Origin of the sequence: Streptomyces sp. NPDC088817, from assembly GCF_044750345.1 — a bacterium.
Taxonomy (GTDB): Bacteria; Actinomycetota; Actinomycetes; order Streptomycetales; family Streptomycetaceae; genus Streptomyces.
Map to the genome: position 1 here is coordinate 57292 of NZ_JBIVJN010000019.1, position 55844 is coordinate 113135.

Here is a 55844-nt window from a genome sequence, read left to right on the forward strand (position 1 = left end):
GGGTCGTGCGTATGTTCGTCGTCCCCCGGGCAGCCCGCCCGGCGCGACGAGCATGAGGAGCAGTGGCATGCGCGCACTCCGGGCCAGGTAGGCCCGCAAACAGCGATGGCGCCCGAGAACGGCAACTCCCGGACGCCGAACGCTTTACGGCAGACCGCCCCGGCAAGGGCGGAGATCGCCGCCATCACCACGCTGATCCCTTCCAGGGGGCGTCTCAGCGTGGCAACACCAAAGGAGATTCTTGCATGCGCTCCGCCCTGCGCAAAAGGCCCAACGGCCTGGCCTGCGCGGCAGCCGCCCGCTTCCCGGCCTCCACCCACCGGCGTGAACACGTCCCGGCCGCCGGGCCGACGCAGCCCTCCCACCTGACGGTCGGGAGCGGCCGATGAGCGTCGACGCCCGCGAGTGGGTGTGGAAACACAGCTCCAGCCGCGGGACCGCACGCCTGGTCCTGCTGTCGATCGCCGACCGCGTACCGGACGAGCAGTGCGCTGCCTGGGCCTCACTCTCCAGCCTGGTCGAGCGCACGAACGCGAGCCGGACCGCAGTACGCGACGCGCTTACGTCGCTCGTCCAGGGCGGCGAGCTGAAGGTGCTGGACCATCTGCAGGGCCCGCAGCGCACCACGGTCTACCGCTTGCCGCGCGCCGCCGCGTGGCTGGCCAAGGTCGCGGCAGCCACGCGGGAAGACCCGGACGTGTACGTCGAGCCGCCGACGGAGTCGGACCCGGTGCCCGAGCTGGACGAGAAGCGGCTTTGGCGGCACGGGATCTGGCCCAAGGAGGGTACGGATAGCGCCCCTTCCCGCCGGAATCCGACCGGTGCGGAATCCGGCCCCTCGCGACGGAACCCGACCCCCCGACGTGCCGGATTCCGCACCCCGCAAGGTACGGAATCCAACCCCCAGAACCGTAGAGAACCGAAGATGAACCGTAAAGGCAGCAGTAGTGGTGCTGCCCTCACCTCGGCCGGCGAGTGGCAGGTCGACCCAGCCACCGAAGCCTGGGCCCACCAGCAGGGGCACCTCGCCCGCCTCGGCGAGGACGGCCTGCGCGCCGCCGACGCGAAGTGGCGTGCCCACCGGGCCGACTGGAAGCCTCGCTCGGCAAGCGCCTGGGCTGCCGACTGGCGCTCCTGGATCGCCCGGGAGCACGCCCCCGGCCGCCCGAACCTCTACGCCCTGCCCGGCAGCGGCCCCGCCCCCGCAGGCGGCATGACCCGCGCGGAGGCCCACACCGCCGCCCTTGCCGCCGCCCTCGACGAACTGACCGGAACGGAGTAGCCGTGGACCGCCGCGAAATCGCCGCCCTGCTGGCCTACATCGGCCGGCTCGACCCCCGCACCATCCGCACCGACCAGGGCGAGGCCCGCGATCAGCTCGCCCAGTGGCACGAGCTGCTCGCCGACGTGCCCCTGGCCACACAGCACGGCTGGGACGCCTGCATCGCCGCCCGCCAGCACATCCGGGTCTCGCCGTACCAGATCCTGCCCGCGGACATCGCCCGGCCGTGGGAGAGCTACCGGCGCGACCGCCTGGACCGGCACACCGATCCCACCCCGTCCGCCGACCCCGACGACCAGGCGGCCTGGACCGCCGAGCTGGTCGGCACCCGGCACGCCGTCGCCACCGGCACCGCGCAGCCCGTGCAGTACCGGCAGCTCACCAGCCGCCGGGTCGACCCGAAGCTGGAGGCGCGGCTGCGGCAGGTCGGCTCCTGCATCCCGCCGGAGGCCCGGGCCGCCCTCGCGCCCTACCGGCCCGCCCGAGCGGCACGCGAGGCGGCCATCGCCCAGGGCCAGCCGGACGCGCTCTCGGTCCGCTGCGAATGGTGCCAGGCCCCGGTCGGCGAACCGTGCCGCCGCCGGCGCATCGGCCCGGACGGCGCTGCACGCGGCAACGTACCGCGCGCCACCCCGCACCACTGCCGCCTCGACCTCGCCGCACAGCAGGCACAGCAGCCCGCAACGGCTTGACCGGCCCAACCCGCCGGTGCACTGCAACAACACCACCGTCCCGCCCCGGCTGCGGCGCCCATCCGCGCCGCAGCCGGCACCGACGCCGCGTCCGCCGCTGCCGACCTCCACCAGCCGGACGCAGCAGCACATCGGAGACCGCCTTGCGCCACATCACCACCCACGCCGCGCCGGCCACCGGCCTGCGCGGCATCGGCGACACCAGCTGGCATGCCCGCGGCGTGTGCCACGGCATGGACCCCGAGGACGCCGACGCCACCTTCTTCCCGCTGCCCCGGGACTACGAGGCCATCGCCGAGGCGAAGGAGCTGTGCGGCCTGTGCCCGGTCCGCCGCGACTGCCTCAACTACGCCCTGGAGAACGTACTCAAGGAAGGGATCTGGGGCGGGCTGACCGAGGCGGAGCGGCGTCCCTGGCACGACGGGCTGCCCCAGCGCCTCGATTACGGCCGCGTGATCGCCTTCTTCAACGGACGCGACGTGCACCTGACCGAGGCCGAGCGCCAGGTCGTCATCGACCACGCCTACGTCCGGGGCTGGCGCCCCGATCGGCTCGCCGCCGCCCTGCAGATCAGCCACAAACACGCCCGTGACCTGCTGCGGCAGGCCGCCAACAAGGTCTTCGACCGCGACCGGACCCTCGGCGTACCGAGGCGCAAGAACAAGAAGAAGGGGACGCAGACCGCCCCGACGGCCAGCCGACCCGCGTCCGCCAAGCCCGGCACGAAGCCGCCGGTATGCCAGCCGGCGAAACCCACCTCGGCGCACGCCTCTCACGGAAAGGCAGCATGACCCACCACACCGTTCTGTCCCTCGGTGCCGTCCCGGACCTGTCCCTCCTCCTCGCCATCGGCGTCCCCGTCACCACCCTGGCGCTGGCCCTGACCGCCTGGGCGATCCGACGCCGGGGCCCCCGTCCGCAGAAACGTCTCGGCAGCCCGGCGGTCAGGATCGCCGCGCTCGCCGCGCTCGGCTGCACCGCCTACAGCGCGGACACCAGCTGGCGGTTCGCCGCCGACTACCTCGACATGGCCGGCACCGCCGAGCGCGTCGGCATGTTCGCCGCCGCCGAACTCGCCCTCTTCGCCACCGCGCTGATGGCCCGGCAGAACCTGGCCGCCCAGGGGGCGCCCGGACTGCCGGGCACCCTGGTGTGGGTCATCACCGGAGTGCAGGTGATCCCCGCCTACGCCGAGAGCGGCCCCGTCGGCGGCACCGTCCGCGCCTTCGTCGGGCCGGTCATGGCGGCGATGCTGTGGCACCTGGCCATGGGCATCGAACTGCGTCTGCGCACCCCCGGCGCCGCCTCCCACGGCCTGATCGCCACCCTCGGGCGTGAGGCACGCGAGCGGCTGCTGTCCCGCCTCGGTATCGCCGCCCGGGACCGCGACGCCGCGCAGATCACCCGTGACCGTGCCACCGCCCGCGCGGTCGCGCTCGCCGCCCGCCTCGCCGAGCGCACCCCCAAGCAGCAGCAAAGCCGGCGTGGCCGGCTACTCACGCGACGGCTGTCGAAGGCGATCGGCCGGGCCTCGGTCGGAACGGACCCTGCCCAGCGCGCCGTGCTGCTCGACCAGCTCGCCGCCCGTCGGCACGCACTCGCGCTCGCCACGGTCCCCCTGCCCTCCCCTTGGTCCCCGCACCACGACAGCGAGATGACCGTCACGGTCCCCGCACAGACGGCCTGGAATACCACGGTCCCCATCGGCGGTCCCCGCACAGCCTCCGAACCCGCCGGGGGCCGGGGACCGTTCCCCGGAACCGGGGACTGTGACTCGGGGACCGAGCTGGGGACCGGGGACCGTGGCGCGGAGACCGAGGCGGTCAAACCAGAGTCCGAGAAGGGGCCCGTCAGCCGTATGGGGACAGCCTTCGCTGCGGCGAAAGCGCCTGCTCAGGCCCCTGAACCGTACCGGGGACCGAGTGACGCCGAGTCGGGGACCGACACCACCGGGGACCGGGGACCGAGCACCCCCGACACGGGGACCGACACCACCGGGGACCGGGGACCAAGCACCCCCGACACGGGGACCGACACCACCGGGGACCGGGGACCGAGCACCCCCGACACGGGGACCGACACCACCGGGGACCGGGAGCACAAGATGCTCCTCAAACGGAAGCCGACCACGACGGCCACGGGCAAGGCAGGTAAGCGGAGCAGGTCCCGGAGCCCGCAGACGCAGCGTCCACCGCGCGAGCCGGAGCAGTCCGTGGAGCACCTCGTCGAGCAGGTCCGTCCCCACGTACCGGCCCTGCTCGAGCGGGACGGCAACGAAGCCGTGACCCGGGTCCAACTGAGGGAGATCATCCGGCGCGAGGGCCTCAAGGGCGGCCGGAACGACCGACTGAGCCTCGTCCTCCAGCAGCTGCGGAGCGAGGACACCACCACGAAGACAAGGAGCACCGCCCGATGAAGACCTGCCCGCGGTTCGCGGCCCTTCGCGAGGAGTACGAGCGGGAGATCGGCTTCCTGAACGCTCATTCCGAGCGGCATGCCGGAAGTCCGGCGGCGAAATCCAGCGCGAAACACGCCGCGTCGATGAAGGCGCGGATGGCCCGGGCACTCAGCGGCCACGTCGGACGCTGCCCCGAGTGCGGCTGACCAGCAAGTCAAAGCCCTTACCCACCAACGATTGCCCGGCCTGCGCCGGGCAACCGCACCCGCTCCAGGAGGTTCCCCATAGTGCCCCTCACCGCCCGCACGTCCCGGCCGACGGTCGCCGAAGCTGGTGCCTGGGCGGACGTCTTGGTCCGGCGGCGGCTTCTGCACGCCGCAGTTCCCGTCCCGACCGGCCAGTGGCTCATCCAGAACGAGGCCAACGGGCCCGTGTACGTCCTCGCAGGACCGGCCGACGTCGTCGACCTCGCCGCCGCCGTCCAGCTCCGCATCCGCTCCACGAGGCCCGATACCCAATGACAACCCCGCATGAGAACGGCACCGCCCCGGAACCCGCTGCCGACCTCAACTCGGTCTCGGCGCGAGCAAGTTGGGGCGGAAGCGTAGCTTCCGCCGAGCCCGCCCTCGAGGGGGCGGGAGAGGACCTGCACCGGGGGGCGCAGGTCCTGGAGGCTTCGACCGAGGGCGGATCGAAGCCGGGGCAGGAAAGGCCGTCGCAACGCCGCAGCCGCCGCGAGCGCGGTGTCCGCGCTCGCCAGCGTCCGCGTCAGCCGCGCGAGAAGAAGCGCCTGCACCAGCCCAACACTCGTTTCAACGACGAGGAGTTTGCCCTGATCAAGTCCGCCGCCGCTCGATGCAACCTGTCCGTCGCCGGGTTCCTCGCGCGCTCCGCTCTCGCCGCTGCTCGCGACCTCGACCGCACCAGCACCGAGATCGCCGATGAGCGTGAAGTAATCACCGCACTGTTCGATAGCCGCCGCAGACTCGGCTGGGCCGGCAGCAACCTCAACCAGGCAGTCAAGGCCCTCAACTCCGGTGCCGAAGTACCCCAGCTCGAAGCAGCGGTCGCCGCTGTCCACCGCGCCGCCGAGACGGTCCGTGAAGCCTCCGAGCGGTTGATCGAGCAGCGTGCCTCATGATCCCCAGCGTCAATAAGTCCGGCTCCAGGACGATCGGCTTGCTCGCGTACCTCTATGGCCCGGGCAAGCACGAGGAGCACACCGACCCTCACCTCGTGGCCTCCTTCGACGGCATGTCGCCCGACCCCGGACTCGACCCGAAGGCCACTCTCAAGGACCTCCAGCAGCTCCTCGACCAGCCGGTCCAGGCGCTGCCCGAACACGCCCGTCCGGCCAAGCACGTCTGGCACACCTCGGTGCGCGCGACTACCGACGACCGGATCCTCACCGACGAGGAGTGGGGCGACATCGCCCGACGCATTGTGGCCGCCACCGGCATCGACCCCGGCGGCGGCCAACCCGGGTGTCGCTGGGCCGCCGTACGGCACGCCGACGACCACATCCACATCGTCGCCACCCTGGTCTGCGAGGACGGCAGCCGCCCCGACGACTTCCGCTCCGGCAAGCGGGCGCAGGCCGAATGCCGTCTGATCGAGAAGGAACTCGGCCTGCACCAGGTCGCACCCGGTGACGGGACCGCCGCGCAGCGTCCGACCAGTGCCGAGCGCCACAAGGCCGAGCGCCGGGGCCGGGACCGCACCGCGCGGGAGGAGCTGCGTGAGGCCGTGCGGCGCGCGGTGGCCGGCGCGACGAGCGAGGAGGAGTTCTTCGACCGGCTGGCCGCCGCCGGCCTGCTGATCCGCAAGCGCGCCGCTCCCTCCGGTGACCTGCTCGGATACAAGGTCGCCCTGCCCGACGATCGCAACAAGGACGACGAGCCGGTGTTCTACCCCGGCGCCCGCCTCTCACCGGACCTGTCCCTGCCGCGCATCCGGGAGCGCTGGTCCGCAGGCAGGCCCGCGCAGGACGCCCCACCAGCCGACCGGACCGGCCCGGCAGCCGCGACCGGCCCGGCCGCCGCGCGCCGGCGAGCGGCCTCGGCAGCATGGACTGCGGTGCTGGTGATCGAGCACGGCGAGGACGCGGTCGCCGCCGCGCACATCGCCGCCGCCGGCGAGGTCCTGGACGCGCTCGCGAAGACCTCCGCCGCCCACACCCGCCGCGAACTGCGAGAAGCTGCATGGGCGTTCGAGCGCGCCTCCCGGTCCCATGTCCGTGCCGAGCGCGGCCACGGCCGGGCCCTGCGGCAGGCCGCCCGCGACCTCGTCTACGGCGGCCCGGCCCTCGGCCGCGGCGAAGACGGAGCAACCACGGCCATGGCGATCGACATGCTCTTCTTCCTCATCACCGCCGCCGCACGCTGGCACGCCAAGAAGAACCACGCCCAGCAGGCTGCCGCAGCGCACAGGGCAGCCGAGCACCTGCGCTCCGCCTACCAGGCCGCAACAGCAGCGCCGCTTGGCGCCCTGTACCAGCGGGGACGGCACCTCAACCGCACGCTACGGCAGCGGCAGACGACCATGCTGCGCGAAGCAGTGCCGGAGCTGGCCGAGCAGATCCTCGCCGAGCCAGGCTGGTACGCACTCGCTGCCACTCTCGCCGACGCGGAAGCCGCCGGCCACGCCCCTGCTGCTCTGCTCACCGAAGCGGCGGGGCAACACGAACTCGACACGGCCGCGTCGATCAGCGACGTCCTCGTGTGGCGCCTGCGCCGGGCCGCGGACCTGCCCGCTGACACGACCGACATAGCGCACGACGAAAGCGCGGCAGAACATTTCACGCACCAGCCCAGGCAGCGTAGTTCCCGTCCGGTGTCACGCTCCCACTCGGAAGCCGCGCCGACCAGGGATCGGCGATAGGCCGAACCACGGCCTTGCGGCATCGAGACGCACCAGGCCAGCAGCTGCCTGGTCACGACTGTGGACTTTGTGAATTGAAGCAGGTCCGGGGGTTAAGAAACGATCATGACGCGTGCAGAACGAGACGAGGGAGGACGTCAGGGTGTTTCACCGGATGCGCCGCCGGCGAGCGGCGGAGACCAGCGAGCTGCAGCACCGCAGCTACGAGGCATACCAGCGGATGGCCGGCCAGGTTCCACCGGAGGTCGAACGGCTGCGGGCCACGCAGCAGCCCACTGAACCAGCATCAGCGGTGGACGACTTCCTTCCACCTGAGCTGCGCGTGCCGAGCCACGACCAGCTCGACGGCCGGATGATGCCCTGGACACAGCCGATCGTCCTCGACGGCGAGGTCGTTGCCTGCACCGAGTGCGGCGCGTACCGGGACTGGCTCATCCTCTCCACCCGCGACCAAATCTGGCTGCGCTGCCGCCAGGGGCACCAGCAGCGGGAGACCCGCCTCGACACCGCCTGGTACAACCGGTACGCCGGCCCCGCGGACGCGCACCACGAGACGTTCGAGGACTGCCTGCGGCACCTCGGCCACTGACCGCCATCCCTACGACCCCACCGGGCCCACGGGCCCGCGCTGCCCAACCGTTGCCCAGAAGCAAAGGGGTCAGCTCCACCATGCGCGTTCGCGTCGCCACCACCGCCCTCGGCCTCACCGCCGTCACCGCCCTCGCCCTGCCCGCCTGCTCCACCGACACCAGCGAGGCGAAGCCCGCCCAGTCATCCCCCGCCCACACCGGACAGCCGGCCGACGCCGCCCAGAACGACAATCCACTGTCCTCGGACGTGTTGGAGACCCGCCTGCTCGATGAGCACGACCTCGGCAGCGGCTACACCCGCGCGCCCGAGCGGCCCTCTCAGCACGACGATGTCACCATCCTCGGCTGCCCCGCCCTCAACGCCTTGGGCGGCGACGCAGTCACCGGAGGATCGCTGGACTTCCCCCGGCAGGCGAAGGCCACCTTCATCTACGCCGGCAGCAGCAACTCGGAGGTGACCGAGGTGCTGTACAGCGATACGTCAAGCAAACTGTCCACCGGCATGGGGCAGATCTTCGACGCCATGACCGGCTGCCCGGAGTACCAGGTCCTCGTCGGGGGCTCCGCCATCGACATAGCCACGCAGAAGATGGCCCCGCCCCGGCTCGGTGATGAGCAGTGGAGCCAGCTGCTGACCTTCTCCGGCAGCGGCCGGGACACGGTGGTGAAGCAGACCGCGGTCCGCCACGGCAGCGTGCTTCTGGTCGTCTCGGGTTCGCCCGCCTTCGTCGACCGGCACCTCGACAAGGCCCTCGCGAAGGCCACACGGCGCTAACCTCGCGCTTTCATGAGGCGGGCTGCCCGATGGGGGCACCCGGAGATCCTCACGGTCACCGTCGGCGGTAAGGCTCACACGGTGCGCCTGGACCATGCGAGCAGCATCGGCCAAGGCTGACCAACTCACCGTCTGCGCCAGAACCGCAACGCATCCCCAAGCGCTCTGACTACTTGGGCCAACCCAGCCAGGATGTCAGGGCGTTCGGACGGAGCTGATCGGAAGATGACTACCGCGATGCTTCCGAAGACGGTGAGGCAGACGACCGTCAGGCAGTAGGCGAACGCAGTCACAGGGTTGAGTACGGACCACACGACAAGCACTCCTCAACAACGGTGTATGTCACGTGTCGTGAGGAGGAAGCGCGGGCTACCTCAACGACGACAGATGACCTGCCAGAGCGCAGGGCCCTTGCTGCGCACTGCACCGTTGCGATGCATGTCGTTGAGGTCCACGAGAGACCTACAGAATAGTGGGCCCCTGGCGACAACACTGGTTGTCTGGGTCCCTGCAGGGCCGCTGCTCGCACTGGCGAGCAGCCAAGGAAGCTCCGTTGCGGAGCCAAAGGCGGAGTCCCGTTGCGGGGCTCGTCCCAGTGGTTACGTCCTGGGTGACGGCTTCAACCGTTGCGGTCTCAGCGCTTTGACGGTAGCACAGCCCTGCTCCAGGAAGGTGGCCCTCTCTTCCATTCCCGGAACTCCCTTGTAGGCGTGGGCAGAACAGGTCAGACTACGATTCTGATCGTTCCGGACGAGGTGCTTTTCCTGATGTCCCGTGAGGACCTCGAAAGCGTCCAACGTGCTGATATGCGTGAAGCCCGGCCGCCCCTGTAAGGGTGACCGGGCTTCGTGGTGTCGGACGGAAGGCAGCCGGGCCCCGGTGACGGATCTCGGGTCTGGGCCGAAGGCTGCGGGCCGTCAATCGGATGGGGCGCGCAGGAGCCGATGCCTGGCGCTCTCGGGCAGCACTCGTCGCAGGACCGGTGCGGTGGAGCTGAGGGAGGCGGCAAACGCGGCGACGAGGTCGTGCGGCACGCTGGCGGCGAACGACGCGGCCCACAAGCAGGGTGCGCCCATGGACGGCTCAGCCCATGCCTGCCACCCAGGCGGGCCCGCCTCGCCGCCCTCGGTCACCAGGGCGCGCGGGTCGGCGTCCTGGATCAGGGGCGGCACCTCACCGAGGCTGAGGTGAGAGGTGAAGGTCGGGTCCACCGCTCCCGCGTGCGGCTGGTCGATGTCGCGGAGCCAGCCGTGCGCGGCGACGGCGTCGAGGACCTGCTTGGGACCGGCGAGCGGCGCGGCGGGCTGATCGCGGGCGTCGAGCGCGACGAGGAAGTCGGCGAGGACCTCTCCGGGGACGTCGGGGGTGAAGTAGGCGGACCACTGCGCGGCCGGCGTGGTGACGTCCTCGCGGGCGGAGACTTGCCAGGCGATCGGCAGCTCGCCCAGGTGGAACGGCTCGTCCGGCAGCACCCACTGCGCCCAACGGAGTGTGTCAGGGCTGATGTGCAGGACGGTGCTACGCAGGACCTGGCGGTCCTCCGGCGCCTCGTCCGGCTCCTGTCGTCCTCGGATGATCGTCAGACTCGTCCAGCCGAGGCCGGCGAGCGTGTCGGCGACGGCGTCGTAGAGCCGTCCGTCGTCACCGGCCAGGTGCCGTGGGCCGACCCAGTACACGGGCTGGGTGCTGGTCGGGGTGGACGGGTCGAGCGGGGAGTCGGGGTTCAGGGGCGCCTCCAAGGGGCTGAGGGGAATCTACTTGCCGCCGGCGGTGCGGCGGGGACGGCGCGGGGGCGCCTGGACGGGCGCCTGCCAGGCCAGGGCGACGGCGACCTCGGGCGGCAGATGGCCGAGCTGGGTGTCCGCATCCCGTCCTTCGGCGAGGTAGACGACGGGCTGCCCGGTCTCGTCCGTGGCCTGGATGACCTGTTCGAGGCGGTGCGCCATCGGGAAGAACGGATTCATCGCCTGCCGCACCGGGATGCCGCGGTCGAAGGCGGACAAGAGGTTGATGAGATCGCCGACGGTCATCTCCGGGTGTGGCACGAACAGACTCCTTGCGTGGGGGACAGCAGGTGGGGACGGCGGCCTGTGGACCGCCCATGGCGGGAGCGCCCCCGTCGGTTGGGGACATCCGGCCTGAGTCCTTGGCGCTAGACGCGCCGGGCGGTCTCCAGTACGCGAGCGACAGTGGCGGCGACGATCTCGGCCGGTGTCTCGGTATCGAAGGACACCTGGTAGCCGCGCACCTTGGCCGTGCCGGTGACGACGATCTTCCAGCTCTCGCCGTCGGTGCCTGGGCGGCCGAGCGGGAACCAGCCGAGATAGAAGCGCCCATCCTTGCTGCTGACGTGCACGTCCGCCCGGTCATCCATGACGACGTTGAAGTCGTCCGCGGAGAACTGGTCCATGACGAGCGTGGGCCGGCCCGGGCCGAGTTGCCACTCGCGCAGCCGCAGCGCCTCGACGGTGGTGGAGAATCCAGGGCTCACGGGGGCCACGGTCACGAGATACCACCTTTCTGACCTGGGGTTTTCCGGGGAGGTCGTCTACGTTGACATGCCCCTGGCGTATTGGCCAGTCTTTCGCTGATCTTCCCTGTCTGCCCCCGGCGAACTACTGTCCTTTGCCAGCTGTGGGATCTCAGACTCGGCTGCACAATCTCACGGTCCGCTTCATATCGGCTGCACTTATGAAGCGATCGTGAGATCCCGCAGTTCAGCGACCCACTCGTTGGGCATCGTCTCGGTTCGTCGTTCTGAGGGCTCCCAAGTTTCGTAAGCTCGGCGACGTGACTCCTGAGATCGATCCCCACGATCCCCGCTGGACGCTTGTTCCCGCGACCCTCACTATCACCGTGCCCTACCCCACCGACCTGGCAGAGCTCGGGCACCAGCTCGTCGACGCGGTGTGCGCGGCGTCGACGACTGAGGACGAGCTCGGTCCGGCCCGGCCGTTGACCCTCTCCCTGTGGCAGTTGGAGCTCCAGCCCGCCATAGTGGCCCAGGTCATGGCTCGGGCCGAGCGCGCCCGCCGACTTGACGTCATGGACGGCCGAGAGATCGTCCGCTACGGCATGGGCCTGTGCGCGCTGAGGCTCGACGAGCCTGAGAGCTGGGCCGGCTTGGACACGCTGGCGCGCGTCAAACGCGCCGTGGACATCGTTCTTGGGCAACCCGACGACCCACTCCTTCAGGCTGTGGTCATGCCGATCTCCGAGCGAGAGTTGCGGGAGACGCTGCTCGAGAAGATCGCCCTCTTCGAGCCAGCTCCGCGAGCGGACCCCGCCGAGTACCGCTGACCCGCGTGTTCGCCTGCTAGCGGCTACGGCACCGACTCTCTCTCCAACCTAGTGAGTCCCATTAAGCGAAGAAGGCGAGGTAGGCGCCAATTGTGAGGCTGGAGATAGTGATGAGCTGGCGGGGTTTGAGATACGTGAACGCCGCGTGTATGCCGATGCCCGCGGCCGTCGCGTTCGGCATGGTCTGCGAGATGAGCAGTGTGAGCGTTTCTGGCACCTGGTCACGCGCGGTGCTGCTCCGGAGGATTAGGGCTGGGGGCGGTTCTGATTCAGGAGGTCGGTGAGCAGGGTGCCGACCGCGTGCGAGGTGAGATACCGCGTGGCCTCGTGCGCGTTCGACGAGCCCGTGTCGATCTCCCGGTGCGTCACCCCGTCGAAGTGCTGGGCCACGCCGCGGGGAACGGCCACCACGTCCGAGACGCCGGCGATGTCGAGCCACCGCCTCACTCCTGGAGGGCGCTTGCGGCGCTGGGGCGGTATCCGGTCCACCACGGTCTTCATACCCATGGGTGACGCCATCGTGACCAGCAGCTCGACCTCGGGGAACGGCTTACGCCACAGCGCGTCGAAGGCTACGACCGCTCCCAGCGAGTGGGCCAGCACCGCCCGAGGCTGGGCTTGAGTGATGGCCCCATGGACACGGGCACAGACGGCTTCACGGCGTTCGTCCTCCCGGAGGTATCGCACCAGCTGACGCAGGACACCCGTCATCAGTACATCCATCGAAGCGGGGAAGCGTCCTGTCAGCGCGCCCGTGAGCTGACGCATCATGGAGTTCACACCGAACTTGCGTGGCGTATTCGGGATTCCCGCCGCCGTCAGCCAGTCCTCGAGGGCGTCGGCCTCCTCCGGAGTGCCTCCCTCCGCCGCTTCGTCGCCGTCCGGTGGCTCGCCCTGGGCGTACCGCTCCGCGACGAGGTCGGCGAAGTAGGCGATCGAAAGGTTCACGGTACTCACGTCGGCGGACGGATCCACTCGGCTGATGCCGTCCTGAATGGCCGGTAGCCACTCTTGGGTGAGCAAATGCGGCCCCTTCTCGGGTCGCAGGAATCCATGGACGCCGAGGATCTCGAAGGAGGTGGTGCTCCTGGCGGCCACGACGGGCTCCGGCGGCGCGAGCACCGGGAAGAATGCGGGATCGTGGGGGCGGGGGGTAGTCAGGCTGGACGCCACCGTCTGGGGAATGTCCGGCGCCCGCTCGCGCATGTGCCGGTCGATCCCCTCGACGAAGGTGCTCAGCGGGATCGCGGTGCCGGGCTTTCCCGGGGCGAGCTGTCCCGTCGCTGCCTCCTCCAGGACGTCCGCGAGGCTGTGGCTGAAGAGGAAGTCGTAAGAGAACTGATCGCCCGCGGACGACGTCACCATGTACGTCGAGGGTGCCGCTTGGTGGAGCGGCAGCCGGGCGAGGGCGCTGCCGGAGTAGCACGCGTCCAGCAGGAAGAGGGTGGGGGGCGGATCAGGTTCGCCAAACGTCACGCGGTCCAGCAGGACGCTGAAGCGCAACCCCGGTGAGTCGGTGGCGGCTAGCACGAGGTCATCGGTGCGCTGCAGTCCGTGGCCGCTGAAATACACGACCCTGACCGTCGGCTGTCCGTCGCGCTGCGACAGGAAGTCGTCGGCGCGTTGCTTCAATTCCGTAGTGCTCGGGTTCTCCACGAGGTCACACTCGTAGCCCAGGCTGACCAGACCGTCCACCACGCGCCGCGCCGCGTCATGGGCGCCGGCCAGTGGGTCCATTGACTCGGATTCGCCCACCGAGATGCACAGCGCGCGCCTCCGGAGCGTGCCCGTCGCCGGCGCGTCGGACCGCGCTCGTGGGGCCAGTTCCACAGCTCTTGTCCCGGCTCCCTCGTGCCTCGCTCCGACCTGCACCGGCACCTCCACCGATCCCAGGACCACGCCATGGGACGTGAGCGGAGTCAGCCGCAGGGAATGCCCGCCGGACGTCGCCCGGGCCACCACCACGAACTCGGCGGGGCCGTAGGAGCCGCCGAAGCGGTGCAGCACGACACTGGCGTCATGGACCGCCTCGACGCGGAAGTGCCGCCCGCCGTCCAGTACACAGGTGAACTCGATCTCCTCGTCGTCGAAGGGCCAGGGCTCCCCGCCGGTGTCGACGAAGGCGAGATCCACGGAAACCAGGAACGGCTCACCGGGCACGACGGAGCGCGGCCAGGCGACGCGTGGCTCGACGCGGGCACGGGCGGCGGTCACGTACACGCCTCGCGGGGAGCGAGGGCGACCACCGTGCGCGGACTTCCGTAGTAGACGTACATGAACCGGTACAGCAGCGGCAGCAGGCGCCGCTGCTCCTGCTTCCCCTCCACGTCCAGCAGGTCCGCCGGGGTCAAGTGGGCCGCCGCCGCGCGCAGTTCACGCAGGGCCACAGCGACCGGGGTGCGGGGGCGGTCCCGGAGCAGCCGCAGCAGCTCGTCGGCCATCTGGTGGGCCTCCTCATCGCCGATCGCGCCACTGGTAGCGAGCACGCCCGCGGCCCCCGACCGCAGGAACAGCTCGGAGAAGCCCCGTTGGGTCTGGTCGGCGTACTCGCCCTCCTCGGCGATGAGCTGCCCCGAGTGGCAGGCGTTGAGGAAGACGAAGGTGGCGGCGGACGCCAGCCGTTCGAAGTCGGTGCCGCCCTCCAGCATGACCAGGGGCACGTCACCGAGCAGACAGTCGTCCTCCCCGTCTCCGAACATGCCGTGACAGGCGACGTACACCATGCCCAACGGGTCGCCTGCCGCCAGTGTCTTCGGCAGACCCCGCACGCCGGCGATACGTTCGGAAGCGTAGGCGTCCAGGAGCGCGTCGTCGTGGCGCATGTCCTCGGCGATGTAGGCCGCGACCGGGCCCGCGCAGGAGTGGTCCTGCGAGTACTCCCGTACGACGGACCAGGCGGCGTTGACGGTCAGCCAGCGGGTGAGGGTGACCAGCCCGCCGAGCCAACCGGGACGGTGCGAGGAACCGGGCGGGGTGGCGAGCCAGAACAGCTCCCAAGGGATGCCGTAGCCCGTCTCATCCCAGATCACCAGCTCCAGGTCGTCGCCGTGCTCGCAGCGCCGGTCGTGCAGCCAGCGGGTGAGGTCGGGCTTGTTCTGGGACCAGCGCCGCATGGTGGCCAGCACCTTGGTCGGCGGGACGCCGCCGCGCGCAACGAGATGCGCCAGCGCGATGTTGGGGCGGGAGTACTCAGTGGGGAACTCCTGGGGCGGACCGCAGCAGCAGACGCCGCGCAGCCGGAAGCCCGGTCCGTGGTCCCTACGCACCGGCAGTACGAGGAGCATCGCCATGCCGGTGGGCAGTCTGCGTCCCAGGTCCGTGGTAAGGGCGGTCAGAGGGCGCACCTCGCCCGCTTCCCCAGCCGGGACGGCCGCAGGCTGTGCGGGGACGGAGGGCAGCGGACGCCGTCGGTGGGGCTGGCGGCGGACCGACGCCGCCTGGCGGTTGCCGCGGTTGAGGTGGGCGATGTACCGGCGCGTCCGTGCGCGCTCATCCTCAGGCGGCATCGGGCTCGGCCCGGTCTGCTCTGATCACTTCGCCGCAGAGGGCGTCGGCCAGCCGGGCGGCGAGATGTTCCTGCGGCCGTGGTCCGGGCAGGAGGACGACGCTGCGTACCCGGGGCAGTCGGGCGATCCGGCTCGCCTGTTCCAGCGCGTCCCGCACCCCGCGGTCGCCCACCTCCGTGGGGGTGCGCAGGGCGTGGGAGGCGTCCAGGGGCACGTTGGCCCGGCCGTCGGTGAAGACGAGCAGCAGGGCGTCGTCCACGCGTGCACCGCCGTGCTGGGTCTCGTGCCGCAGCAGCGACGCGACCAGGTGCAGTCCATGCGCGAGGGGGGTGGCCCGTCCTGCGGGACGGTCGAGGGCCTGCGAGATACGGCGGTCCAGCACACTGCGGCAGACGAACAGGGACGCGGCGAGTTCCGGCCCGGCCCCGCCGGCGCCGATCTCCACGACGGCGACCCGGGAGCGGGCGGCGTACGCCTCGCTCAGGTAGGGCGACAGAACCGGGTACCAGTCCAGTCCGCGGCGACTGGTGTGGTCGAGGACGAGCAGCAGCAGCCGGCCGGGCTCCTCGGCTCTGCGGTGGGCGCGCAGATCGGCTGCCGTCAGATGCAGGGGGTGGGAGCCGTCGGCGTAGTGGCCCGGGCAGCGCAGCTCCTGGTACTTCGCCGCTTCCGTGGCCGTCGCGGTGAGGGAGAGGTCGCGGGTGGTGGTCGCCGTGGTGGTGCCGATCGGATGGCCGCGCGACGCCTTGGCCGCCGAGCGGTGGTGGGGCGGGCGCAGCGGGGCGGCCTCGCGTTCGTCGGGTAGGGCGTCCTCCGGGTAGGGGCCCGTCGCGTCGGGGGACAGGGGCTGGGCGGGCAGGGCCACGGAAGCATCGTCGCCGACCCGCACCTGCTGGGGGACGCGTGGACCGGGCGTGGGGAGGCCGTCGTCAGCGTGATCCTCCGCAAGGGCGGGGGCCGCAGCGGGCGCGGGGATGCCGGGTGCGGCGGGGGCAGGGGCGACGAGAGCCGTCAGGGCCGCCGCCTCGTCGACGTGGCGGGCCACGGCGGACGGCTCCCCGGCGAGGAACGCGAGCGCACGGGCGGTACGGGCGAGGGACAGGTCCCGGCGTGTGCCGGCCGCGGCCGGCGGGAGCAGGGCCACAACACGGTCGGCGGCGGCCTGAGAGAACGGCGGGAGCGGGGCGCCTGCGTGCGCCGCGGCGATGGCCCGCCGCCAGGCCGCGGGCGGGTCGTCCAGGATCCGGGTTCCGTCCGGTACGGGCGTCAGTCCGCCAGTGTCGATCCGCAGGGCGAACCGGTCGAGCAGGTGCCGTGACACCCGGGCCGTGCGGTGTGTGGGGCAGCCGCTGACCCAGCGGTCGCCGGGGACCCAGACCCTCTGCCGGCCGTCGCGCTCCAGATGGGCCACGGGGGCCCCGAGCGTCGTGACCGCGGCCCGTAACGTAGCCAGTCCGGCCCGGGATAGATCGGGCACCACGCAGACCACGGGCGTGCGATCGGCGGCGTGCAGCGGGCCCGGCGCCTGCCGGAACCCCCCGCGCCCGCCGACGACGGGAAGCACCGTGACCCACAGGTCGTCGTCGGTCCCGGCGGAAGGGAGGACGGTCGATGTGGCCGGCCCCGGCAGCAGCGCGGCCAGCCACGCGCCGAGCGGCGCGGTCAGCGCCGGGTCCAGGTCCAGCAGCAATACGCCCGCCAGACCGGGATCGACCGCCGCGCAGGCCAGGGCGGTGGAGACGCGGTCACGGACGTCCATGGACCGCCTCGCCCTGCCCGGCCCACGCGTCGTCGGTCCCGCCCGCCCCGATCTCCGCGACGACTCTGTCGAGCAGTTCGTCATCCTTTGTCTCCCAGCCGATGACGTCGCCGTAGGCGGCCTCCGGCCGACGGTGCATTAGAGCGTACGGCGCCACGAACGCGACGTCCCGCGTACTCACCTCGCTCCGGCCGTCGAGCGCGGCGACGGCGCGAGCGGCCTGCGCCATCACGATCTCGCCCCGATGGCCCGCGACGCCAAACGCGATGGCGATCCGCGCGCACAGCTCCGCCGCCCCCGCGCCCAGGACGACCTGCTGGGCGGCCCTCCGCGCTACCTCAATGCGGTCCCGGTGCGCCCGGTCCGCGGCGTCGCCGTCGCGCAGCCACCCGGACTCCGGCTTCCCGCGCTCGTCCTCGAAGCGCAGCACGGTGAGCAGGATGTCCCGCCGCACGGTGGCGTCCAGTTCGGTGCCGACCGGCACCATCAGACCGAATCGGTCGAGGAGTTGGGGGCGCAGCCCGCCTTCTTCGGGGTTCATGGTGCCGACCAGCGTGAACGACACGGGGATGCCGGACCGGTCCAGGCCCTCGCGCTGGACGACGAGGAGCCCGGTGGAGACCACGTCCAGGATGATGTTGACCACGTGGTCGTCGAGGAGGTTGACCTCGTCGACATAGAGAAGGCTCTGGTCAGCCTCCTCCAACAGCCCTTTCATCTCCTCGGGCTGGCCACGCAGCAGCGCATCCACCTGCCAACCGCCCAGGATGCGGTCGTCGGTGGCGTTGATCGGCAGCGTGACCGGCAGCCTGCCGTAGATCATCCGGGCAAACGCCCGGACCGTGGTCGACTTGGCCGTGCCGCGTTCGCCGCTGACCAGCACACCGCCGACCGACGGCATCACATGGGCAATCTCCAGGACCTTCTTGAGCTCGTCCTGCCCGACGACGCGGCTGAAGGGCAGGACGGGGAACGTCAGGTCCTCGCTGCGGCCATTCACTCCTGCGTCGGCTGATCGTCCTGCGGGGGCTCCGGGGCCTTCCAGCGCAGGATCACCTGAAGCTGTGCGCCGGCGGTCGTCTCGACGATCTGCGCGCCGATCTTCGCGTCCAGCTTGACCGCGAACTGCATCTCCAGTTCCTGCGGTTGCCGCTGCTGTGGCATGGCGGTGAAGCGGCCGTGGACCTCCTCGGCGCACGAACCGATCAGGTCAAGGGCCTCCGAGAAGAGCGGTCGCGCCAGTCGTACAACCTTATCCGTGACGCCCCGTGTCCTGCCGCTGTAGATGTCGTCCGCGTCACCCATGTCGTCCGCGGGAAGCTCCGCCACCTCGATCCGGATGGGTGCCCCCACGCGCTGTTCCACTTCGACCACTGACGTCAACACGGCCTCCTGTTCTGTCGCTTCCGACGCTCGCGATCAGTCTGGCGCAGCAGCTGCCTGTTCGGAGGGGAATTGCCGCAACTGCCGGTGTTGGAGCGGGGGAAGGCCCGCTGAAGTCCCGGCCCATCCGTCCGCAGCGTACCCACGACCGCTCGCCCACGGTTTCCAGAAGACGCACCGGACGCCCGCCAAGTTCCCGCGTCAGAACCGACCTAGGAAATGGCCACGCTCCTGAGACAGAAGCATGGCCCTCGGTGCGAGACAGAGCAGAGATCAGCAGGTCACAGCATTGGTGCATGCCGAGCACAATGAGATCCCACACCAGCGAACCGTGCCACAGGCCGCCCAGGACCGAGCCAAGTAGCCGTCTGCTTCCGGATACCCTCTGCTCAACTGGAGTCAGACACGCCAGACAACCGGCGCCTGGGGCGACTTCGGCAGGATGGCCCGAGAGCGTAGGGGGAGCAAATGACCGACGGGATCCCGCTCACCGAGATGCCCTGGAAGCTCGCCGCGGTGATGCCGGACCGCCTGTGCACGCGGTACATCGCCATGAAGACCTTTGAACGGAACGCCGCGTGAGCGCCCCTTTGGCCCCTGTACCCAGCCCCCAGCCGGAGCCGGTTACGCCATCGCTGCAGCGGATCGCGGTGGCGTTCCCGCCCGTTCTCAACGGCTTGGACTACCTCGACAGCGTAGTTAGCCACCTGTCCGACGACGAGGAACCCGACAGCAGAGATTCACGCCCGACGCCGCGCGACCTCAAGTACGCAGTCCTCCACCTCCAGGCGGCCACGGAAGTCCTACTCAAGGCCCGTCTTCAGCAGGAGCACTGGACGCTGGTGGTAAAGGATCCCGGCAGAGCCAGCCACCAGAAGTTCACCAGCGGGGATTTCCTTAGCTGTGGCATCGACGAGACCTTGGAACGCCTACGGAACATCGTCGGCCTCGAACTAAACGCGCAGCAGCTCGAAGCAGTCAGGAAGCTGGGCAAGACACGCAACGCCCTCCAGCATTACGGGCTCAGCCAGTCGGCGCACGCCGTGGAGGCCCAGGCAGCCGCCGTGCTGGACTTCCTCCTCACCTTCATCAACGTGCATCTTCGCCCGCATGTGCCTCCCGCTGAACAGGCTCTGGTCGACGCGGCTATGGAGGGCATCCGCCACCGGCTGCACACCATCACCCGGCTGATCGCCACACGGATGACCGGACTGCGGGAGACCCTGGACGCCTGCGCGGAGACCACGGTCCACTGCCCGGAGTGCGGGATGGCCGCCCTGGTCGCCGGCGCCCCGATCTCGTGCCGCTTCTGTTACCGGCAGTGGCCGGACGGCGAGGCAGCCGCCGAGGACTACGTCTGGGCCACCATGGTCCGCAATGTCACACAGGATCCCCACGACAATGAAACGCCACCGATCCGCTGGTGTCCGGCCTGCTCCGCCCCCGCCCTCGTCGAGGCCACCTGCCCCCTCACGGAGGCCCCGGAGTACGCGATCCACCTGTGCCTCGGCTGTGCGGCCGTCTTCGACCGGTTGGCCTACTGCCACTGTGGGGGACTGCTGGACAACCGCTTCGACGAACCCATCGACTTCTGCCTCGACTGCGCCAAGCGGATGGCAACGAAGTGCTGAGGCATGCCCAGGCAGCAATAAGGGAGCGGGCAATGCCGTACGGCACGGTCTTCGAGCGCGACCAGCGGCCCGCGCCCCCGAACACGCACGAAGACCTCTTCCAGTAGCTGGCTACGACCCGCGACCTCGGTCTGTACTCGCCGTCGAGCTGACGCCAGGAGCACACCTGTGGCGAGACCGTGCAGCCCAGGCACCGCGACGCACTCTGGCAGTCCGGACGACTGGGTTCGCTGTCAAGCGCCTCGATTGAATGACAAGGGACAACTACCACGCCTACTCGCTGCTGCCGCAGGTCCCTCCAGGCGGCGCCGAGTGCAGCGAGCCGTCCGCGCAGCACCTCCCACTGTTCTTCCAGGTCCTATGGGGTGGGCGAGAAGAGAAGGGCATTGTCCCGGCAGAGGCGGAACCCGATCCGCTCCCATCCGCGAGCGATCTTGGCGTTCACGCAGTTCTACTCGGCGCGGTCCTTGGTACGAGAACGCTGTTGCTGCGGCAGTGCGCCGCGCACCGAAGGGCTCGCGCTGGCGTTCGGTGCGGGGAATACCCTTACCGTCTCTGCGAATTGGCTGGGCTGACCAAGACTCTCAACAGCATGGCGATTATCTGCGGTGAGGACTCGATCATCGCGGCAGCCTGGCAGTCCTCGAGGCGACCGGCTCCCGTGCCGTCCAGTATGAGATGGCCCTTGGTGTCTGCGGCCGTCAGTATCGTGCCCGTCGTGTTGGTAGGAACCGAAGAGACTCGGCTGATCGTCCTGCGCGGCAACAGCGCCTCGGGGAAGTCGTCCATCGCGGCTCGCCTACGCGAGCAGTTCGGCCGCAACCTGCCCCTGGTCGGCCAGGACAACCTGCGCCGCGTCGTGCTGCGCGAACGCGACCGGCCCGGTGCAGCCAACATCGGCTTGATCGGCATAACAGCTCGCTACGCGCTGGACGCCGGATTCCACACGGTCGTCGAGGGAATCCTGTACGCCGACCGCTACGGCGCGATGCTTGAGGACCTCGTTCGCGACCACCGGGGCACCTCTCACTGTTACTACCTGGACGTGCCGCTCCAGGAGACGCTCGTTCGGCATGCCACGAAGCCCGATCCGGCATACCTGGCCCGGGTCACCGACCAGCACCTGCGTGACTGGTACCGCGAGCGGGACCTGCTGCCCGGCGGGATCGAGACCGTCATCGACACCGGCAGCACCCTGAGCGAGACCGTGGAGCGCATCATGCGCGAGACCGGCCTGGACCGGGTGCCGGCCATCGACCGCTGAGGTCATCGGATGCTGGTGCAGGGCGCCTCCAATTCCACGCCAGGAGGTGTGCGGTCCTGCCAGATGCTGGCTGCGGGCATGCCAAAACCCCCGAAATCGCGGGGATTCCGGGGGCCAGGTTCAGTGGGACAGGCGGGTCAGCCCTCGTCGGAGCAGTGGTCGTCGGAGTCGTCGGTGCGGCGTCGGCGAACGGCTACGACAGCGCCACCACCAGCAACGAGGAGCAGTCCGGCTCCACCGAGGAGCCACGGGGTGGCGTCAGCTCCGGTGTGCGCGAGGGATCCGTTGGGGACGGGAGCTGAGGTACTCGACGCGGTCTTGTCTGTGGTCGGCGTATGGCACGGGGTCTTCGACGGGGCCGAGGAGCTGTCGTCGCCGGGCTCGCCCGTCGTCGGCTTGTCGGCCGGCTCGTGCGTGGGCTTGGTAGTGGGCTTGTCCGAGGGGTCGGAGCTCGGCGGTGTGGTGTGGGTCTTGGCGTTCGTGAGGGTCACGGTAACCGGGTCGCCGGGCTTGGCCTTGAAGTTGATCTGGCCCTTGTAAAGGTCATATCCGGTCGGCGCCTTGATCTGCCTGACCCAGAAGTCCGTACCGATGCGGCTGGTGACGGGCAGCTTCGCGGTGGCTGTGCCCTCGGCGCCGGTGGTGAGCGTGAGGAGGGTCTTGTCACTGCTTCCGATGTTGACGGTGGCGCCGGGCAGCAGCTTGCCGGTCTTGTCGTCCTTGGCCTTGAGGGTGACCTGGACGGGCTTGAAGGGGTCGACGACGGTCACCTGGGCGGTGGCGCCGGGGGTAACGATCACGTCCTGATCGGCGACGACCTCGTGGAGCGGGCTGCCCGAGGCGGTCTCCTTGAGCCGGTAGATGCCGGGGGCGAGGCCGGTGAAGGTCAGCTTGCCGTGGGTGTCTGTCTTTCCCAGGCCCGCTTCCTGGCCCATGGCATCGAGCAGGAGGAACGTGGCTCCCCGCAGGACATCCCCGGCCGGATCCTTCTTGGTGATGGCAACGCTGCCGGCCTCGGGCTCGGGGCTCTCCGTGGGGGCGCTGAAGGTGGAGGGCGTCGGCTCGTCCGGCAAGGCGGACGCGGTGGGGGCTGAGGTGAGCGTGCCGGTCACAGCGGCGGCGATGGCGGTCGACCGGACGGCACTGCGGACGATACGGGCGTGCACGAGGGAGGTGGCTCCTTGATCGGTTGGAGAGCGAGGTCAGCGGTTCCGGCTCGGAGCCGAGCACGCCGGGGACGGGACCATGCGGGCGGTCCGAGCGGTAGCACGGACCGGCGCGGGCGGCGGCCAGGAGCCGGGGAACCAGACAGAGGCGTACTGCTCGATGGCGTCCCGCAGCCCGTTGGTGTGGGCGCCTTTCCACGGCACCCGGTCAGGGGCGTCCCTGTGCTCCTTGAACACGGCGTATCCGGACGTACTTGGCGTCCGGCCGTACGCCGAATCGCGGTGGTCGAAAGTCTTGTGGTCCGCGAACCGTAGGTGGACGACGTCGAGTTCGCCTCGGTCCTGGTGGATCGTGGCGAGCCGCAGGCCGTCGTACTCGCCTGCGCGGATGGTGGGGCTGAAGTCGATCCGCAGCCGCAGAGGCCCCTCGGCCGTGGGGGTAGCGTAGTAGGTGTTGCCGACGACGGTCGCGTCGGTGAAGGGAAGGTTCAGCTCGGCGAAGAACTCCCTGACATACATCGGCATGTGGGTCTCCGGGTGCTGGTCAGCGGCGGTGGCCCGGTAGGGCCGGGCGGCTGGTGGTGCTCCAGCGCGGAACGCTGGAGGCGGGGATGGCGGTCGGGCGACGGGCCGCGGCGCGCTGGACGTCGAGCGGCGTCGGGGCCGGTGGGCGCGGCGGGAGGATCGGTGTGAGGCGGGCCATGCTCTCGACGTAGCTGTGGGTGTCCCCGCGCCACCGGGGCAGCGGTGCGGGGTCGGAGACGCACTCGGTGACGGCCCGGACGAGGGCGACGGGGGTGTCGGTGCTGGCGGTGGCGTACCAGGCGGGGCGGTCGATGGAGGTGCCGGCCCACAGCTGCCAGCGGGCGTCGCGGGTGGTCAGCTCGGCTTCCGGGTCGAGGTCGTCGGTGGTGAACTCCAGCCCGGCGAGCCCGTCGGCGGAGCGGATGGCGAACACTCCCCAGCGGGGATGGTCGATCTGCCAGCCGCGGTTGATGAGCGGTACGACCGCGAGGAACGGGTCTCGGTCCTTGCTCCTGGGGTCGGGGGCGGCGAGGTAGGCGTCGGGCCCGTGCTCGTACGCCTCGGCGAGCGCGGTGGTGAAGGCGGTGACGAACTCCGTCGGACAGGAGTCGTTGAAGCAGACGCCCCAGGTCGGCGGCCCGAACGGGTCCTTGTAGGCGTTGATGCGCCACAGGCCGTCGTCCTCGCCTTCCGGGAGGTAGCCGAGGCGGACCTTGCGGTCGGGAGCGTTCAGGTAGGCGTTGCCGAGGTCGTCGTTTGCCAGTTCCCAGCCGAGGCCGCGGAGCGGGGCCAAGCCGGGGTCGCCGATCGCGGTGGCGCGGGCGAGGTAGCGCGGGGAGACGTGGACGTCCCCGTCGATGGTGTGAAGGTCGTCGTGGGGTGGCACGCGGCTCCTGAGGGTGGACGGGGATGGGTCAGCCGGTGGTGTGCAGGAGGGCTGTTTCGAGGGTCTCGGGCTGGCCGGTGTAGTGCAGGGCGCGCAGCCCCAGGCTCCGGGCGGCATGGCAGTTGTCGGCGCGGTCGTCGATGAACAGCACGCGCTGCGGGTCGCTGGCGCCGGTTGCGGCCAGGGCGTGCCGGTAGGCGTCCGAGGCGGGCTTGCAGGTCTCCAGCCGGGCCGAGTAGAGGGCGCGGGTGATCAGGTGGCGGCACCAGTCGGTGGTGTCGAGGACGTCGCTGAGGTGGTGCGGTGCGTTGGACAAGAGCACCATCGGCAGCCCTGCCTGATGGGTGCGGTGCAGGACGTCCAGGACGCGGTCGTCGGTGGCGGTCCACATGTCGGTGTCCGCAGCGCGCAGTTCGCGCAGCAGGCGGGGGCCGGGGTGGGCGCCGAGGATCTTGGCCCAGTACGCCATGTCGCTGAGCTGACCGGCGTCGTAGGGCTCGCGTGCGCTCCAAAAGGCGCGCTGGAAGCCGGTGAGGTCGTCCTCGGGCCAGGATGCGGTGCGCGCGAGGCGGAGCCACTGGCTGCGGGTGGGCTGGAGGCCGATGACGCCGTTGTAGTCGAGGATGACGGCGTCGAGGGCGGCGGTGTTCGGTCTCAAGGGGTGGGTTTCTCCAGGGCTCGGTGGGCGAGGGCGGCGACGGTGGCTGCGAGCAGGGCGGGCAGCAGCAGTGCCGTGGGCAGGGTGGTGATGCCGGCGATGGCGCCGATGAGGGCGGGCCCGGCGAGCAGGCCCAGGTAGCCGGTGACGGCGACCGTGGCGACGGCGCTCGGGCCGCCGACGCCGGCAGCGCTGATCAGGCAGGGAACCGTGGTGGACAGGCCGAGTCCGAAGAGTGCCCAGCCAGCCAGGGCCACGGAGGTGGTGGAGGCGAGGACGCCGGTGGTGAGCCCGGCCGCCGCGAGGACGGCGCCGGCCTGCACCACGGCAGCGGGTCCGAAGGCGGCGGTGAGCCGGTCGCCGGTCAGCCGTCCGATGGCCATGGCCGCGCTGTAGAGGGCGAAGGCGGCGGCGCTCACGGCGGCGGATGCGTCCAGGCTGTGCAGGTGGACGGCCGCCCAGTCGGCGGCTGCTCCTTCTCCCAGCAGGCTGGCGGCAGCCAGCGCCCCCAGCAGCCACAGCTGGGCGGACGGCAGCGACACTCCGGTCTCGTCCTGCTCCGTGGTGGCTGGTGGCTGGTCGGTGCCTGTCAGCGTCCGGGTTGCCGGGGCGGCGGCCAGCGCGGCGCCGGCCAGGATCAGGCCGGTCGTCAGGAAGAGGGTGCGGTGCGCGGTGTGGGCGGTGACTGCGGCCAGGGCGGCACCGGCGAGGGCGCCGAGAGAGTAGGCGGCGTGCAGGGACGACATGATGGGTCTGCCGTAGGCGTTCTGGCAGCGCACCGCCGCGGAGTTGGCGGCGACGTCCAGCACGCCATGGGTGATCCCGAAGGCGAGTGCGGCCATGAGCAGCGAAAGGAGGTCGTCACAGCGGCCGAGGAGGGCGAGGCAGCCGGCGAGGCTGGTCGCGCCGCAGGTGAGCAGTGTGGGCAGGCGCTCGGGGCGGGCGAGTCGTCCTCCGGCCTGCAGTCCCGCCACCATGCCGAGCGCGGCGGCCAGCAGGACCAGGGACAGTTGTGCGGTGCCCAGGTGGGCAGTCTGCTGGACGGCCGGCATGCGGGCGCCCCAGACGGCCGTGATCATCCCGAGGCCGAGGAAGTAGCCGGTCAGCAGGCAGCGGCTGCGGCGGGCGGAGATGGCTACGCGGTTCATGCGTTCGGGCCGCTGCGGGAGGTCTCGCCCGCGGCGCGGGGAGAGATCTGGATGCCGAGGGAGCGAACGGCCTGTTCAGCGCGGGACTGGGCGAGGTCTGCCGTGGGCGCTGTGGTGATCACGTAGCCGATGCGCGCGGTGAACATGTCGCCGCCGTCGCCGGGCAGGACCAGCTCGTCGCCCAGGTGGTGCTGGAAGTGGATGCGCTCCAGCCACCGCGGGCGGGGCCCGTCGAGGCGGAGGCGGGTGAGGGTGCCCGATGTGTCGGGGTAGATCAGGCGGATCGCGGCGGCGGAGGACCTGGTCGGGGTGAGGTCGGGGGCGCGGTCGCAGGCGATGTTGGCTGCGGCGAGCGGCAGGTCGATGCCGGTGGCGAGGCGGACCAGGTGGCCGATCATGTCCCCGGCCAGTCGGCCGTTGACCTCGACGAGCCGGGGTCGTCCGCCGACGAGGCGCATCTCGACGTGGCTGACGCCGTCGGTGATCCCCAGGGCGCGGATCGCGGCCCGCGCGACGGGTGCGACCTGGGCGAGGAGTGGGTCTGCGGCGTCGACGGAGTGCGCGAGTTCCTCGAAGTACGGCGGGTCGCTGACGGTCTTGCGGGTGACGGCGACGACGGTGGTCTGGCCGCGATAGGTGACGCACTCGGCCGAGACCTCGGGTCCGTCGAGGTACTCCTCGACCAGCGCGTCGGTGCTCTCCAGGCCCAGGCCGGCGGCCCGGTCGGCGAACGGGTAGGCGGCGGTGAGCTGGTCGGGGGTGTCGGCGCGGATCACGCCGATGCTGGCCGCGTGGGCGGCCGGCTTCAGGACGACCGGGTAGCCGATCCGCTCGGCCGCGGCCTGCGCCTCATAGAGAGTGCGGACGCTCACCGATGCGGCTGACGGAACACCGTGGCGGGCGAACAGGCTCCTCGCGGTCGCCTTGTTGCGGCATGCCTGCATCACCTCCGGGGCGGTGGTCGGCAGGCCGAGCTGGCGTGCGAGGCGGGCGACGGGGACGAGGTACCACTCGGTCCATGTGAACACCCCGGCGACATCGTGGCGTTCGGCCAAGAACCGGCCTGCGGCGGACAGTGCCGCCTGATCGGTCGGGTCGGGCACGACGATGCAGTCCCGGATGTACGGGACCTCCCACGACGGCTCCTCGCCGGTGATGAGGACGACGTCGTAGTCGGCAGCGACGCTTTCGAGGCAGTAGCCCCGGTAGCCTTCGGCTTCCATGTCGGCGGCAGCGACGAGCAGGACGACGGGACGGTCGGACAAGAACAGGCTCCTTGAGGATTCAGGGGCGGAGGGTGTCTGCGTGCGGCCGTTCATGGGCTGCGCCGGCGGCGGACCTCGATGGCGGAGGCCCACTCGGGGTGGGCGGCGAGCAGCCTGCGTGCGTACAGGGCCGTGTAGTTGTTGTTGAGGCCCTTGACTCCATGCAGGTGGTGCCAGCGCAGGGCCTCGACCAGGGCTTTCATCCCAACGCGCGTCGCGCCTGCGGCGAGCCGCTGCTCGACGAGCTGTTCCAGGGCCCGGTAGACCCATGGGTGCTGGGAGTCGAAGGCGTGGAACTGCTCGGTGATGGTCGGCCCCTGGGGGAGGCGAAGACCGGGCAGTCCGTCCTGGTCGATGGTGGACATGAGGCGCGGGGCTCCTCTCGTGCAGGGGGTCAGGGCGCTGGTGTCGGCGGGGCAGGCAGAGTGCGCAGCCGGATGAAGGCGGTTGCCAGCCCGGCGGCTTGGAGCAGCGCGGCGGCGGTGACGGCGTGCCCCAGCTGTGCGGATGGCAGGACAGCGACGAGCAGTCCGGCGGCGGGGAACGGCAGCAGGAGCAGCAGGATCGTCAGGCTGAGGGTGCTGCCGAAGACGTCGGCTGGGATCAGGTGGGAGCGCAGGGTGCGCAGGACGACCGTGAGGCCGCCTTCGCCGGCCATCAGGACGGCGATCAACAGCAGGTAACTCCGGTACGTGTCGGCCTGGGAGACGGCGAGGGTCGCTCCGGCAGCGAGAACGGCGGCGGCGGCGCCGACCGGCCACAGGCCCCAGCGGTCGATCGCCCGGCGGGCGGCGGTGATGGCGATCAGGGAGGCGACGGCGGCGGCGGACCAGATGAGTCCGGCGTCCGCGCTGGAGCGCCGCAGTTCGGTGACCACGATCACGGGCATGGCCGCCTGCAGGACGGCGATGGCTGTGTTGGAGACCACGAGGCCGCCGACCAGCCAGGCCAGGGCGGGCAGCGAGCGCAGTGTCGCCCATCCCGTCCGCAGCCCTCCCTTGGCCAACGCCGCGCTCGTCGGCGTGTTCCGCTCTCCGGATCCGAGGGCGGCGGCGAGCAGGGAGAAGGCCGCGAGCGTGCCGAGCATGGCGGTCGGCCCGCCGTGCTCCAGCAGCAGACCGGCAACCAGCGGTCCGGCGAGCATGGCTGTCTGGTCGATGCCCAGCAGCACGGACTGCACCCGGTGGGTCTGAGCGCCTGCGCTCCGGCTCGCGGCGCCGCCGGCGGTCTCGGCGGCCACGTAGCTGAACTCGGTGAGGATGCCGGTGGACGCGGCCAGCAGCATGACCGTGGCGGTCACCGCCGGCGACCCGGTGTCGAGCGCGGTCAGGACGCCGGCGGCGGCGAGCACGGCCACGGTCCGCGCGAGGCAGGCTGCTCGGAAGACGCGGGCCGTGCCGTGGCGGTCGACGATGGTGCCGGCCACGGTGAAGGCCGCGATGCGCGGAATCCATTCCAGTGCGAAGGCGAGGCCGGTCAGCGCTGCCGACCCGGTAGTAGCAAGGACGAGGAGGGGGATGCCGTGGGTGGCCATCGCGAAGGCGGCGCCGTCGGCACTGCGCGGCAAATAGATCCTGCGCAGGAGACTGGGGGCAGATGTCACGCGGCGACGCCGTAGGTGCTGCGGTTTCGCTGATGGGTGTGGACCCACTCGGCCAACAGCCGGTGGATGCGACCGAGTTCGGCGTCGTGCTCGTCGTCGGAATCCTGCGTGTCGGCTGCCGGCGTGGCCAGGAGGGCGAAGGTGTGATGGATCCGTTCGGCGAAGTGGCACAGCTGAGCGGGGTAGTTGTGCCGCCGGGCCCACCGCGCGGTCGCGTCGTACACGTCGGCGAGGTCCCGGCCGGCTGCCGACAGGCCCACGCTGCCGGAGGTGCGGGTGAGCAGTCCAAGGGCTACTGCCTGTTCGATGGCCTGGCGGATCTGGTGGGGGGAGAGGTCCGCGAGGGTGCGTTCCAGGCCGCGCACCGGTATCGCTCCATGGTCGTCGATCTCGCTGACCAGGCGGTTCAGGCCGGCGGAGGACAGCGCCGTGCACGTGTCGCGGAGCTGCTGATGGGAGAGGGCGGGGATCATCGGCGGACTCCCCCGGTCGGCAGGGCGGCCTTCACCCTGGCCGAGGTGGCGTGGGAGAACAGCTCGCTGGGCTGCCAGCCGGGGCGGCGTGCGGGCTGCGTCGGTACGGCGGGGGCAGGGGGGACGGCGGGGGCGGGGAGTCTGGACTGGTGGCTTGTCCAGGCAGGAGCAGGACTCGCAGGTCCGGGGGCGGGGCGCCCCCAGAGCGGATGCCGGGTGGCGTGGTCGAGTGGCCGTCCGACGGACCACATGGACAGGGCTCCGAAAACAGGGCCGAGCGCGTCGCCGGCCCGCGAGAGACGGTAGGGCTGCCCGTTGCCCGCGGTCTTCACCAGGCCGTCATCGATGAGTTGCCGCAGCGGCGGGTAGATGTTGCCCCAGTAGCCGTCGGGGATCACGATGCGGGCCAGGGCCCGAGCGCTCACCTCCTGCCGTGACTTGAGCGCCCAGAGGATGGCGGGGGCCTGGCGGCGGGTGAGGAGGGTGAGGCTGTCCTCGACCTGCTCGATCGCGGAAAGCGACTGCTCCGGCTGCTCCGGCTGCTCCAGGTGCTCCTCGGCCCAGGCAGCCATCATGGGGAGCACCGGCAGGAGTTGTCGGCCGCGGGTGGTGAGGCCGTAGGTGACGTGGCGCGCGGAGTGTTCGGTGCGCTCGGCCAGGCCGGCCTCGCACAGTGAGCGGATCTTGGGGTGCAGCTGGCCGCTCTGGAGGTACGGCAGTTTGGCCGCGATCTCCGTGTAGCGCTGGGGCGGCTGGTTCAGAGTCAGCAGGATCCGCACGTTCCAGCGCGGTGTGATCATCTGGAGGGCTTCGGTGACCCGGGCGACGTCGGCGTCGTCGGCGGGCGGCAGGCCGGTGGTGGCCAAGGGGGTGAACTCCTGGGTGCAGAGGGCCGGGTGCTGTCGGGTCAGCGGCTCGGGGCGGGGCTCGCGGCCGGTACGGGCGGAGCGGGAACGGATGCTGCCGCCGAGGCGGTGGGCGGCTCCGGTGCCGGAGCGCGGCCGAGGCTGCGCAGGACCGCGTCGGCGGTTGCGGCTTGTGTGTCGCGGACGGCGACGGCTTCGGCGAGGCGGCGGGCGCAGTCGAGGATGTGGGAGACCTCGTGGGCGCCAACCTGCCGCTCGGGGTGGGTCAGGTGCCGCAGCCGCTCTCGGTACACGGTGATGCTCTGCTCGGCGAACGCCAGAGTGTGGTGGCTGCCGAGGAGCGCGGCCAGCATGCCAGGAGCTTGGTCCTGGGCGTGGGCTGCGAGGCTGGGCAGTTCGGCGCCGTACAGGTCCTCGATCCGCGCGGCGATCTCAGCGGCGGTGGGATGGGTCAATCGGCGCTCATTGTCTTCGGCTGCGGGCCGCCCCGGCACGCGCGGATGCCGGAGCGGGGGCCGGGGGCAGGGTGGTGGTGACCGTCTGCTGGGCGAATCGGGTGGGGCCGGTCTGCTGATGGAGCGGGGGCATGGTGCGCAGCAGGTCGTCCAGCGCGGCGCGATAGCCGTCGCGGGCTGCCAGCGCTGACTCCAGCCACTGCGTGTCCATCCGCAGGTCGTCCGCGGACAGTTCGTCCATGTCGTGCTCGGGCGCCATCGCCTCGTGCACGCGGTCGCGGATCCGGGCGACCTGCTCCTCGGCCAGGGCGAGGAAGCTGCGCAGTTCCAGGGCCCGGGCGACGGCCGCGGAGGCGTCCGGGCCGACAACCTGTTCGCACAGGTCGGTGACCGGGGCGCCGAAAACCTCGTGAAGCCGGGCGTCCTGGGTGCAGGGCTTGTCGCGGACGCTCATCGCAGGACTCCCCGGCCGGTGACCGGCGCCGTCGCAGGCCGGGCCGGTGCACTGGTGGGCACGGCCGGGCCCTGTCGCCGGCCGCGGTCGAGGCGGGCCAGCCGGTCGGCGTCGGGACCCCGTTTGCCTGGTGCGTCGGGGTCGAGCAGCCACCGCACGACCATGGCCCGCCCGTCGCGGGCGGTAACGGCCGCGTTGACGCGGTGGGCGAGGTCCATCGTGGGGTCGTCGACCTCGCTGGGCTGCGTGTCCAGGGCCCGCAGCAGGTCGTTCTCCGCGCGCTCCAAAGCGGTCTGGGACTCGGTGAGCAGGCCGTGCCAGCGCACGACGTCGGTGGCCTGGCGATTAGCGTCAGGGGCGGCTGCGACGGCGGTCTTCAGCGCGCCAATGCTCATGCCGAAGCGTTGCTCGATCTGCTCGGTGAGCACGCCCACGACATCTTCTGCGCCGTCGGACACAGGGCTTTCCTTCCTGGGAGACACACGGATACAGGCAGGCGGAGTTCGAACGCTGGGTCAGTTCAGGCACATGCGGACGTCGCGGTAGACGTAGGTGCCGGAGACCCAGCCCTTCACGCCGGTGGTCGTGTCCGTGATGTAGTGCCAGTTCCCGCTGGTCTTGTGGACGGTGAAGTGGTGGCCGCGGTAGAGAATGCCGAGCCGGGTGGACTTGGCCGACGCCTTGGAGCGGATGACGACGGCCTGCGTGCCGACGACCCAGGGGCCGGGCCGGTCGCACGCCCGGGTGGCCGACATCGTGCTCGGCGCGGATGCCGGAGCTGCCGTGGCCGCCGTCGCGGAAACGATCGGCAGGGCGAGCGCGCCAAGCACGGCGGCGGACAGCGCTATTCGGGATGAGCGCATGCGGAAGTAACCTCCATACGGAAAAAGGGAAATGCAGAGAGAAGCGGACCGGGCATTCGCCCTGTCGGCCGCTACTAGAGTCCACGGATTCGCCGGTTTGGCTAACCGGCGATCGTCGTCTATATTTCCGTCCGCTTCACAGGCTTGACTTCAGCGGCTGCGGCCCACGGGACGTTGTGTGGGGGCCGGAAGGGAATAGTCCGATCGCGGGACGGACCGGGCTTTGGGCTGGACCGGTGGCAGAGGAGGAGCCTCGCCGCTGAGGGCGTCCTCGCACCACTGCAGGGCTTCTGCGTAGGTGGCAAAGCCGCCCTCGCGCAGGGTGTGGGTCCACGCGCCGGTGTCCACGCCCTCGTGCAGTACGCGAAACGGAGACGGGCTGCGCTCGTCGAGGGAGCGCAGGACCACGACAGTCACGGCGTTGTCGGGGTCGTCGTCGGTGTAGCTGTGCAGGAGAGCGAAGTGGTCGCCGTCGCTCATGAGCCGGTGTTCCAGCGCACGGGTCGTCTCGACCGCCGGGTCGGTTCCCATGCCGGGCGCCAGGCTGATCTCCTTGGGCGGGCAGCCGCGGTGGATGAGCCAGGACTGTGCCATCGCCGGCAGAGGCAGTCTCGCGTGAGCGAAGCGGAACGTCTTCGCCTCCAGGTCGCGCTGCAGGTGCAGGGCAACGAGCTGCGGCTCACCGGGGATGCCCCAGGTGACGGCACCGTTGTGGAGGACGTGGTAGCTCGCACCGTCGGGGGCGTGATGCCCGGCCAGCGGAGTGAGTTCGCTCTGCTCGATCTCGATCGCGCGCCGGAACGCTTCCTGGGTCTGCTCGTCGGCGGCTTCGAAGCCGTCCAGACGAAGGTCGAGTTCGGGTGGGTGCATAGGGCCTTTCGGTGAGCGGGGCTGGGGCTGGGGGCAGCGGCGGCTGCGTGGGGTGCAGGTGCCTCTTTAGATCAGCGGGCCTGGCTGTACGTGGGCGCCTGAGCCGGGCGGGGAGGTCCGGGCATCGCGGAGGGCAGCGGTCCGGGCTTCGGAATGGGCCCGCGGGTGGTGAGCTGCGGGGAACGGGAGCGGGCCGCATGGGTCCGGGCGCTGAGCGGCCGGCGGTTCATCCCCAGGCGCTTGCCGACGGTGTCGTAGACGTCGTTGCCGGCCCGAGGCCGTACCGCGACGACGTGGATCTCCCGTCGGTGTATGGACGTTTCGGGCGCTGGGTGGATGCCGTAGACGACGCGCCACTCTTTGCGGGAGTCCACGAACAGCTTCCGGTAGCCCTCCAGGTCGCCGGTGAGTCTCGTCCCGAAACGCTCGGCGTTCACGACTTCTTGCAGGTAGGCGAGGGTGAGGTCGCGGATGTCACTGGGGGCCTGGATCAGGTCGGTCAGGGCGCGCGGGTCGAAGCTGAGCCCGAAGGCCGGCTGCTGCCCGCCGCTCATGACGTCGACTCGCCCGGCATACCGGCATCCGAGGCGTTCGCCTTCTCCGTGCGGGCCGAGGGCGGCGGGCCGGGCAGGAGGCGGTGCGCGGGCCGGTCCGGTGAGGTCATGCACGCCGACAGCGGACCTCCCGGCCCTCTGACGGCGACCATGGCGTGGGTGAGGAAGTCGCGGTGCCACACGAGCAGACCGCTCAGCCCGGCCTCGGGGTCCTTGTGCTGCTGGAAGGCCAGCCAGAGCGCGTGCAGCCAGGCCACGACGTCGCTGTGCTCCTGCCACTGCAGGCACCACGGCATGGCCGTGGTGACCTCGGCCCCGTAGACGGGCAGCAGGAAGTCGTCCACCCAGTCCGACAGGGCGTCCAGTTCGTCCTCGTACTCCTCGCCCTCCAGCTCCAGGATCGGCCGAGGCTCCGGCGGCGCCGGCGGCGGCGGTCCGCCGAGTCCTGGCATGCCGAAGGCGGCGAACGGAGAGGAGCCCGTGCGCGGTGCGGGGGCGGAGGCGAGGTGGTCGAGCTGCTGGGCCTGCTGGGCGGACTGCTCCATCAGCTTCCGGACGCTGGCCTCGATCTCTTCGAGGTGGGGGTCGGGGATACGAACCGGTTCCAGCTCGCCCTCATCGGGCGGGTTTACGGGTTCAGACATGACGGGGCAGGGCCTCCTTACGCCGTGGTTGTCGAGGGAATGCGGCGCCAATGAGCCGGAGCTGCGGTGGTGTCAGCCGGTCAGGACGACGTCGTCCTGGGTCAGGGTCTGGCGTACGGTCTCGGTCAGCCGGTCGGCCGCGATGTCGGCATAGTGCTCGGTCTTCTCCACGCCGATGAAGTCGCGTCCCTCCAGCAGGGCAGCGACGCCCGTGGAGCCGGAGCCGGCGCAGAAGTCGAGCACCGTGCCGCCTTCGGGGCTGATCTTGACCAGCTCGCGCATCACCTCGACCGGCTTCTGCGTGATGTGCTGCCGCTTCGAGCCCGACGGCTGGGAGGCGGAGTACAGGCCGGGCAGGTAGACCGGGTTGCGGGAGCCGTCGATCGCGCCCTTCGATGCCCAGACGATGAACTCGCAGTTCTGGGTGAAGCGGCCCTTTTGCGGCCTGGCCTGCGGCTTGTGCCAGGTCAGCACCCCGCGCCACAGCCATCCGGCGGCCTGGATCGCGTCCGTGGTGATGGGCAGTTGGCGCCAGTCGGTGAACAGCAGGGCGGTCCCGCCGGTCTTCGTCAGCCGGTGGGCTTCGGTCATGATCTGGGTCAGCCAGAAGCCGTAGCTGCGCTGGTCCATGTTCTCGCCGGTGAAGTCCGGCAGGGTGTGCTTGGCGTCGGCGGAGGTGTATTTCTGCTTGGCCGAGCGGGACGTTCGCTCCTTGGCGGTCCTGCCGCCGGAGTTGTACGGCGGGTCGGTGATCACGGAGTCGACGCATTCGTCCGGCAGCGTGGCCAGCACGCGCAGGGCGTCGCCCTGATGAAGGGAAAAAGGCAAAGAGGTACCCCGATTCGGGTGGGAGGGATTCGAGGGAGCACCCCCTCGCGCATGAGAATCCGGTCAGGCTGGAAATCGGGCATGCAGAAGCCCGGGAAACCGCGAACCGGAGGGCGAGGGGAGTCCCAAAACTGTAGAGGCGAATTGGCCGCTCACCAAGAAGTACCCTGCCGGGGGGACGGATTCCGACCCCTCACGACGACTTTTTGGTCAACCGCCGATCTGGGCCTACTGTTTTCGAACCGCCCGGCGCACACCGCCGCTGGCACCTTCCCACCACACTCCGCGGAGGTACCCCCTGCCCCGGCACACCTAGCTACCCCGGCCCGCGGACCGAGCGGCAACTCGCCCGCAGGCCGGCGCCTCTCGATCGCCCACCTCGGCCGCCGCGCCCTTCCACCCGCCTCCACGCGTACGCGGCACGCCGGGCACCCTCTTTGAAGGAGACCTTCGTGACGTCTCGTCACCCGCCCCTGCCCGCATCCTCCATGGTGCGAGGAGGCCGGGCAGGTTGAAGGCGCTCGCCGCCGGCATCGGCGTCGTCGTCCTCTCCCCCTTCCTCCTCGGCGGCGCGGCCATGATGATGGCCACGTCCAGCGAAGCCGCCGCACAGAGCAGCGCGTTCTTCCAGTGCCTGCCCGCCCTGGACACCGACAAGGTCACCGAACAGGTCACCAAGATCCTCGATGGCGCGGACGCCTCCGACGTCGGCATCGAGGGTCTGGACCTGCCCGGTGAGCAGATCCCGAACGCACAGACCATCGTCGCCACCGGGATCAGCCTCCACGTGCCCAGGCGCGGGCAGATCATCGCTCTCGCCACCGCCATGCAGGAATCCCGGCTGCGCAACCTTGCCTACGGAGACCGCGACTCCCTCGGCCTGTTCCAGCAACGGCCCAGCCAGGGATGGGGCACGGCCGAGCAGATCCGCGATCCCGTCCACGCGTCCGAGAGGTTCTACAAGGCGCTCCTGCAGGTGAGCGGCTGGCAGCAGATGACCGTGACTCAGGCCGCCCAAGCCGTGCAGAAGTCCGGCTACCCGGACGCCTACGCCCAGTGGGAGCCGCTGGCGACCGCGCTGCAGAAGGCCGTCGCCGCCACCTTCCCCGGCGCCAGTGACGATGCCGGCCAGGAGACCGACGACGCACCCTCGCTGTCCGACTGCACCACGCAGGACGGCTCGTCCTTCGGGAAGATCCCGGAAGGCGCCGTCCCGAAGGGATACGAGATCCCCAGGGACGCCGACCCTCGCGCCCGTACGGCGATCGTCTGGGCGATGCATCAGCTCGGCACGATGTACCAGTGGGGCGGCACCTGCACCGCGCCGCACGGGCCGGACCCGATGGGCCGCTGCGACTGCAGCTCGCTGATGCAGCAGGCGTACGCCCAGGTCGGCATCCAGCTCACCCGCACCACGTACACGCAGGTCGACGAGGGCAAGGCCGTCTCCGTGAAGGCCATGAAGCCCGGTGACCTGATCTTCAGCCGCGGCACCGCCGTACGTCCCGAGCACGTCGGCATGTATCTAGGCGAGGGGCTCGTCATCGAGGCCCCGCGCACGGGCAAGCCCGTGCGCGTCACCCCGCTCAAGGACTGGGACGTCCTCGCCGTGCGCCGCGTCCTGTGACGCCCACCTCCGCCCGACCCGCCCCTTCCGCTTCCCGCTTCGGCCCCCTGGCCCGTGTACGCAAGGAGCATTGCCGCACCCATGACACCTCTCGCCGACCGGCTCTATCTCGCCTTCGACCCCGGGATCACCCCCAAGGGCGGTGGCCTTCCGGGGCTCTCCGTCCTGAAGAACGTCGTCAGCTCCATCAACATGTTCGGCATCATCGCCGTCGTCGGTGCCCTCGCCGTCAGCCTGGCGGTGTGGGCCTGGGGACACCACACCGGTGGCCACCAGGCCGAAGCAAACGGCAAGAAGGGCGCGACCGTGGCCGCGGGCGCCGCCCTCGGCCTCGGCGCCGCGAACGGCATCGTCGCCTTCTTCTCGGCCCTGGGGTCGCAGGTCCACTGATGAAGAAGCGCTTCTCCCTGTCGAACCACGGCATCGGCTGGTCGGCAAACCGCCGCATCCTCGTGATCGCCGTGGTCCTGGCGTCGCTGCTCACCCTGGCCGGCGTGACCGCCTACGTCACCGGCCGCACCGGGCAGCATCACCCTTCGGCCGGCCGGACGCCGTCGGCACCGCCCGGCCCGGCATCGTCGGCCCCCTCCTCCAAGGAACCGGGAGCCGAGACGGGGTCGGTGCCCCGGCCTCCGCGGATCTCCGATCCCGTCGCCTTCGCCAAGGCCGCAGCCGAGATGCTCTGGTCCTACGACACCCGCGACACCAGCCGCGAGCAGCAGCTCGCCGGCATGGAGGCGTGGATGACGACGGAGAGCGAGTACAGCGACTGGTCCTCGGTCTCCGCGCAGATGCCCGACCCGACCCTGTGGTCGCGCATGGCCGACCAGGAACAGCACGCCACCGCCACCGTCGCCGAGGCCCACTACCCGGCCGCGTTCAAGCAGGCCCTGGCCGAGGACCCTTCTGCGATCACCGAGGCGTACATCTACGCCGTGACCGTCACCGGCAAGCAGACCATCGCCTGGGCCAAGGGCGGCGGCGGGGCGGAGGACCGCTCCATCACCCTCGCCGTGCAATGCCGGCCCTCGGCCGACTGCTCGCTCGTCGCCATCGCCCCGAACGTCGCGCCCTGACCGGAAGGAGTCCCCATGGGGTTCTGTGACCTCCCCCTCGCAGGCACGGTCTGCGCGGTCGGCGAAGCCGTGGATTTCTTCTCCGATCCCGGCAAGGCGATCGGCGATTGGATGGCCAAGAGCGCCGGCGAACTCGCCGCCGCCTCGGCCGACCTCGCGGCCAGGGCGGTCGACTCCACCACCCGCGTCGACCTCAACGCGACCTGGTTCCGCGACAACTACGAGACAATCCTTCCGATCGCCCTGGTCGTTCTGGTGGCCACGTTCTGCGCCCAGCTCGTCCGCGCCGCGATCAGACGCGACGGCCAGGCCCTGATGCAGGCATTCACCGGCACGGCCTCCGGTGTGCTCTTCGCGTTCGCCGCCGTCGCCCTGACCACCGTCGCCATCGAAGTGGTCGATGCCCTGTCCTCCGGCCTGCTCAAGGCCGCGAACCTGAACATCGAGTCCGCCGTCCGCCGCATCGTCAAGGTCGGGCAGCTCGGCGCCGTCAGCAGCCTGGGCTGGCTCGTGATGGTGCTCGCCGCGCTCGGAGCCGCCATCGGAGCACTCCTCTACTGGTGCGTGATGATGGTCCGCAAGGTCGGCATCCTGGTCATGGTCACGCTGGCCGCGTTCGCCGGGGCCGGCGGCGGCTGGGAGGTCGCACGCCGGTGGCGCAAGGGCTGGATCGAGGCCACCGCCACCCCCGTCGTCTCCAAGCTGCTGATGACGATCATCTTCGTCCTCGGCGTCGCGGCCATGGGCAGGACCGAGGCCAAGGACGGCCTGGCCGCGCTCGCCGACGTCCTCGCGGGCATCGTGATCATGATCCTGGTGCTGCTCTGCCCCTACGCGACCTTCAAGTTCGTGCACTGGGCGGCCGAAGGATCCGACGGAGAAACGTTGCACCGTGCCGGCGGTGCCGGCGCGCAGCTCGCCAAACAGCACGCCGAACACACCGGGAGAAAGGCGGCCGCAATGGCGGCCACCGCCGGAACCGGCGGTGCGGCAGCCGGAGCGGGCGCAGCAGCCGGGGCCGCTCCGCAGGGGCCGGACTCGATCCCAGGTGGCGGCGGGTTTCCCGGCGACATCGCGCCCGGCCCGAGCGGCGGAGGCAGCGGCCAGGAGAGCGCGCAGTCCGGCGGCTCGGGCGTCTCGCCTGGCGGAGGCGCTGGCAAGTCCGGTCTGGAGAAGGCCGTGCAGCCCGCGCCGACCAACGTCACCGACGATACGAGCGGCCAGGTCGGCGGCGGTCCCGCCGGTGGCGGCTCACGGTCCGGATCCGGTTCCGCACCCGGTCAGGTCGGTGGCTGGAGTTCCACGCCGCCGTCCACCACGCCTCCGCCACAGGGCGCCCCGCCGCCCTCCGGCTCGCAGGCGGCTGGTGCCGGCAGCGGCGCGGCATTCCCTCCGCCTCCCCCGACCAGCCTCTGATCTCCCTGGCCATGCCCGGGAGCGGGACGGGCACCTCGCTCCCCGCACCCGGGCCCGCCAGCGCCCCTTGGACCAGCCCCTTGTCTGATCTCTCCATCGCCCCGGTCACGGTGAAGTTCCCGCACCGCTCCCGCCGCGGCATCCTCCTCGGTCTCTCCCTCCCCCAACTCGTCCTCGTCTCCTGCGCGCTGGCGCTGCTGCTGGTGACGGTGGTCTCCACCGGCCTGCTCGGCGCCGTGGCGCTGGCCCCGTTGTGGGCGGCCGTCGCCGCGCTGGTCGCGGTCCGCCGCCACGGCCGGTCTCTGATCGACTGGGCACCGATCGTCACCCGCTACGCGATCCGCCGCCACGCCGGGCACACGCTCTGGCTCGCCCGGCCGGTCAGCCGGCCGCGGCGGGACGGCATCCTGCACCTGCCCGGCACCGCCGCTTCCCTGAAGGTCGTCACCCCCGGCGACTCGGCCAACGGCGCCTCCGCCGTCCACGACCCGCACCAGCAGACTCTCACCGCCGTCGCCCGCGTCTCATCCCGCGCGTTCGCCCTGCTCGACCCGGCCGTGCAGAACGCGAACGTGAACGGATGGGGCCGTGCGCTGGCCGGCATCGCCCGCACCGGCCACGTCGCCACCGTGCAGGTCCTGGAACGCACCGTCCCCGACTCCGGCGACACCCTCTCCCGGCACTGGGCCCAGCACGGCCGCCCCGAGGCCCCGGTCGCCGGACAGATCTACTCCGAGCTCGTCGCCTCCGCAGGACCGGCAGCCGCCCCGCACGAGACCTACCTCGCCATATCCCTCGACCTGAAGGCCGCCAAGCGGCTCATCTCGCAGGCGGGCGGCGGACTTCCGGGCGCGTTCACGGCAATGGAGCAGACCACCTCCTCCATCGCCCAGGCCGCCCGCAACGCCGGCCTCATGGTCACCGGCTGGCTGTCCGCCCGGGAGATCGCCGCCGTCATCCGCACCGCCTACGACCCCAAGGCCCTCGCCGCCCTGCAGCAGTGGTCAGACACCGGCCGGGCAGAGGCCGACCCTGCCGCCGCCGGCCCCGTCGTCCAGGTCGAGGAATACGACCGACTCGCCACCGACACCGCGCGCCACACCACGTACTGGGTGGAGAACTGGCCCCGGACGGAGTCGCATGCCGGCTTCCTGCACGGGCTGATGTTCACCGCAGGCGTCCGCCGCAGCCTCTCCCTCATCTACGTCCCGCAGGGACTCGAGTCCGCGCTCCGCGACGTGCAGCGCCGCAAAGCGGCGATCATCGCCGACGCCAACGAACGCGCCCGCCGCGGCCAGGTCGACTCCGAGGAAGACTCCGTCGAATACGCCGACGTCAAGGCCCGCGAACGGCAGCTCATCGCCGGGCACGCCGACGTGGCCCTGACCGGCCTGGTCACCGTCACCGCCGAGACCGACGCCCTGCTCGACGCGGCCTGCGCACAGATCGAAACCGCCGCCGTCACCGCCGGCGTCGACCTGCGCCGCCTCAACTACCAGCAGCCCGACGCCTTCACCCTCGGCGCACACCCCCTCGCCCGCACCGCCCTGTGAACGACACCGTCCCCCGCCGGGACCATCCACCCACCCTGCCACCGGCCGGTGGGCAGGAAGGACCGCCCTCTTTGACCACCAGGCCCTCTCCCGACGACGCACACCCCTACCTCCGCGCCGCGAGCGCCGGAATCCGCCACCACCGAAAGATCGCACAGACCGAGCGCACGACGGTCGACCGCACGCACCTCGACGTGCTCCACGCCCACCTCACCGCCGTGCACCAACTCGTCGACCAGCTCGCCGACACAGCCCGACCCTCTCACCCCGCCGCAGGCCGGCACCTCGCCACCGCCCAAACCCGGCTCTGGCAGGCCACAGCAGAGATCCACTCCTCCTTCCACCTCCTGCCGGCAGCCCTCGCCCCGGCCAGCGCCCAGGCCACCGCGTGCCACCCCGAACGGCTCCCCGAGGGACCGCCGGTGCTGACCATCTGCCAGCGCCACCTGGCGGCCGGACACATCGTCCGCCGCAAGAACACCCCCACCGACCTCAACCGCCCGCCGCACACCACCGCGTGCATCCGATGAGCACCACCCGCCAATCCGAGAGCCCCCGATGAGCCACTGGCCCGCCCGCCACGCCCGGCGCGCCTCAGCCTCTCCCTTGTTCACCCCGCACGGCACCGACCGGGCCAGCCGCAAGGCAACCCGCCGCCAGCTCGCCGAAGCCGCCGCCAAGGCCCGCTCCGAGGCCGCCGTCCATGCCACAGGCACGACCCCCACCGAGCACGAGAACCCGGCCCCCCTCTACCCGCCCAGCGGACGCCCCGGCCCCGCCTCGGCCCGCGGGAACCGGCTCAGGCTCCCCGCCCACCGCATGACGACTGCCATCGCCGCCGGGGCGTATCCCTTCCTCGCCGAAGGCGGGCTCGGCGCCGAGGGGATCTACATCGGCCGCGACGTCCACGCGGAAGCGAGCTTCGTCTTCGACCCGTTCGCCCTGTACGGGAAGGTCGAGGGCTTCACCAACCCCAACGTCCTGTTGGCCGGGGTGATCGGGCAGGGCAAGAGCGCGCTGGCCAAGAGCTTCGCGCTCCGCTCCGTCGCCTTCGGCTACCGCGTCTACGTGCCCTGCGACCCCAAGGGCGAGTGGACGCCCGTGGCCGCCGCGCTCGGCGGCACGTCCGTCGCGCTCGGCCCCGGACTTCCCGGCAGGCTGAACCCGCTGGACGCCGCACCGCGCCCCGCCTCCATCTCGGAGACCGACTGGGCAGGGGAGATCCGCAAGCGCCGGCTGCTCCTGCTGGGCTCGCTGGCCCGCACCGTCCTGGGCCGGGACCTGCTCCCGATGGAGCACACCGCCCTCGACATCGCCCTCGACGCCGTCGTCGCCCGGGCTGCCGACTCAGGCCGGACGCCGCTCCTCGGCGACGTCGCCGCCGTCCTCAACAGCCCCGACCAGCTCGACGAGGCCGCCGGGCTCATGTCCGGACGGCTCGGGGACGCCGCACGCGACCTCGCCCACGCCATGCGCCGACTTGTCCACGGCGACCTCGCCGGCATGTTCGACGCCCCCAGCACGGTCGCCTTCGACCCCAACAGCTCGATGCTCACCATCGACCTCTCTCAGCTGGGCGGATCCGGCGACGACACCGCCCTCGTCCTCGCCATGACCTGCGCCTCCGCCTGGATGGAATCCGCCCTCACCGACCCGCGCGGCGGCCGGCGCTGGATCGTCTACGACGAAGCCTGGCGCCTGATGCGCCACCCCGGCCTCCTCCAGCGCATGCAGGCCCAGTGGAAACTCTCCCGCGGTCTCGGCATCGCCAACCTGATGGTCATCCACCGGCTGTCCGACCTGCTCACCGCCGGCGACGCCGGATCCCAGGGCCGCGCCCTGGCCGAAGGACTCCTCGCCGACTGCTCCACCCGCATCATCTACCGCCAGGAGACCGACCAGCTCCACGCCGCAGCCACCCTCCTCGGCCTCACCTCCGTCGAAGCCGAAGCCATCGCCCACCTCAACCGCGGGCGCGGCCTGTGGAAGGTCGCCGGCAGGAGCTTCATAGTCCAACACCTCCTCCACACTGACGAGTTGGCCCTGTTCGACACCGACGCCCGCATGCACTGAAAAGCCAGTGAGTTCACGGATACCGATCCGCGGTCTCGGCCGCTCATCTACACCGCGCCGCTGACGGTTCTTGCCCTGGTCGATCACTGCCCCTCTGCAACCAGGAGGCCCCACCTGTATCCACGCCACCCCGGCACCTTCGCCACAGCGCTCGCTTCACACCTGCCCGAGCAGTGGTACCGCAGGTACGCCGGATTCCCCCCGCCCGCAGGCCAGCCGCAGGTAGCCGACCGGATCTGGGACTGCGGTCCCGCCCACTCGGCCCTGCTCGACTGGCCCGACGCCCCCACGGCCTTCCTCGAAGGACCGGACGGCGAGCAGCTCTGTGTGCTGGAGCGCCCCCGCTATCCCCGCCAGTACCTGGTGGCGGCCGTGCAGCCCGACGGGTTCCGAGCACACCACTTCAGCGGGGTCGACGAGCCCAACGGGATCGCAGTCCCCGACGATCCGGTCCGCGCCGCAGCCGCCGTCAGCCGGCGGGTCCTGCCCCGGCTCCGGGATGCCCTGGCAGCCGTACGGCACAACACAGCCGTACAGCCCGAGCCGCCCCACCGGCCTCCGCCGCCGCAGGTGGCGCGCGTCGTCACCCTGACCTGGTACGAGGACGGCGCCCTCGGCACTCCGTACAAGAGCGTCCCCGAGGACGCCCGCACGGACCTGTACGGGCTCGGCTTCCAATACCACCCCCACCAGGCCGCGTTCCTGCTCCCCGCCACGTACGGCGAGGACGGCCGCGACCTGCGCCTGCGAGCGCTGGTCCACCAGCTCGCCCAGAAGGGCATCGGCGTGAACCTCCGCCACACCCCAACCCCCACAACTGCAGTCCCGCGTCCGGCCGCCCCCGTACCCACCGGCCCCTCGGTGACTGCCCACCGCCGGTGAGCTGGCCGCTCGCCGCGCCCTTTCCCGTTCCCAGCCAAGAGGAGCCTCCATCCGCCCCGCCCGCCGCACGCTGCCCCTGATCACTGCCGCTGTCTGTCTCGCTCTCGCCGCGACCGCCTGTTCCAGCGACATCGACGGCACCACCCCGACTCCCGCAGACCAGACGAAGTCGCCCGGCGCCGCACCGAAGCCGGCCCCCGCGCCCACCCCGGCCGAAGCCCGTGACGCCATCGCCTCCTACTCGAGGACGAACAACCTCGCGTACATCAAGCGCGACCGCGCGCTCCTCGACACCGTCGAGGGCGGCCCCCGGTATGCGATGTCGCTGGCCGACCTCAAGGAAGACGCCGCCCTGCCGCAGGCGGACCGAGAGCCGTACCGGCCGTGGTCGTACGACCTTGCCGCAACCAAGTTCTACATACCGCGTCTGCAGCACGGACAGCAGCGGTGGTTCGCCGCCGTCACCCGGGCCGGCAGCAAGAAGCAGTACGCCCGCGTCCTGGTCCTGGTCGAGAACGCGAAGTCGAAGCGGTGGGAGATGGTCGCCACTGTCGACCTCGACGGCCCCTCCCAGCTCCCGAAGATCGTGCTGGACAAGGACGGCTACGCCACGGCGGTCGACCCCGCTTCCAAGTCCCTGGCCGCTCCCGTCGGCCTGCTGCGCTCGGCCGTGATCGACAATTTCGCCACCGGAGGCGACCTCACCGGACGCAAGGTGCTTGCCCCCACCGAGGCCGCCAAGCGGCAGGTCAAGGTCCACAACGACACGGTCCACAAGTTCGGTACCCGAGGCACCACCCAGTTCGCGTCAGCGGCCACGCAGTTCCCCGACAGCTACGCCTTGAAGACCTCCACGGGCGCGCTCGTCGTCTTCTCCCATAACCACACCCAGCACGACGCCGTCGCCGCGCCGGGTCTGGTGATCGTGCCGGATAAGCAGGACCGCGCCTGGCTCGGCACCACGCCCCGCCCCGCCTTCACCTACACCTTCACCTGCTCCGACGTCGCCGCCGTCCCGACCGCGCCCGAGCCGTCCAGGCTGCTGGGTTACGGATGCCGCCGCACGGACGCCGATGCGAGCGGTCCCAGCACCGCCGTTTAGGAGACTCCGTGCACCATCCCGACTTCGAGCTGTACGACAACGTGGGCCGGGACTCCGACCAGATCGTCGCCGCCCGGTACGGCATCGCCACCCGCGACGACCTGCTGCGCTGGGCGAAGCGGGACGCCGAGCCCTTCTTGGCCGAACACCCGCTGCCGGACGAACCGCTGCCGAGCCCCGAGCTCGCTCCTATCTCGCCGCACTCGGCGCCGCCGAGACTCCTGCCGAGACCAGCACCGTCACCCAGCATCTACTCGACGCTGCCGAACCCGTGCTCCGCGCGGTGAGCGACTACCTCGTCGCCGCCGCCCAGTGGCGCGGCCAGAACCACGGAGCAGAGAAGGGCTCGCCGCCCAAGCTGCTGATGGAAGCGGCCAGCCGCAGCCTGTCCGTGCTGGCCATCGCGGACGAAGCCGACCTGACGATCCTGCGCGCCGAGTACGACCCCGCACCGGCACCGCCGAAGGCACCCACGTCCGGCCGACCCCAGACGCCGTCCGGTCTTCTCCCGAACCCACCGCCCACCCCGCGCACCGGCCCCACGCCCGGCCGGTAGCCCTTCGACACCCCGGAAGGCCCAACCAGTCGACCCGATCGTTCATCGCCCGCCCCACCGAGACCGGATACGCGGGCATCTATGTCCACTACCGCAAGCACCCGGACAGATGACCGCCCAGCACGGATACGACCAGCTGGAAACAACAATTCGGGAGCACGCCTGGCAGTACGGGCGCGCCCTCCGTTCCGCCGCCCAGCACCGGATGTCGGCCCATGGGTGACGCGCAGATCTTCCTCGCCTACGGCCGCGACACCGGATCGTCGCCATCGGCCACGGTGAGAGGTACAAGGCCGCCCACCAGGCGCTCGCCGCGTCCGGCTTCCGCCGTGGCGACGACTGGGTGTACCACCTGCCGAACGCGGACGAGGACGCCTCCCGTGCCACCGTGGTCGGCCTGGTCCGTCATGCCACGGCGCACGGGGTGGAAGTGACCACCGACAGCCGGCGGTTCATCGGCGAGACCGCCCGGGACATCGCCCGCCTGCTGCCCGGCCAGTGGGACGCACGCATCGAGCTTTACTCCCACCCCGTATGGCAAGAGGACCTGGTGCCATGGCTGTGGGACAGCGGCGAGCTCGTCCGCGTCGTACAGAGCGAGCGGATCCCCTACGCCGCCGCCCTCACCGACACAGCCGGGACGACCCTGCTGCTCGTCGAACGTCCCGGCCACCGACTCGACTATCTGGTCGGCGCCTTCGCGCCCGAACCGTTCGAGGAGGGGTACGGCGACCCGCACGCCCCGCGCAGCATCGCCCTGTCACCGTTCGCCGGCCGCGCGGCCCGGACCATCGTGGACCGGTTCCTGCCCGCCTACGAGCGCGCCGTCCACGCCCGCCGGATCGCAGCCGTCGCCGAGGCCCTCGACCGCATCCGCACCGAGCAGGACACCTGGGCCGCGACCGTCGCCTCGGGCCGGTACAGCGCCGCGCCCCCGCTCGGCGCCACCGCGCTCGGCGAGGCGGCCGAGACATTCCTGAACCGGGCCCGGGCCGAGTTCCTCACCGTCATACGGCATGCTCCCGCCCTTCTCGACCGGTGCCGCCCTGCGGCCACCAGCTGGCCGGAGGACGCCCGCATCCTCGCGCAGCTGGCCGACGCCCTCACCGATGCCGAGGGCCTGGACAGGGACGCGTCGCTCACGCGAACGGAGCGGGACACGCGACTCTGGGCGGCCCTGGGCACCTGGCTCACCCACAGCGAGCCGTTCCTCCGCCAGGCTCGCGCGGCAACTCCCCCTCGGCAACACACGGTCCCGGCCATCGCCCCACCACACCAGGCCCTCCCCCGTGGCCAACACACGCCCCGCCGCTGACCCCTCCCGCTTTCCACCGGAAGGAGATCTCCTCCTTGGATCCTGGCACGCACTTCGTCTTCGGCACCCACAAAGATCACGGCTTCGTCGCCTCCGCCACCTCCTCGATACCTGCCCGCCTGGCCCACTGGTTCCTGGTGCGCGAGCAGTTCGACCCCGTACCCGGCAAGCCGGGCCTCTTCCGGCTCACCGACCCCGAGCGGGACGGGCCGCGCCGCACCCGGCAGGCCGTGCAGGACCTGCGTCGTCACGGATACGCCGTGCACGCCGACGTGGGCCTCGACCCCGCGCAGACGGCCGCACCGCCCAGGCCGGCTCGCCCGAACGGGCTGGCCGAACGCCGCAGCCGCATCGCCTGGGCCGCCGCGTCTCTCTCCCCGCAGCACGGGCCGGCACCGAGCGCCTCACCCCCGTCCGCACGTCCCGTCCCGCCGAAACCCAACGCACCGACCGTCCACCTGACCGCTTCCGCCACCGGACGGTCCCGGTGACCCCCGACACCGAGCCGATCCGCATCACCCGCGGGCCAGGGGGCGAAGTCGAAATCGAAGGCCGCTTCGACCCCCTCGCCGCGGGCATCCTGCGCCACGCCGGATTCCTCTTCGAACCAGCCCTGCACGGCCACTGGATCCGGCTCCCCTTCGACATGGGACGCGACTGGGAGAACCAGCACGCGACCTGGGCCGCGGAGATGCTCACCTCCGCCCGCTACCCCGTACATCTCGCCCCCGACCTGTATGCAGGCGCCCCCAAGTCGTCGACGCCATCCACACCGGCCATGACGGCACAGGCTCCGCCCGGGCGACAGCCGCGCCGCTGACACCGAGCGCCAGGAGAACCCGGTCCCGGACACCACACAACTCGCCATCGGAGCACGTGGCTTTCCGGTTGCAGATGGCGGTCGTCGACCGGCAGACCAAGGCCGCGCTCGACGCGGTCCGCGAGCGCTACAGCCGATCCATCGACCACCACGCCGCAGCCGCCGCGCCCCGCCCCCGTCCCCGTCCCCGCCACACCGGGCCCCTGCGTCCGCACGCTGCCCGTAACACTCCCGAACCTAGGAGATCCCTTCATGGCTGTCCGCACACAGTGGACGATCACGCACGACTGCGGCCACGAGGTCGTCCACGACCTGTCCGACCGCCCCGCCGACAAGCGGGCCGGATTCGCCCGTTGGCTCGCGGCCAAGGACTGCACCGACTGCTGGAAGACCGCCCGCGACGCCGACACCGAATCCAAGGAGCAGTGGCTCGCCGCCAAGCGGGCCGAGGAACAGCAAGCCGCCGCCGAGTGGGCCGAGCGCTTCGACATGCCGCCGCTGGAAGGTCCCGAGAAGGCCCTCGACTGGGGTGAGCGCTCCCGCCACCAGTTGATGATCGCCGCGCACACCGCGCTGGTCGTCGAGGGCACCTGGGACGAGGCCGACTGGGCAGAGCTGGAGGAGAAGGCACGCGCGATCACCAGGACCGGATGGTGGATCGACCAGCGCGACGCGGAAGGCACTGACCTGCTCGAACTCCTCGACGCCGCCACGGAGTCGGACCGCGGAACCGAGAACCCCTACCGGTAAAAACGGCCCGGAACATAGCCGAGGATCGCCGGTTGGCCAAACCGGCGATCCTCCGGACCATTGATCCTCCCGCCGCCACCCGACCTGCGTGGATAGGACCTTCCGTGACCGAGCCCTGCCTGCCCCCGACCACTCCGGCCTTCGCGCCCACGCCCGACCCGCTCACCCCTGCCCGGGACGTCACCCACGCCCACTTTGCGGCCGGGGACCAGGTCGTCGTCCTCAAAGGAGTCGCTGGCGAAGAGCTGTGGGGAGACGCCATGCGGGTCGTCGCCCCTTCCTGGCACACGCCGACCGACGAGGACGGATGGCGGCTGCGCGACGCCACCGGGGGCGCGCAGACGTACGTCACCGGCCACCCGCGCTACCTCGTGCACCTCTCCCGCCGCTGCCCCGACTGCCTGATCTACCTGCGCGCCATGGAGGACCACCTCCTGCCGAAGTACGCCGGACAGGGCGTGCTGATCGACTGTGGCTGGTACACGACCACAGCCCTCGGCCAGCTCGTGCACATCGCCGACGCGCGAGGCGGCCGGTGACCCTCCCCGCCCGCCGCCCTGGCCGCGTCCTGGCTCTCCTCAAGGCCCGGGCCTGGGCCGCCGCGCATCCGGCCGCCCACCGACTCGTGCGCGCCTCTGACATCGAGGTCCCCTGCGACGAGTAGGACTGCCGCTGTATCGCCGTTCAGGGCCGGCCCAGACGCAGCCGTCCGGCTTCCTGCGACGGCTCTCGGATGAGGCCCGCCGCATCGAGCAGGACCTCCACCTCATCGCCCCCATCACCAGCCCTCCCAAGTGGCTGGCAATCGCCCAGCCCGTACCGACGGCGTCGGCACAGCTCGTGGCTGTTCTGTCACAGCTCACCGACGAGCGTTCCGGCCTTCTGTCCACGGTGCGCGGGCTCGCCGAGCACACCGCTCACCGGCTCACCCGGCAGCCAGTTTCCGCCGACCGCGACACCCCACGCCGCTTGGAGCTCCACAGCCGCCCGTCTGAACACCTCTCTGCAAACCGGCGTTGCCGCCGTCCCACCCGCTGCACGGCGCCCCCCACGACGATCACCATAGGAGATTCTCCCGTTGCTCCTGGCCGACCGATTCCTGGCCATCCGCCGCGACCCGCATTCCGACGAGGTTCTCGCCCGCGGCAGCGACCCCGAGGCCCACGGCATCCTCCAGCGCGCGGGGTTCGTCCCCGTCGTCCGGCTCCGCGAGACCTATCACCGCGCGCCCACCGACCTCACGGTGGACGAGGAGACCCACCTCGCCACCGAAGCCGTAGCCCGGCTGCGGGCCGTCGGCTACCACGTCGACTGCGACGAGGGCTTCAACACCGAGTGGCGCCCGCCTCGCTACCTGCCGCTGGGCGCCCAGGTCGCGCAGCTCGCCGAGCGCAGCCGCGAGGCCACCACCACCGACGAGGTGGCCGAGGTCCTCACCGAGCTGACCGCTTCCCACGACGGGATCCTCGCCGCGGTCGACGAGATCCTCCAGGCCACCGCGGAATTCCACGACGGCATGGACGACACGGCCGACCCACATGTCGCCCGTCGCCTGCGCTACCTCGCCGACGAGCGTCTGCACGTCATCCACACCGACCTCATCCACACCCGGAACAACCTCGCCGACCGGCACGCCCTACACCCCGGCCGCAGCACCTGCGCTGAAGAAGTCCCCGCCACCGAGCGTGAACGCCCCGCTGTGCGCGCCTGCCCGCCCCCTCCGCGCGCTGTGCCGGCATCGCCGCCACCCATCACTCCCGGGCCGCGCCGCTGATACCGCCCACCTGATCAAGGAAGACATGCACGACCACGACTCCGAGCGCCTCGCCACTTTCGCCGATGTCCTCGCCGGTGAGCTGCCCGATGGCTGGACCAGCCGTCACCACCCGGTTGCGGACGAGGACGACCTCGCCGAACTCACCGACCGCATCTGGGACATGGACCTCGTAGCCCAGGCCCTCGCCGAGCATCCGCTCCAGCAGGCAGCGGTCCTCACCCGCCAGGACGGTGCGCAGCTCGTCGTCCTCCACCGGCCCGAGCACGGCGGGTTCCTCATCGCCGCCGTCGCCCCCAGCGGCCTCCCCGCAGAGGCGTTCCGGGGCCTGCGCGAACCGGACGGGATCGCCCTGACCGACGACCCGTTCCACAGCGCGGAGCTGGTCGCCGGCGACCTCCTGGCCCGCTTCGACACGGCCCTCGCCCAGGCCCGCTACAACGCGGCAGACATCCAGCCGTCCCAGCCGGACCGGGTCGTCCTGACCTGGCAGCCGGACGGCAGCCTCGCCGCCGCCCCTGTCAGCGACACGGCCGCCGAAGTCCTGGCCGCCAACGGGTTCGTCCGGGACGACAGCGGCACCTACCGCCTCAGCGGCGACGACACCACCGCCCAGGCACGCGCCGTGCGGGCGATCGGACCGCAGCTCGATGCGCACGGCATCGCCGTCGCGCTCCAGCACCCCTCAGGCCGGATCGCGCCCACCGCCACCCCGCCGACGCCCATACCGGCCCCGGCTTCCACCAGGGCCTCGACCGGGAGAGGCCGCTGAAGCTCCGCGACAGCGAGCCCGAATTCCTGGCGATGGACTACATCACCATCACCCGGAACACCCGGACCTGTCTCGTCGTCGCCATCGGCGGCGACGAACAGGAAGCAGGCGTCCTGCAAGCGGCGAGTTTCACCCCCTGTTCCCGGACCGTGCGGGGGCTATCACCGGCTGCCCCATCACCTGCCGATCGCCCAGCAGCCCAGCCAGTCCCCGGCCGCCTCCCAGGCGCTTCTCTCGGCCGGATGCGCCGCCCACCACGACCCCCGCCGACCGCCATAGCCTCCACCAGCCCCACCCGACGCGCCCCGTGAACGCACGGCGGCCCCTCCCCGCCGGGCCACCCACTCCTGACACCGAACGGAGCACCCGCAGTACCCCGCACACCGCCACGGATCTCCCGCCGCCTCAAGCCCCGGCTCGCCGGCATCCTGTTCCGCCGCTACCTGCGCGCCTGCATCCCCACCGTCCCCGACCGCACCAGTCCGCCGGCCGATCCCCGGCGCGAGACGCCCCAGCCCACACAGATCGGCCACCGCCACCACCACTGACCTCGCTCCCCGCTCGGGAGGACCATGCCCCACACCGCCCCCTACCCGGTTCGGCTGGCCGACGAGATCGCGCGCCAGCTCGGCCGGCTCACCGACCATCTCTCTCAACTCCCCGCGCATGAGGCCACCCAGGTCATCGCACGGGTCCTCGAACCGCAGGACGGTGTCCTCGGTCGCGTCACCCACCTGGTGGCCACCGGCTCCCACTTCGCCAAGGACCAGGCCGAACGCGGCATCCTGCCGGCCGAGGTGTGGCTCACCCTCGGCCGGGCCGCGAACGAACTGCACGACATCGCCCTCGACCTCGACGAGCACACCGACGCACTCACCGAACTGACCACCCGCCCCGCAACCACTCCCGCACCGCCCCCGAACGCCGCACCGCTCGTCGTCCGGCGGCGCCGGTGAAGAAGCAGTGGGAGGGCTGGGGCCCCGGCGAGCAGGCCGAGCAGCACTACCTGGTCGAGCCCCGTGCCCTCGCAGGCGGCGGAGACATCCGCCACGTCTCCGAGTTCCTGCGCGCCTGCGGGTGGCGGGACCGGTCAAAACCCGGTGGCCCCCTGCTCATGGACAGCCCCGACCGCAGCATCCGCATCGCCTACGACCCTTTCGTCCAACCCGGCGGATGGACCATCCACGGCAAGGCCACCGCCCACCAGGAGGAATGGACAGCGATCCTGGGCCGGCAGGCACCGGTCGAAATCGTCGCCGGGCTCACCGACGCCCTCACCCGCCCCCGCTCCGCACACGCCCCCAACGTGTGGGCCCCGCTCCAGGAACAGAGCTGGCACACCCCACCCGGCGCCGGACACGTCACCGCGGTGAGCCCCGACGGCTCGGCCTGGATGCAGTTCCACCAGGACCCCGGCGGCGACGCCATGTGGTGGTCCGGAGCCCAGGACCAGCAAGGCAACGGCTGGACAGCCCAGTTCACCGCCACCACCCCGATGCACCTCGTGCAGAGCTACGCCGCCGCCCTCGCCAGCCCCGAGCCCGTCATGCGACCCCGCGGACGCGTCCCCCACAGCGCCCGGATCCGCACCACCTCCGTCTCGGTCCTCCCCTCGCAGCTCAGCGCCTGGCAGCAGGCCCGTGTCACCGCCGCCCGCGCCGCCACCTGGGCCCGAAACTCCAGGAAGACCAACCGGCCCCGCACCACCGCGCGCCCCCACGCCCCCCCAGCGCGGCGTCCGCGCCCACCGCTGACCCCTCCGCCCCCTTCCCCCAAGGAGTCCCGTGCCCGCACCCACCCCTGGCGACATCCACGCCGCCACCGACACCCTGGCCCGGCTCACCGAGTACCTGCGCGAGAATCCCGAGCCCGCCGAGGCGCTCGGCCTCATCGAGCCGCTGCTGGATGAATACACCGGTGTCCCCGTCCAGCTCGCCGACGTCCTGCGCGCCCTGGCCCGAGCCGTGCAGGAGCGCCCCGACACCCCCCGCACCATCGGAACCGACCTCCTGATCCAGGAGCTGCGTACCGCCGCGTGGGAGCAGGCCGACCAGCACACCCTCCACTACGCCCTGGACGACCTGCGCGGCCTGTACCGGAAGGCGCCCGAGACCATGCCGGAGTGCAGCCTGTGCCCGTGAGCGAACGGCAGCTGGCTGCCTTCGCCGACACCCACGCCTGGCACGTCCCGTTCGACACCAGCCCGCGCCACCTGGCCGGCCCCGGCGACGGCCGGCACGTCACCCACGGCCTGGCCGCGGCCGGATGGACACGCACGTCCGACCCGCTGAGCCCCGAGATCGTGCTGACGAGCCCGGACCACCGGCACAGCGTGCAGTTCGACCCGCAGTCCGCCACCGCCGCTCGGTGGCGGCTGCGGGCCGAGCCCACCGACACCGAACCAGGCTGGTACGCCGAGTTCGGCGAACTCGTGCCCGCCGAGGTCCTGGGCGCGGTCACCGATGCCCTCGTCATCCCCTCGGTCGCCGAGCCACGAGACCCCCTGGACGCGGCGGACGCCGCGGGATGGCTCATCGATGCGCGCGGTGCGGCCAGCTCGCCGGACGCGGCGTGCCGCGTCGAACGGCGCCCCGAACGGAACGCCGCCGTGTCCTGGCACGTGGAGGCGCACGAGCCCGGACACGAATCCCATGGCCTCCGGCTGTGGCACGCCTGGTTCGATGCCCAGACGCCCACCCGCCTGGTGGAAGCCTTCGTCACCACGCTCGCCGACCCCGCTCCGCTCCAGCGCGGCATGTTCGACCGCACCACTCACGGCGCCGTGCAGGAGCCGAGCCCCCTGTCCCCGCAGCACGTGGTCGACGCGCACGCCGAGCGCGTCCGCGCCCTTCGTGCCCGGGCCCGTGCCGCCCCGCGGCGCCCCCAGCCCGAGACGGCCAAGGCCCCCGCTCCGCCGCCATCCCCGCCTGCCTCCCTGCGGCGGTGACCGCCGGACGCGGGACTCCGAAACGTCACCGCTCTTCAAGGACCCGTCATTTCCGCCATCCCCGTCTCCCACCGCGCCGCGCTGAAGCGGCTCTTCGCCTTCCTGCGCGAGAGCGCCTACATCCTGGCCAACTGGGACTACTACTCCGAAGAGAACACCGACCTCGACGGCTGGCCGTTCGACGAGCACGCCTACGGTCTCCGACAGAGTCAGCGCGACCGCGAGACCGCCGAGGCGTTCGAGGCCGTTCGCCCCACCGCGCGGCACCTCCTCGCCACCGCGGAAGTACAACTCGCCCAGCTGCCCGCCCGCGCTGTCCAGACCCGCTGGGCCTGGCAGCTCGGCACCCTGCGCGACGCGCTCGACCGCCTGGACACCCTGCACCAGGAGTGGCAGCAGACCCGCGCCGACCTCCCCCTCACCGCGCGGCCCGGCACGCCGGCGTACGACGACGCGCTCGCCAGCCACGACGCCGAGGCGTGGAGCTACCTCGACGACTGGGCCACCCACGGCCACGCCGTCATCGACATCAACACCACTGCCCGCAGCACCCCGTCGCCCCTGGCCCCGCCGACAGCGAAGCCGGCGCCCGTCGCCGACCGGACCGCCCCGGTACGGAGGTAGTGGTGCCCCCGTCTCCCGAGACCGTAGAGGTCGAGTACATCACGCCACGCCACCTGGCCGGCGGCGGTGACCCCGCCTGGATCACCGTGCCCCTGCACCGCGCCTGCGGCTGGAGCCACGGCGACGACCCCTTGATGCCGCGCGTCATCCTCACCAGCCCCGACCAGAAGGCCCAACTCCGGCTGGATCCCGACCCCGCCGGACAGTGGTGGACCCTCCACCACGCTCCCGACCGCGGCCGGCCCGCCTGGTACGCGAGCTTCGGTGCCCACACCCCGGTCGAAATCATCGCCGGTTTCGTCGACGCCCTCACCAGTCCGCGCCTCACGCACGACGAGGAGGCTGACCCGTACGGCCCGCTCCGGCAAGCCGGTTGGGAGCCCGCCTGGGCCGAGAACGGCCTCGTCTCACCCCATGCGACGGCCTACGTCCAACGCCCTGTCGGCAAAGAGACCGGCCTCTGGGTCGCCACGGCCACGCCCGGTGAATCCCGCCCGGTCTGGCAGGCCCGCTTCGACCAACACACACCCCCGCATCTGATCGCCGCGTTCACCGCCGCCCTCGCCGCCCCGACCCCGGCCATCCGCACCGCCCCGGGACGCCTGCCGACCCTAGACCCGAACCGCATCACACGGACCGAGGCGAACGTGCCCGTCGACCTGATCGCCTTCGCCCTGGAGAACCGCATCCGCACACTCGCCGCCCGCCACGGCATACCGCCGGCGGCCCCGAGCGCCCCGCGACGCCCGCCTGCCCACCCGGGCCACACCCTCTGACCCACGCCGCCCGCCGCCGCCCGGAAGCACACCACCCCTTGCCCCCTTCCACCAACAAGCCCTCCGACGGCTACGACATCGCCTTCCGCCTCCTCCTCGGCGTGGCCGCCGTCGTCGTCCCCCTGTCCCACCTCGCCTGGCTCTCCGGCAACATCACCTCCTGGCTGACCGACCGGCCCTGGGCCGCATACGCGCCCACCACTGCGCTGCTCCACCCCGACCAGCTCTGGCCCCACACCGGAGAAACATCCCTGCTCATCGGGGCCCGCATCGTTCCCGTCGCCGCGCTGCTCGCGCTCGCCACCGCGGCCAGCGTCCTGTGGTCGCGCCACAAGACCGGTGGAGGACGGAAGAAGAAGATCGCCGGCATGGCCAAGCCCCGGGACATCGAGCCCCTGATGGCCAAGGCCATCACCGACAAGGCCCGCTCCCTGCGGCCGAGCCTGAAGACCGCCAAGCGCATCGACGCCAGGGACACCGGCATCCTCCTCGGCAACCTGCAGGGCACCAAGCACGAGGTCCGCATGGGGTACGAGGACGTCGCCGTCGCGATCATGGCCCCGCGCTCCGGCAAGACCACGTCGCTGGCGATCCCCTCGATCCTCAACGCGCCCGGCCCGGTCCTGCTGACCTCGAACAAGGCGGCGGGCGACGCGTACACCGCGACCATCGACGCCCGGGCCGCGGTGGGACAGGTGTGGTCGATGGACCCGCAGCAGATCGCCCACGCGTCCCTCGAGATGTGGTGGAACCCCCTCGCGGATGCCAAGACGCTGGATGGTGCCGGCCGCCTGGCCGGGCACTTCCTCGCCGCGAGCGTGGACGCCTCCCAGCAGGGCGACTTCTGGTCCAAGGCCGGATCCAACATCCTGTCCCAGCTCTTCCTCGCCGCCGCGCTCGATGACCGGCCCATCACCGACGTCATGCAGTGGCTCGCCTTCCCCGCCGACCGCACCCCGCTGGACATCCTCCGCGACCACGACTTCACCGCTGTCGCCGCCCAGCTCAAGGGCACCGTCGAGGGCCCGCCCGAGACCCGCGACGGCATCTACGAAACGGCCCG

The 55844-nt window shown here is 71.3% G+C and carries 65 protein-coding genes and 1 pseudogene (1 of these 66 running past the window's edge); 39 read left to right on the plus strand and 27 right to left on the minus strand.

Features of this window, described 5'->3' with window-relative positions:
- The first annotated feature begins 245 nt into the window (after positions 1-245).
- The 11 genes from ACIP4X_RS29550 (at position 246) to ACIP4X_RS29600 (ending at position 8617) form a co-directional block, all read left to right on the plus strand.
- Positions 246-389, plus strand: a complete 144-nt coding sequence (locus tag ACIP4X_RS29550; RefSeq protein WP_391455061.1) for a hypothetical protein — start codon at positions 246-248, stop codon at positions 387-389.
- Positions 386-1282, plus strand: a complete 897-nt coding sequence (locus ACIP4X_RS29555; RefSeq protein WP_391455062.1) for a helix-turn-helix domain-containing protein — start codon at positions 386-388, stop codon at positions 1280-1282. Before ACIP4X_RS29550 ends, ACIP4X_RS29555 begins: the two co-directional genes overlap by 4 nt.
- Before the next feature lie 2 nt (positions 1283-1284).
- Positions 1285-1974, plus strand: a complete 690-nt coding sequence (locus ACIP4X_RS29560; protein ID WP_391455063.1) for a hypothetical protein — start codon at positions 1285-1287, stop codon at positions 1972-1974.
- Positions 1975-2117: 143 nt separating this feature from the next.
- Positions 2118-2765 (plus strand): WhiB family transcriptional regulator, encoded by a 648-nt coding sequence (locus tag ACIP4X_RS29565; RefSeq protein ID WP_391455064.1) that lies wholly within the window; start codon positions 2118-2120, stop codon positions 2763-2765.
- A complete protein-coding gene (locus ACIP4X_RS29570) occupies positions 2762-4390 on the plus strand; it encodes a hypothetical protein (RefSeq protein WP_391455065.1) in 1629 nt (542 codons plus the stop codon). The genes ACIP4X_RS29565 and ACIP4X_RS29570 overlap by 4 nt, the downstream gene beginning before the upstream one ends.
- Positions 4387-4578 (plus strand): hypothetical protein, encoded by a 192-nt coding sequence (locus ACIP4X_RS29575; protein ID WP_391455066.1) that lies wholly within the window; start codon positions 4387-4389, stop codon positions 4576-4578. The genes ACIP4X_RS29570 and ACIP4X_RS29575 overlap by 4 nt, the downstream gene beginning before the upstream one ends.
- Positions 4579-4659: 81 nt before the next feature.
- Positions 4660-4893: a hypothetical protein gene (locus ACIP4X_RS29580; RefSeq protein WP_391455067.1), complete on the plus strand. Its 234-nt coding sequence runs from the start codon at positions 4660-4662 to the stop codon at positions 4891-4893.
- A complete protein-coding gene (locus tag ACIP4X_RS29585) occupies positions 4890-5513 on the plus strand; it encodes a plasmid mobilization protein (protein ID WP_391455068.1) in 624 nt (207 codons plus the stop codon). Before ACIP4X_RS29580 ends, ACIP4X_RS29585 begins: the two co-directional genes overlap by 4 nt.
- A complete protein-coding gene (locus tag ACIP4X_RS29590; protein WP_391455069.1) occupies positions 5510-7252 on the plus strand; it encodes a relaxase/mobilization nuclease domain-containing protein in 1743 nt (580 codons plus the stop codon). Before ACIP4X_RS29585 ends, ACIP4X_RS29590 begins: the two co-directional genes overlap by 4 nt.
- A gap of 154 nt (positions 7253-7406) precedes the next feature.
- Positions 7407-7841: a hypothetical protein gene (locus ACIP4X_RS29595; protein WP_391455070.1), complete on the plus strand. Its 435-nt coding sequence runs from the start codon at positions 7407-7409 to the stop codon at positions 7839-7841.
- Positions 7842-7921: 80 nt separating this feature from the next.
- The gene (locus ACIP4X_RS29600) at positions 7922-8617 is read left to right on the plus strand and encodes a hypothetical protein (RefSeq protein WP_391455071.1); all 696 of its coding nucleotides are present in this window, start codon (positions 7922-7924) and stop codon (positions 8615-8617) included.
- 917 nt (positions 8618-9534) lie between these two features.
- Here ACIP4X_RS29600 and ACIP4X_RS29605 read toward each other — a convergent pair.
- The 3 genes from ACIP4X_RS29605 to ACIP4X_RS29615 form a co-directional block, all read right to left on the minus strand.
- The gene (locus ACIP4X_RS29605) at positions 9535-10356 is read right to left on the minus strand and encodes a DUF317 domain-containing protein (protein WP_391455072.1); all 822 of its coding nucleotides are present in this window, start codon (positions 10354-10356) and stop codon (positions 9535-9537) included.
- Positions 10357-10371: 15 nt separating this feature from the next.
- Positions 10372-10662, minus strand: a complete 291-nt coding sequence (locus tag ACIP4X_RS29610) for a hypothetical protein (protein WP_391455073.1) — start codon at positions 10660-10662, stop codon at positions 10372-10374.
- A 107-nt stretch (positions 10663-10769) separates the two neighbouring features.
- Positions 10770-11123 carry a DUF317 domain-containing protein gene (locus ACIP4X_RS29615; RefSeq protein WP_391455074.1) on the minus strand — a complete coding sequence of 118 codons (354 nt, stop codon included), beginning with the start codon at positions 11121-11123 and terminating at the stop codon, positions 10770-10772.
- A gap of 284 nt (positions 11124-11407) precedes the next feature.
- On the opposite strand from ACIP4X_RS29615, the gene ACIP4X_RS29620 reads away from it, so the two are divergent.
- Positions 11408-11917, plus strand: a complete 510-nt coding sequence (locus ACIP4X_RS29620; protein ID WP_391455075.1) for a hypothetical protein — start codon at positions 11408-11410, stop codon at positions 11915-11917.
- Between the two features lie 246 nt (positions 11918-12163).
- Here ACIP4X_RS29620 and ACIP4X_RS29625 read toward each other — a convergent pair whose 3' ends face one another.
- From ACIP4X_RS29625 to ACIP4X_RS29645, 5 genes are all read right to left on the minus strand, one after another.
- A complete protein-coding gene (locus ACIP4X_RS29625) occupies positions 12164-14131 on the minus strand; it encodes a caspase family protein (RefSeq protein WP_391455076.1) in 1968 nt (655 codons plus the stop codon).
- Positions 14128-15261 (minus strand): CHAT domain-containing protein, encoded by a 1134-nt coding sequence (locus ACIP4X_RS29630; RefSeq protein WP_391455077.1) that lies wholly within the window; start codon positions 15259-15261, stop codon positions 14128-14130. The genes ACIP4X_RS29625 and ACIP4X_RS29630 overlap by 4 nt, the downstream gene beginning before the upstream one ends.
- Before the next feature lie 151 nt (positions 15262-15412).
- Positions 15413-17182 (minus strand): magnesium chelatase, encoded by a 1770-nt coding sequence (locus ACIP4X_RS29635; RefSeq protein WP_391455078.1) that lies wholly within the window; start codon positions 17180-17182, stop codon positions 15413-15415.
- Positions 17169-18182: an AAA family ATPase gene (locus ACIP4X_RS29640; RefSeq protein ID WP_391455079.1), complete on the minus strand. Its 1014-nt coding sequence runs from the start codon at positions 18180-18182 to the stop codon at positions 17169-17171. The genes ACIP4X_RS29635 and ACIP4X_RS29640 overlap by 14 nt, the downstream gene beginning before the upstream one ends.
- On the minus strand, positions 18179-18535 hold the full coding sequence (locus tag ACIP4X_RS29645) for a CU044_2847 family protein (protein WP_391455080.1): 357 nt from the start codon (positions 18533-18535) through the stop codon (positions 18179-18181). Before ACIP4X_RS29645 ends, ACIP4X_RS29640 begins: the two co-directional genes overlap by 4 nt.
- A gap of 680 nt (positions 18536-19215) precedes the next feature.
- Here ACIP4X_RS29645 and ACIP4X_RS29650 point away from each other — a divergent pair.
- On the plus strand, positions 19216-20196 hold the full coding sequence (locus ACIP4X_RS29650; RefSeq protein WP_391455081.1) for a hypothetical protein: 981 nt from the start codon (positions 19216-19218) through the stop codon (positions 20194-20196).
- 673 nt (positions 20197-20869) lie between these two features.
- Entirely contained in the window at positions 20870-21460 is a 591-nt protein-coding gene (locus ACIP4X_RS29655) for an AAA family ATPase (RefSeq protein ID WP_391455082.1), read from the plus strand.
- A 137-nt stretch (positions 21461-21597) separates the two neighbouring features.
- Here the strand turns inward: ACIP4X_RS29655 and ACIP4X_RS29660 are convergent, their stop codons facing one another.
- From ACIP4X_RS29660 to ACIP4X_RS29745, 18 genes are all read right to left on the minus strand, one after another.
- Complete coding sequence (locus ACIP4X_RS29660; protein WP_391455083.1) at positions 21598-22626, minus strand: SpaA isopeptide-forming pilin-related protein; 1029 nt, start codon at positions 22624-22626, stop codon at positions 21598-21600.
- A 36-nt stretch (positions 22627-22662) separates the two neighbouring features.
- Positions 22663-23151, minus strand: coding sequence for a hypothetical protein (locus ACIP4X_RS29665; protein ID WP_391455084.1), 489 nt, complete (start codon positions 23149-23151; stop codon positions 22663-22665).
- 19 nt (positions 23152-23170) lie between these two features.
- Complete coding sequence (locus ACIP4X_RS29670; RefSeq protein ID WP_391455085.1) at positions 23171-24037, minus strand: DUF317 domain-containing protein; 867 nt, start codon at positions 24035-24037, stop codon at positions 23171-23173.
- Between the two features lie 28 nt (positions 24038-24065).
- Entirely contained in the window at positions 24066-24695 is a 630-nt protein-coding gene (locus ACIP4X_RS29675; protein WP_391455086.1) for an HAD-IA family hydrolase, read from the minus strand.
- Entirely contained in the window at positions 24692-25843 is a 1152-nt protein-coding gene (locus tag ACIP4X_RS29680; RefSeq protein ID WP_391455087.1) for an MFS transporter, read from the minus strand. Before ACIP4X_RS29680 ends, ACIP4X_RS29675 begins: the two co-directional genes overlap by 4 nt.
- Positions 25840-27066 carry an ATP-grasp domain-containing protein gene (locus ACIP4X_RS29685; protein ID WP_391455276.1) on the minus strand — a complete coding sequence of 409 codons (1227 nt, stop codon included), beginning with the start codon at positions 27064-27066 and terminating at the stop codon, positions 25840-25842. Before ACIP4X_RS29685 ends, ACIP4X_RS29680 begins: the two co-directional genes overlap by 4 nt.
- Before the next feature lie 92 nt (positions 27067-27158).
- Positions 27159-27473, minus strand: coding sequence for a hypothetical protein (locus ACIP4X_RS29690; protein ID WP_391455088.1), 315 nt, complete (start codon positions 27471-27473; stop codon positions 27159-27161).
- A 29-nt stretch (positions 27474-27502) separates the two neighbouring features.
- Entirely contained in the window at positions 27503-28642 is a 1140-nt protein-coding gene (locus tag ACIP4X_RS29695) for an MFS transporter (protein WP_391455278.1), read from the minus strand.
- A 65-nt stretch (positions 28643-28707) separates the two neighbouring features.
- On the minus strand, positions 28708-29184 hold the full coding sequence (locus ACIP4X_RS29700) for a hypothetical protein (RefSeq protein WP_391455089.1): 477 nt from the start codon (positions 29182-29184) through the stop codon (positions 28708-28710).
- On the minus strand, positions 29181-30050 hold the full coding sequence (locus ACIP4X_RS29705; RefSeq protein WP_391455090.1) for a winged helix-turn-helix transcriptional regulator: 870 nt from the start codon (positions 30048-30050) through the stop codon (positions 29181-29183). Before ACIP4X_RS29705 ends, ACIP4X_RS29700 begins: the two co-directional genes overlap by 4 nt.
- Before the next feature lie 41 nt (positions 30051-30091).
- Positions 30092-30505: a hypothetical protein gene (locus tag ACIP4X_RS29710; protein ID WP_391455091.1), complete on the minus strand. Its 414-nt coding sequence runs from the start codon at positions 30503-30505 to the stop codon at positions 30092-30094.
- A gap of 7 nt (positions 30506-30512) precedes the next feature.
- The gene (locus tag ACIP4X_RS29715) at positions 30513-30959 is read right to left on the minus strand and encodes a hypothetical protein (protein WP_391455092.1); all 447 of its coding nucleotides are present in this window, start codon (positions 30957-30959) and stop codon (positions 30513-30515) included.
- Entirely contained in the window at positions 30956-31417 is a 462-nt protein-coding gene (locus ACIP4X_RS29720) for a hypothetical protein (protein WP_391455093.1), read from the minus strand. The genes ACIP4X_RS29715 and ACIP4X_RS29720 overlap by 4 nt, the downstream gene beginning before the upstream one ends.
- A gap of 57 nt (positions 31418-31474) precedes the next feature.
- Positions 31475-31822: an SH3 domain-containing protein gene (locus ACIP4X_RS29725; RefSeq protein WP_391455094.1), complete on the minus strand. Its 348-nt coding sequence runs from the start codon at positions 31820-31822 to the stop codon at positions 31475-31477.
- Positions 31823-31972: 150 nt separating this feature from the next.
- The gene (locus ACIP4X_RS29730) at positions 31973-32692 is read right to left on the minus strand and encodes a hypothetical protein (protein ID WP_391455095.1); all 720 of its coding nucleotides are present in this window, start codon (positions 32690-32692) and stop codon (positions 31973-31975) included.
- Positions 32693-32763: 71 nt separating this feature from the next.
- Complete coding sequence (locus ACIP4X_RS29735) at positions 32764-33246, minus strand: hypothetical protein (protein ID WP_391455096.1); 483 nt, start codon at positions 33244-33246, stop codon at positions 32764-32766.
- A complete protein-coding gene (locus ACIP4X_RS29740) occupies positions 33243-33791 on the minus strand; it encodes a DUF4913 domain-containing protein (RefSeq protein WP_391455280.1) in 549 nt (182 codons plus the stop codon). The genes ACIP4X_RS29735 and ACIP4X_RS29740 overlap by 4 nt, the downstream gene beginning before the upstream one ends.
- A gap of 171 nt (positions 33792-33962) precedes the next feature.
- Positions 33963-34718, minus strand: coding sequence for a DNA methyltransferase (locus tag ACIP4X_RS29745; RefSeq protein WP_391455097.1), 756 nt, complete (start codon positions 34716-34718; stop codon positions 33963-33965).
- A 511-nt stretch (positions 34719-35229) separates the two neighbouring features.
- Here ACIP4X_RS29745 and ACIP4X_RS29750 point away from each other — a divergent pair.
- From ACIP4X_RS29750 to ACIP4X_RS29830, 17 genes are all read left to right on the plus strand, one after another.
- A complete protein-coding gene (locus tag ACIP4X_RS29750) occupies positions 35230-36345 on the plus strand; it encodes an NlpC/P60 family protein (RefSeq protein ID WP_391455099.1) in 1116 nt (371 codons plus the stop codon).
- Between the two features lie 81 nt (positions 36346-36426).
- Positions 36427-36735 (plus strand): DUF6112 family protein, encoded by a 309-nt coding sequence (locus ACIP4X_RS29755; RefSeq protein WP_388475774.1) that lies wholly within the window; start codon positions 36427-36429, stop codon positions 36733-36735.
- A complete protein-coding gene (locus tag ACIP4X_RS29760; RefSeq protein ID WP_391455101.1) occupies positions 36735-37421 on the plus strand; it encodes a hypothetical protein in 687 nt (228 codons plus the stop codon). The genes ACIP4X_RS29755 and ACIP4X_RS29760 overlap by 1 nt, the downstream gene beginning before the upstream one ends.
- A 15-nt stretch (positions 37422-37436) precedes the next feature.
- Positions 37437-38837, plus strand: a complete 1401-nt coding sequence (locus ACIP4X_RS29765) for an ATP-binding protein (RefSeq protein WP_401351372.1) — start codon at positions 37437-37439, stop codon at positions 38835-38837.
- 80 nt (positions 38838-38917) lie between these two features.
- A complete protein-coding gene (locus ACIP4X_RS29770) occupies positions 38918-40390 on the plus strand; it encodes an SCO6880 family protein (protein ID WP_401351374.1) in 1473 nt (490 codons plus the stop codon).
- Between the two features lie 71 nt (positions 40391-40461).
- Positions 40462-40920: a DUF6238 family protein gene (locus tag ACIP4X_RS29775; protein WP_391455107.1), complete on the plus strand. Its 459-nt coding sequence runs from the start codon at positions 40462-40464 to the stop codon at positions 40918-40920.
- 28 nt (positions 40921-40948) lie between these two features.
- On the plus strand, positions 40949-42463 hold the full coding sequence (locus tag ACIP4X_RS29780) for a VirB4 family type IV secretion system protein (RefSeq protein WP_391455108.1): 1515 nt from the start codon (positions 40949-40951) through the stop codon (positions 42461-42463).
- A 327-nt stretch (positions 42464-42790) separates the two neighbouring features.
- The gene (locus tag ACIP4X_RS29785; protein WP_391455110.1) at positions 42791-43345 is read left to right on the plus strand and encodes a hypothetical protein; all 555 of its coding nucleotides are present in this window, start codon (positions 42791-42793) and stop codon (positions 43343-43345) included.
- A 319-nt stretch (positions 43346-43664) separates the two neighbouring features.
- Positions 43665-44447, plus strand: coding sequence for a hypothetical protein (locus ACIP4X_RS29790; protein WP_391455112.1), 783 nt, complete (start codon positions 43665-43667; stop codon positions 44445-44447).
- A gap of 8 nt (positions 44448-44455) precedes the next feature.
- On the plus strand, positions 44456-44734 hold the full coding sequence (locus ACIP4X_RS29795; protein WP_391455114.1) for a hypothetical protein: 279 nt from the start codon (positions 44456-44458) through the stop codon (positions 44732-44734).
- Complete coding sequence (locus tag ACIP4X_RS29800; protein WP_391455116.1) at positions 44731-45003, plus strand: hypothetical protein; 273 nt, start codon at positions 44731-44733, stop codon at positions 45001-45003. The genes ACIP4X_RS29795 and ACIP4X_RS29800 overlap by 4 nt, the downstream gene beginning before the upstream one ends.
- Before the next feature lie 343 nt (positions 45004-45346).
- Positions 45347-46318 carry a hypothetical protein gene (locus ACIP4X_RS29805; RefSeq protein WP_391455118.1) on the plus strand — a complete coding sequence of 324 codons (972 nt, stop codon included), beginning with the start codon at positions 45347-45349 and terminating at the stop codon, positions 46316-46318.
- Between the two features lie 35 nt (positions 46319-46353).
- Positions 46354-46809, plus strand: a complete 456-nt coding sequence (locus tag ACIP4X_RS29810; RefSeq protein WP_391455120.1) for a hypothetical protein — start codon at positions 46354-46356, stop codon at positions 46807-46809.
- Complete coding sequence (locus tag ACIP4X_RS29815; RefSeq protein ID WP_391455122.1) at positions 46806-47138, plus strand: hypothetical protein; 333 nt, start codon at positions 46806-46808, stop codon at positions 47136-47138. Before ACIP4X_RS29810 ends, ACIP4X_RS29815 begins: the two co-directional genes overlap by 4 nt.
- A 252-nt stretch (positions 47139-47390) precedes the next feature.
- Entirely contained in the window at positions 47391-47888 is a 498-nt protein-coding gene (locus tag ACIP4X_RS29820; RefSeq protein WP_391455124.1) for a hypothetical protein, read from the plus strand.
- A 104-nt stretch (positions 47889-47992) separates the two neighbouring features.
- Positions 47993-48427, plus strand: coding sequence for a hypothetical protein (locus ACIP4X_RS29825; RefSeq protein WP_391455125.1), 435 nt, complete (start codon positions 47993-47995; stop codon positions 48425-48427).
- Complete coding sequence (locus tag ACIP4X_RS29830; protein ID WP_391455127.1) at positions 48424-48552, plus strand: hypothetical protein; 129 nt, start codon at positions 48424-48426, stop codon at positions 48550-48552. Before ACIP4X_RS29825 ends, ACIP4X_RS29830 begins: the two co-directional genes overlap by 4 nt.
- 188 nt (positions 48553-48740) lie before the next feature.
- On the opposite strand, the gene ACIP4X_RS29835 is transcribed toward ACIP4X_RS29830, so the two are convergent.
- Positions 48741-48869, minus strand: coding sequence for a hypothetical protein (locus tag ACIP4X_RS29835; protein ID WP_391455129.1), 129 nt, complete (start codon positions 48867-48869; stop codon positions 48741-48743).
- A gap of 97 nt (positions 48870-48966) precedes the next feature.
- Between ACIP4X_RS29835 and ACIP4X_RS29840 the strand changes: the two genes are divergently transcribed.
- The 8 genes and pseudogenes from ACIP4X_RS29840 to ACIP4X_RS29875 form a co-directional block, all read left to right on the plus strand.
- Complete coding sequence (locus ACIP4X_RS29840) at positions 48967-49662, plus strand: hypothetical protein (RefSeq protein WP_391455131.1); 696 nt, start codon at positions 48967-48969, stop codon at positions 49660-49662.
- Positions 49663-49687: 25 nt separating this feature from the next.
- Positions 49688-50434, plus strand: a complete 747-nt coding sequence (locus ACIP4X_RS29845; RefSeq protein WP_391455133.1) for a hypothetical protein — start codon at positions 49688-49690, stop codon at positions 50432-50434.
- Between the two features lie 572 nt (positions 50435-51006).
- Positions 51007-51390 (plus strand): hypothetical protein, encoded by a 384-nt coding sequence (locus tag ACIP4X_RS29850; protein ID WP_391455135.1) that lies wholly within the window; start codon positions 51007-51009, stop codon positions 51388-51390.
- Positions 51387-52160 (plus strand): annotated as a pseudogene (locus ACIP4X_RS29855) (DUF317 domain-containing protein); the annotation flags it as partial. The gene ACIP4X_RS29850 and the pseudogene ACIP4X_RS29855, both read left to right, overlap by 4 nt.
- A gap of 58 nt (positions 52161-52218) precedes the next feature.
- Complete coding sequence (locus ACIP4X_RS29860; RefSeq protein ID WP_391455137.1) at positions 52219-52575, plus strand: hypothetical protein; 357 nt, start codon at positions 52219-52221, stop codon at positions 52573-52575.
- Entirely contained in the window at positions 52572-53381 is an 810-nt protein-coding gene (locus ACIP4X_RS29865; protein ID WP_391455138.1) for a DUF317 domain-containing protein, read from the plus strand. Before ACIP4X_RS29860 ends, ACIP4X_RS29865 begins: the two co-directional genes overlap by 4 nt.
- Before the next feature lie 626 nt (positions 53382-54007).
- Positions 54008-54781 (plus strand): DUF317 domain-containing protein, encoded by a 774-nt coding sequence (locus ACIP4X_RS29870; protein WP_391455140.1) that lies wholly within the window; start codon positions 54008-54010, stop codon positions 54779-54781.
- A 38-nt stretch (positions 54782-54819) separates the two neighbouring features.
- Positions 54820-55844 carry the 5' portion of a TraM recognition domain-containing protein gene (locus tag ACIP4X_RS29875; RefSeq protein WP_391455142.1) on the plus strand. It continues 763 nt past the right edge of the window, so the window shows 1025 of its 1788 coding nt (coding positions 1-1025); the start codon lies at positions 54820-54822; its stop codon lies beyond the right edge, outside the window.

Coding starts and splice junctions, on each gene's coding strand:
- ACIP4X_RS29765 (WP_401351372.1), top strand. CDS start 37,437: ATGGGGTTCTGTGACCTCCCCCTCGCAGGCACGGTCTGCGCGGTCGGC.
- ACIP4X_RS29760 (WP_391455101.1), top strand. CDS start 36,735: ATGAAGAAGCGCTTCTCCCTGTCGAACCACGGCATCGGCTGGTCGGCA.
- ACIP4X_RS29820 (WP_391455124.1), top strand. CDS start 47,391: ATGGCTGTCCGCACACAGTGGACGATCACGCACGACTGCGGCCACGAG.
- ACIP4X_RS29570 (WP_391455065.1), top strand. CDS start 2,762: ATGACCCACCACACCGTTCTGTCCCTCGGTGCCGTCCCGGACCTGTCC.
- ACIP4X_RS29595 (WP_391455070.1), top strand. CDS start 7,407: ATGCGCCGCCGGCGAGCGGCGGAGACCAGCGAGCTGCAGCACCGCAGC.
- ACIP4X_RS29850 (WP_391455135.1), top strand. CDS start 51,007: ATGCCCCACACCGCCCCCTACCCGGTTCGGCTGGCCGACGAGATCGCG.
- ACIP4X_RS29655 (WP_391455082.1), top strand. CDS start 20,870: ATGAGATGGCCCTTGGTGTCTGCGGCCGTCAGTATCGTGCCCGTCGTG.
- ACIP4X_RS29730 (WP_391455095.1), bottom strand. CDS start 32,692: ATGCACCCACCCGAACTCGACCTTCGTCTGGACGGCTTCGAAGCCGCC.
- ACIP4X_RS29790 (WP_391455112.1), top strand. CDS start 43,665: ATGTCGCTGGCCGACCTCAAGGAAGACGCCGCCCTGCCGCAGGCGGAC.
- ACIP4X_RS29680 (WP_391455087.1), bottom strand. CDS start 25,843: ATGAACCGCGTAGCCATCTCCGCCCGCCGCAGCCGCTGCCTGCTGACC.
- ACIP4X_RS29845 (WP_391455133.1), top strand. CDS start 49,688: ATGCACGACCACGACTCCGAGCGCCTCGCCACTTTCGCCGATGTCCTC.
- ACIP4X_RS29755 (WP_388475774.1), top strand. CDS start 36,427: ATGACACCTCTCGCCGACCGGCTCTATCTCGCCTTCGACCCCGGGATC.
- ACIP4X_RS29600 (WP_391455071.1), top strand. CDS start 7,922: ATGCGCGTTCGCGTCGCCACCACCGCCCTCGGCCTCACCGCCGTCACC.
- ACIP4X_RS29635 (WP_391455078.1), bottom strand. CDS start 17,182: ATGGACGTCCGTGACCGCGTCTCCACCGCCCTGGCCTGCGCGGCGGTC.
- ACIP4X_RS29685 (WP_391455276.1), bottom strand. CDS start 27,066: ATGGAAGCCGAAGGCTACCGGGGCTACTGCCTCGAAAGCGTCGCTGCC.
- ACIP4X_RS29715 (WP_391455092.1), bottom strand. CDS start 30,959: ATGAGCGTCCGCGACAAGCCCTGCACCCAGGACGCCCGGCTTCACGAG.
- ACIP4X_RS29575 (WP_391455066.1), top strand. CDS start 4,387: ATGAAGACCTGCCCGCGGTTCGCGGCCCTTCGCGAGGAGTACGAGCGG.
- ACIP4X_RS29735 (WP_391455096.1), bottom strand. CDS start 33,246: ATGAGCGGCGGGCAGCAGCCGGCCTTCGGGCTCAGCTTCGACCCGCGC.
- ACIP4X_RS29690 (WP_391455088.1), bottom strand. CDS start 27,473: ATGTCCACCATCGACCAGGACGGACTGCCCGGTCTTCGCCTCCCCCAG.
- ACIP4X_RS29700 (WP_391455089.1), bottom strand. CDS start 29,184: ATGATCCCCGCCCTCTCCCATCAGCAGCTCCGCGACACGTGCACGGCG.
- ACIP4X_RS29780 (WP_391455108.1), top strand. CDS start 40,949: ATGAGCCACTGGCCCGCCCGCCACGCCCGGCGCGCCTCAGCCTCTCCC.
- ACIP4X_RS29740 (WP_391455280.1), bottom strand. CDS start 33,791: ATGGAGCAGTCCGCCCAGCAGGCCCAGCAGCTCGACCACCTCGCCTCC.
- ACIP4X_RS29550 (WP_391455061.1), top strand. CDS start 246: ATGCGCTCCGCCCTGCGCAAAAGGCCCAACGGCCTGGCCTGCGCGGCA.
- ACIP4X_RS29555 (WP_391455062.1), top strand. CDS start 386: ATGAGCGTCGACGCCCGCGAGTGGGTGTGGAAACACAGCTCCAGCCGC.
- ACIP4X_RS29725 (WP_391455094.1), bottom strand. CDS start 31,822: ATGCGCTCATCCCGAATAGCGCTGTCCGCCGCCGTGCTTGGCGCGCTC.
- ACIP4X_RS29585 (WP_391455068.1), top strand. CDS start 4,890: ATGACAACCCCGCATGAGAACGGCACCGCCCCGGAACCCGCTGCCGAC.
- ACIP4X_RS29590 (WP_391455069.1), top strand. CDS start 5,510: ATGATCCCCAGCGTCAATAAGTCCGGCTCCAGGACGATCGGCTTGCTC.
- ACIP4X_RS29695 (WP_391455278.1), bottom strand. CDS start 28,642: ATGGCCACCCACGGCATCCCCCTCCTCGTCCTTGCTACTACCGGGTCG.
- ACIP4X_RS29665 (WP_391455084.1), bottom strand. CDS start 23,151: ATGCCGATGTATGTCAGGGAGTTCTTCGCCGAGCTGAACCTTCCCTTC.